Below are 56,495 nucleotides of genomic sequence, written 5' to 3' on the forward strand. Positions count from 1 at the left end.
GGCGGCAAACCCAAGATCGTCGCCATCGTCGCAACCATGCGAAAGCTGCTCACCATCCTCAACGCCATCATCCGGGACCGCAAACCATGGCAAAACGCTTGACCCACAAGACAGTCGCTCTCCCCGCAAGCGGGGCGAAGGGAGATGCAGCGCCATCCGTATCCCGAACAACCGCCCGCTCAAGCCAGCATTTTCCATAACGTAAGCCGCCGGCAACCGCGCACCAAGGCCGCGTCCCCTCGCCCCGCCTGCGGGGAGAGGGTTAGGGTGAGGGGCAAATCTTGCTGTCGCGTTTCTAAAGCAATTCCAGGAAAAGTGTGAAACAGTTTTCCGCCCGGAATTGCGTAGTTTCAAAGAGTTAGATCATTTCACTGTTTCAATGAAACAATGAAATGATCTAGCCCGGCAAGGCTTCACATTCCTGCAGCGCCATCGCCGCCCGATCCCATTCGGGCCGACTGCGCGTGAAGATCGCATCCGTCGGGGTGAACGCGGAGAGATCGTCCAGCGTGCCGGCATAGATCGTCAGGCGGCCGTCATCCGGCAGGCCGCTTCCAAAAATCTGGCTGCCGCAGGTGTCGCAGAAATGGCGGACGGAGATGTTGCCGTTTGCGGCAACGGTCTGGTAGCTGCGATAGGACCCAGTCGCAATCACATCCGAACGATCGAAGATCATGTAGCAGCAATGACCGGTACCGGTGATCCGCTGGCAATCGCGACAATGGCAAAAGCCGGAATAGGACGGCGCGCGCCTGGTCTCATACCGAATGGCCCCGCAAAGACATCCACCCTTCATGCCTGCCTCCTCCTAATATTGCAGCAAACATAGCGCGCAGCGGCCGGCGTTCAAAAGAAAACCGCGCGCCGGGGTGCGGCGCGCGGATCGGCATTCGGGTATCTACGCCCCGGAAATTACCAGCTCGGGATCAGAGCGCCCTTGAAGGTGTCATTGATGAAGGTCCGGACCGACTCATCGTGGTAGGCCTCGACGAGCGTCTTCACCCAGGGTGCATCCTTGTCGGCAGTGCGCACGGCAATGACGTTGGCGTAGGGCGACTTTTCACCTTCGATGGCGATGGCGTCTTCCTTGGGATGCAGGTCGGCCTCGAGCGCATAGTTGGTATTGATCACCGCTGCGTCGACGTCGGCGAGCGAGCGCGGAAGCTGGGCTGCATCCAATTCGGCAAACGTGATGTTCTTCGGGTTTTCCGTGATGTCGGAAGGGGTGACCTTCAGGCCGACTTCCGGCTTGACCTTGATCAGGCCCTTGGACGCGAGAACGAGCAGCGCGCGGCCGCCATTGGTCGGGTCGTTCGGGATACCGATCGTCGCGCCGTCCTTCAGCTCGTCGAGGCTCTTCACCTTGCTCGAATAGACGCCCATCGGCGTGGTGATGGTGGTGCCGACGCTGACGATGTCGAAACCGCGATCGGCGATCTGGTTGTCGAGATAGGGCTGGTGCTGGAACGAGTTGGCGTTGAGGTCGCCGTCGGCAAGCGCCTGGTTCGGAACGACGTAGTCGGAGAATTCAAGGATTTCGATGTCGAGGCCCTTGGGCGCCGCGACTTCCTTCACCTTCTCCATGATCTGGGCGTGCTCGCCCGGCGTTACGCCGACCTTGATGGTCTCGGCCAGGGCCGTACCGGCCGTGAGGGCTGCGATTGCCGCAGCAATGATGAGCTTCTTCATGGGTATCTCCTTGTTGGTGACTTGAGCGCCTTGGGAAATCAGTTCTTGCGGCTGCGTCTGTCGAAGTGGCGCGCCAGTCCGTCGCCGGCGCTCTGCACGAGCTGCACCAGCACGATGAGCACGATGACGACGACCAGCATCACGTCGGGCATGAAGCGCTGGTAGCCGTAGCGGATGCCGAGATCGCCGAGCCCGCCTCCACCGACCGCGCCGACCATGGCGGAGTAACCGATGAGGCTGACGGCGGTCATGGTCAGCGCCATTGTCAGCGCCGGGCGCGCTTCGGCGAGCAGCACCTTGAAGACGATCTGCATCGGCGTCGCCCCCATGGCGCGGGCGGCCTCGATCAGTCCCTTGTCGATCTCGCGGATCGCCGCCTCCACCAAGCGGGCGACGAAGGGAATGGTGGCGATCGTCAGCGGCACGATCGCCGCCTTGGTGCCGATCGACGTTCCGGTGATGAGGCGGGTGAAGGGAATGATGGCGACGACGAGGATGATGAACGGCGTCGAGCGTGCGGCATTGACGATCAGTCCGACGATGCGGTTGATCGTCGGTGCCGGGAAGAGTTCGCCCTTGCCGCTGGTCGCGAGGAATATGCCGATCGGCAAGCCGATCAGCGAACCAATCAGACCGGCGGCCGCGACCATGTAGAGCGTATCGAGCGTGGCGCCCCAGATCTTTACCAGAATATCAGGCGACATAGCCGAGCACCTCCGTGACCAGACCGTTTTCGGTGAAGAAGCGTTCGGCACGGCCTGCGGTTTCCGCATCCGCGCCATAGGCGACGACCAGCGAGCCATAGGGCCGGCCGCCGATCTCGTCGATCGTGCCGGCAATGATGTTGACCTCGGCGCCGACCGACTTGATCAGCTGCGAAATCAGCGGCCGTTCCGCCGCCGCCCCAAAGAAGGTCAGGCGCACGACGGCGCGGTCACCGGCCACGGCCTGCGGCCTCAGCGCGCGCGACACGGCGTCTGGCAGCTTCGAGCCCGGCAGGCCGGAGAGCATCGCCCGTGTCGTTTCGTGCCGGGGATGGGTGAAGACGTCGAAGGTATGGCCGCGTTCGACGATGCGGCCATGATCGATCACGGCGACGTCGGAGGTGACTGCCTTCACCACCTCCATCTCGTGGGTGATGAGCAGCACGGTCAGGCCAAGCTCGGCATTGATGCGCTTCAGGAGCTCGAGGATCGATTGCGTCGTCTCCGGATCGAGCGCCGATGTCGCCTCGTCCGACAACAGCAGCTTCGGCTCGGTCGCCAGCGCCCGGGCGATGCCGATCCGTTGTTTCTGCCCGCCGGAAAGCTCGGCCGGGTAACGACCATGCTTGTCGGCAAGCCCGACGAGATCGAGCAGCGGCAGCACGCGCTTCTCGATGGCGTGCTTGTCCATGCCGGCGATTTCGAGCGGCAGCGCCACATTACCGAACACGGTGCGCGACGACAGAAGATTGAAATGCTGGAAGATCATGCCGACCGAGCGCCTGAGCGCGCGAAGGCCTGCCTCGTCGAGCGCGCCGACATCGACGCCATCGACGAGCACCGTGCCGCCCGTCGGCTTTTCCAGCCCGTTGACCAGGCGGATCAGCGTCGACTTGCCGGCGCCGGAGCGGCCGATGATACCGGTGATCGAGCCGCGCCCGACCGAAAGCGAGACCGTGTCGAGCGCCGTGAAGGCGCCGCTCTTGCCGGACGCTGCGAAATGCTTGGAAACGCCATCGAAGATGACGGCGGCGTCACCGGGCGCCGGCGCTTTGTAGGCGGAAACGCTCATCGTTCGGATACCCCCGAAAGAGGCGCTATCGTTATGGACGGGTACATAGGTGCTCTCGGATGCTGGAAACTCAAAATCCCGGGCTTTGAGCGCGGGATGGAAGGCGCGTCTTGTCAGGCCGACATTCGACAACGCATTCGGAACAGGGAGCACATCTCTAGCATTAGCCAACCGGTGAGTTCAACGTCATTGCCGCAGGAAGAACATGCGACATAATCTACGGCCCTTATGGACAATAGATCCCGGCTTTTACAGGTATGTTTTTCCGGGTTGCTTCGCGTTTGCGGAAAAAACCGCTCTTTCGCGAGCGCCGTGGCAAGAGGAAAGCCGTGCACCGACCCGACAAGCGGGCCGATGCCGACGATCTGCCTGCGACGGTCAGACGCCGATGGCGTGGGCAACCGGAGCCAGGTGCGGCCAGACCTCAATCGAGCCGCGATAGATCATGTTGAGCGCCACATAAAGGATGATGGCGAGACCGACGTAGGCGATCCAGTGATAGCGGTTGAGCAGCCGGGCGATGAAGCTTGCGGCAATGCCCATTAGCGCGATCGAAAGGACAAGGCCGAAGACGAGGATGCTCGGATGCTCGCGTGCAGCACCGGCGACCGCCAGAACGTTGTCGAGCGACATCGAGACGTCGGCAATGACGATCTGGATCGCCGCCTGAAGGAAGGTCTTTCGCGGCGCCGAATTGGCGCCCTCACCCTCGAAATCTTCTACTCCGCCGGAGCGGATCTCGCGCCACATCTTCCAGCAGACCCAAAGAAGCAGAAGACCGCCGGCCAGCAGCAGCCCGATGATCTCGAGAAGCTGCACGGTGACACTGGCGAGCGCGATGCGAAACACGGTTGCGGCAAGGATGCCGACCAGGATCGCCTTGCGGCGCTGCTCAGTCGGTAGACCGGCGGCTGCAAGACCGATAACGACGGCATTGTCGCCGGCCAGAACCAGGTCGATGACGATGACCTGCAGAAGCGCCAGCAGCCCGGCAGAAGTGAAGATTTCCATTTTTGATAGTCCTCGGGCGCCCCACACGCCTATTCGCTATCGCTAACGCATAGAACAAGGGGAGTTGGCGGATCAAGGGCCTGAGGTGGGCAGCTTCGCAATACGCACCGGAATGATGATCGCCACAGGGTGAGTTGACCCTTCGACTGCCGCCGCGGGAATACGGCGCACTTCACGGTTTACTGACCACAGTTCTCTGATACGAAACACGGCGAGATTGAGTCGAAGGGCAGGAGAGCCGATGCGCATCGTTTTGACCGGAAGTTCGGGGCGCGTCGGCCGGGCGATCTACAATGCGTTGGCACCCCATCATGACGTGGTCGGCATCGATCGCGCACCTTTCGCGACGACAGAAATCTCAGGCGATCTTGTCGACGGCGTGCTGCTCGAGCGCGCCATGCAAGGGGCCGATGCGGTCATTCATACGGGCGGGCTGCATGCGCCGCATGTCGATACGATCCCGGACGCGGAGTTCGAGCGTGTCAATGTGATGGGGACCCATCTCGTCATTGCCGCCGCGCAAGCCACCGGCGTCAGCCGCATCGTCTTCACCAGCACGACGGCGCTTTACGGCCATGCGGTAAAGGAAGGCGCCTGCACCTGGATCACCGAGGAGACGCCGCCGCAGCCGCATACGATCTACCACCACACCAAGCTTGCTGCCGAGGCGCTCTTGGAAAACGCCGCCGACCGGGCGCTGCACGTCCGTGTCCTGCGCATGTCGCGGTGCTTTCCGGAGCAGGCCGACCGCATGGCGGCCTATCGGCTGCACCGCGGTATCGACGTCCGCGACGTGGCGGACGCGCATGTGGCGGCACTCGACAATGACGGGCCTGCCTTTCAGCGGTTCATCGTCTCAGGCGAGCCGGCCTTCCTGCCGACGGATTGCCGGCATCTGGTAAGCGACGCCGCCGCGGTTCTGCGCGAGCGGGCAACAAAATTTTCCCAGGCCTTTGCCGAACGCGGCTGGTCGCTGCCTACCTCGATCGACCGCATCTACGATCCGAGTGCCGCCATCGGCGCGCTCGGATGGAAGCCGCGCTTCGGCTTCAAGGAAGTTCTGGCCCAGCTCGATCGCGGCAGCCTCGAGGTGCTGCCGGTGCGCAAAGCGGCCCCGGGGCGCTTCGATTGACTGGATGCCTTGCGCGCCTGAACGAGCGCGCATGGCTTTTGGCCATCAGATGTGGTTGCCGCCAGGAAATTCCTCGGCCAATGCCTTGTACCAGTGGCCGCTCTTCTTGATCGTGCGCACCTGCGTTTCGTAATCCACATGCACGATGCCGAAGCGCATCTTGTAGCCTTCGGCCCACTCGAAATTGTCCATCAGGCTCCAGGCGAAGTAGCCACGCATCGGATAGCCCTTGGCAATCAGGTCGGCCGTTACCGACAGGTGCTCGGCGATATAGTCGAGCCGCGGCTGGTCGTCGACCGCACCGTTTTCGACGCCCATATTGTAGCAGGCGCCATTCTCGGTGATGTAGCAATCGGGCAGGTCGTAGCGGGCGTTGAGCGTCTCCACCAGCTGGCCGAGCGCCGGCGCATAGACCTCCCAGCCGATATCCGTCTTCCCATCGCTGGCCGGCTTGGCATTGATCGTCGCCGGATATTCGGCACCGGCCTTTGGATCGTCGCTGACGCGCATCGGCGTGTAGTAGTTGAGGCCCCACCAGTCGAGCGGGCGCGAGATCGTTTCCATGTCGCCGTCTTCGATATCAGGCATGCGATGGCCGAGCGCGCTCATGAAGCTCTCGGGATACTCCCCCTTGAAGATCGGACCGAAGAAGACGCCGTTGTGGAAATCGAAGGCGCGCTCGGCGGCCGCCTTGTCGGCGTCAGCGTCGCTGCCGGGATAAACCGAATGCGCATTGATGACGATGCCGGCAGGCAGGTTCGGCCGCTCAGAGCGGATGGCGTCGACACCGAGGCCGTGCGCCAGATTGGTGAAATGCAGCGCATGCAGCGCGGCGTCCATGTTACGCTCGCCCGGCGCATGAATGCCGTAGAGATGGCTGAGCCAGACCGAGCACCAGGGCTCGTTGAAGGTTGCGACCGCGTCGAGCCGGTCGCCGAGGCGGGCTATCACCGTCTTGGCATAACGCTGGAAGGCATAGGCCGTGGTGCGCGCCGTCCAGCCGCCATCGCCCATCAGGGCCAGCGGCAGGTCCCAGTGATAAAGGGTGGCAAAGGCCTTGATGTTGCGCGCCTTGAGGCCGTCAACGAGGCGGTCGTAGAAGTCGAGCCCCTTCTCGTTGATCGGGCCGGTGCCTTCGGGAATGATGCGCGGCCAGGCAATCGAAAACCGGTAGGCCTCGACGCCGAGGCTCTTGATCAGATCGAGATCGTCGTCGAGCCTGTTGTAGTGGTCACAGGCGACATCGCCATTGTGCCGGCCGAAGACCCGGCCCGGCATGTTGGAGAAGGCATCCCAGATCGATGGCTTGCGGCCGTCGGCCTTGGTGGCGCCTTCGATCTGGAAGGAGGCGGTCGCCACTCCGAATACGAAGTCACCCGGAAAGCGCTGGGCCAGGATCTTGGGATCGGTCATCTCTCTGTCTCGTCTTTTGCGGCCCCGCCCCGGTAAGGCGTTGACCTCATTGTTTTCGGCTTATCTTGCGCGTTGGCCTAAACCCGTGCCGGCAAAAGTCAACTCGCGAAAAAGGGCGAGGTATGTCCCGCCCTTCCGCCCGGCGCAAACGTTTCGCTACACCTTTACCCAAGCACCATTTCGTTTGGATGACTGGACGCAGGCATCGACGAACATCATTCCCTTCATGCCGTCGTCGATGGTCGGATAGGTGATGGCCGGATCGACCTTCTCGCCCTTGCGCTTGGCGAAGATCGCGCGGGCCGCCTCAGTGTAGATGTTCGCGAAGCCTTCGAGATAGCCTTCCGGATGGCCCGACGGGATGCGGCTGACACGGCCAGCCGCTACACCTGAACCGGCTCCGGCGCGGGTCAGCAGCCGCTTCGGCTCGCCGAACGGCGTGTACCAGAGATAGTTCGGGTCCTTCTGCGTCCATTCCAGTCCGCCCTTGGTGCCGTAGGCCCGCACCATCAGGCCATTCTCGTGGCCGGGCGCCACCTGGCTGCACCACAGCAGCCCCTTGGCGCGCTCGCCGTCCTTCGCCTTGAAGCGCATCATCACATGGGCATTGTCGTCGAGCTTTCGGCCCGGAACGAAGCTGTCGAGATCGGCGGCAAGCTCTTCCAGTTCCAGCCCGGAGACGAAGGCGCCGAGATTATAGGCATGGGTGCCGATGTCGCCGGTCGAGCCGCCGGCACCGGAGCGCGCCGGATCGGTGCGCCAGGCCGCCTGCTTCTGGCCGGACTGCTCGATATTCTCTGTCAGCCAGTCCTGCGGATATTCCATCTGCACCAAACGCACCGCGCCGATATCGCCATTTTCGACCATCTCGCGCGCCTGGCGCACCATGGGATAGCCGGTGTAGTTGTGGGTGAGCACGAACAGCGCATCGCTGTCATCGGCCGCCTTCTTCAGCTTCTTCGCATCCGCTAGCGTCGAGGTCAGCGGCTTGTCGCAGATCACATGGATGCCGCGCTTCAGGAACTCTTTTGCCGCGGCATAGTGCACGTGGTTCGGCGTGACGATCGCCACCGCTTCGATCCCGTCCTTCAGCTTCGCCTCACGGATCGCCATCTGCTTGAAGTCGGAATAGACGCGCGACGGGTCAAGCCCGAGCTCGCGCCCGGAACTCTCAGCCTTCTCCGGCGTCGACGACAGGGCGCCCGCCACCAGTTCAAAGTGATCGTCGAGCCTTGCGGCGATGCGGTGCACCGCGCCGATGAAGGCGCCCGAGCCGCCGCCGACCATGCCCAGCCTTATCCGCCGCTCGCGCTTCTCGCTCGTTCCTTCGATTGCCATCTTGTCTCTCCTCGTATCGTTTCATTGTCGTATCGTGAGGTCGCCCCTCATCCGCCTGCCGGCACCTTCTCCCCGCCTGGGGGGGAGAAGGGACTTACCGCGCTGTCGGCGTTTCATCCTCTTTGCCCAATAGCGGGCAGAAGATCGATTGCGGCGCCCTCTGCTTACTCGGCGCAACCGTGGGCCACGTCCCCTCTCCCCGCCTGCGGGGAGAGGGTTAGGGGTGAGGGGCTGCGGCCGCAGCGGGCCTGGAGCTGCCGCTGGACCTATGGTTCTGCCTCAGATGCCCAGCAGGCGCCGGTTGGCCGCCTCGTCGGTACCGCTGTCGGCAAAGTCGTCAAACGCCTTCTCGGTAACGCGGATGATGTGGTGTTTGACGAACTCGGCGCCCTCGCGCGCGCCGTCTTCGGGATGCTTCAGGCAGCACTCCCATTCCACCACCGCCCAGCCGGAAAAATCATTGGCCGCCATCTTGGAAAACACCGCGCCGAAATCGACCTGGCCGTCTCCAAGCGAGCGGAAGCGACCGGCCCGGTTGACCCAGCCCTGGTAGCCGCCATAGACGCCCTGCCGCCCGGTCGGGTTGAACTCGGCATCCTTGACGTGGAACATCCGGATGCGATCCTTGTAGATGTCGATGTTGTCGAGATAGTCGAGGCACTGCAGCACATAGTGCGACGGGTCGTAGAGCATGTTGGCGCGGGCATGGTTGCCGGTGCGCTCCAGAAACATCTCGAAGGTGATGCCGTCGTGCAGGTCTTCGCCCGGATGGATCTCGTAGCAGACGTCGACGCCGCAGTCCTCGGCATGGTCGAGGATCGGCCGCCAGCGTTTCGCCAGCTCGTCGAACGCGGTCTCGACCAGGCCGGCCGGGCGCTGAGGCCAGGGATAGATGAACGGCCAGGCAAGCGCGCCGGAAAAGCTCGCCATCGCATCAAGCCCGAGGTTCTTCGACGCCGTCAGCGCCAGCTTCACCTGCTCGACCGCCCATTGCTGCCGCGCCTTCGGGTTGCCGCGCACTTCCGGCACGGCAAAGCCGTCGAAGACCTCGTCATAGGCCGGATGGGTGGCGACCAGCTGGCCCTGCAGATGGGTCGACAGTTCGGTGATCTCGACGCCGTTGTCGCGAGCAATGCCGGCAAGCTCGTCGCAATAGGTTTTTGACGTCGCCGCCTTCTGCAAATCGATCAGCCGCGCGTCCCACGTCGGCACCTGCACGCCCTTGTAGCCGCAATCGGCCGCCCACTTCGTGATCGACGCAAACGAGTTGAACGGCGCCGCATCCCCCGCAAACTGCGCCAGAAACAGACCGGGGCCCTTGATCGTTTTCATCCCAAACATCCTCCTGATAATATGGCTGCCGGCAAAGCCGGCCTGTTAGGCCAACGACAGGAAGAAGCGGAAGAAGGCTTCATTTTCGCTGCAGCTGAAGCACCTGAAACGTTGCAGGCGCCGAAACTAGCAGATTTTTTGCATGGAGCAACCGGCCAGCGCGCAGTTTTTAAAGGTCGGTTTCAATCCCTCTTCGGACATGTCGGCAATGCAGACGTGCAGCCCTGTTGCCATTTGTGCCGTGGATACCGCGGCAACGAAAAAGGGACGGCATCATGACGCCCCTTTCCCCTTGTCCGTCGCCAATTGTGACGATTATCCGTAACGCCGGTTGCCGGCGGTAAAGCCAGGCCTTGCCTGGCTCCGCCCTCCGTTCATGAAGCGCTTGCGAGCACCGGGTCAGACGTAACGGTTGACGACATTCTCCAGCAGTTCCTGCTTGCCGGACTTCGGCTGCGGGTTCAGGTCGGACTTCAACACCCAGGCTTCGATCTCTTCCAGCGAGAAGCCGCCCTCGAGCATCTTCTTGGCTTCCGGCACCTGCCAACCGGCATAACGCTGGTCGAGCGGTGCGGAAAGTGCCTTGTCCTCGATCATCTGGGCAGCAGCCTTGAGACCGCGGGCGCAGCAATCCATGCCGCCGATATGGCCGATCAGCAGGTCCTCGGGATCGAGCGACTGGCGCCGCAGCTTCGCGTCGAAGTTGGTGCCACCGGTCTTGAAGCCGCCACCGGCCAGAACCTGGTAGTAGGCAAGCGCCATTTCCGGCACGTTGTTGGGGAACTGGTCGGTATCCCAGCCCGACTGGTAGTCGTTGCGGTTCATGTCGATCGAGCCGAAAATGCCGAGCGCATTGGCAAGCGCCAGTTCGTGCTCGAAGGAGTGGCCGGCGAGGATCGCGTGGCCCTGTTCGATGTTGACCTGCACTTCCTTTTCCAGGCCGTACTTCTTGAGGAAGCCGTAAACGGTGGCGACGTCGTAGTCGTACTGGTGCTTGGTCGGCTCCTGCGGCTTCGGCTCGATCAGGATCGCGCCCTTGAAGCCGATCTTGTGCTTGTACTCGACCACCAGGTTGACGAAGCGGCCGAGCTGATCGAGCTCGCGCGACAGGTCGGTGTTGAGCAGCGTCTCATACCCTTCGCGCCCGCCCCACAGCACATAGTTCTCGCCGCCGAGACGCTGGGTAGCGTCGAGGCAGGTCTTGACCGTCGCAGCCGCAAAGGCAAACACATCCGGATCCGGATTGGTCGCGGCACCCGACATGTAGCGGCGGTTGGAGAAGAGATTGGCCGTACCCCAGAGCAGCTTGACGCCGGTTTCCGACTGCTTCTTTTCGAAGTAATCGACGATCTCGTTGAGGTTTTTGGTGTTCTCGACGAAGTTGCGCCCTTCGGGGCGGACGTCCGCATCGTGGAAGCAGTAGTAGGGAACGCCGAGCAGCTGGAAGAATTCAAACGCAACGTCCGCCTTCAGTTTGGCGGCGTCCATCGTGTTCTTGAACCAGGGGCGCTCGAACGTCTGGCCGCCGAAGGGGTCGCCGCCCGGCCAGACGAAGGTGTGCCAATAGGCGACCGCAAAGCGCAGGTGATCTTCCATGCGCTTGCCGAAGACGACCTCGTCCTTGTTGTAGTGGCGGAAGGCGAGCGGATTGCTGCTCTCCGGTCCCTCGTAGTTAATTTTGGCGATATCGCCGAAAAATCCCGTGCTCACGGTCTGGCTCCTCTCATGGGTGGTGTGCCGGCGTCGCCATTGCAAAACGTCCGGCCATTACGTGGAAGGTAATTGGTTTCATTCCCTCGGGCGGCGATAGCTGGGGCATCGAAATGCCAAACCAAAGGAACAGTCAGATGAACGACCTCAACCGGATCGCCCAAGCCTATATTGCCGCCTGGAACGCCGAGCCTGGCGATCGCAGCGCCCTGATCGAAAAGGCCTTCTCGGCGGATGTCGCCTATCGCGATCCGATCATGCAGGGTGACGGGCATGAGGGCATCGGCGGCCTGATCGCCGGGGTAAAGGGCCAGTTCCCTGGCTTCCGCTTCACACTCAAGGGCACGCCGGATGGCTTTGCCGACACGATCCGCTTCTCCTGGGCACTCGGTCCCGAAGGCGTCGAGCCCGTGATCGAGGGCACCGATGTCGGCCTGATCGAAAACGGCCGGCTGAAGCAAGTCACCGGCTTTCTCGACAAGGTGCCGGCGCAATAGGCCCGGTCGATCGGCAACAGCCATGGAAGGGCGCGATATGGTCATGTCGCCGCGCCCTTGATGGCGGGATAAAGGCGTCGATAGCGCTGATAGGCTTCTTCGTAGGCAGCCACCAGGCCGGTATCCGGCGCGATCGTTTGCGCCGTTTTCGGCGGATGGCAGGTCGCGACCGGATCGGCACCGGTTGCCGCGATCAGCCCAAGACGCGCAGCGCCGAAGGCCGCGCCGAAATCGCCGTCGGCAGGCAGATCGACCGGCAGATCGAGCGCGGTCGCAATCGACTTCAGCCAATAACGCGAACGCGAGCCGCCGCCGATCGCCGTCACCCGTGTCAGCGTGGTGCCGGCCGCGCGCAATGCCTCGAGGCTGTCGCGGATGGCGAAGGAAACCCCTTCCATCACTGCCTGCGTCAGCACCACGCGGCTGCTCTCGTGGCCGAGGCCGGCAAAGGCGCCGCGGATCCCTGCATCGTTGTGGGGGGTTCGCTCGCCGGAGAGATAGGGAAGGAAGGTCACGCCGCCTGGCGTCTTCAACGTATCGCCCAATTCCGTACTGAGGTCGGCGGCACTGCGACCGGCAATCCCCGAATACCAGTTGAGCGCATCGGTCGCCGACAGGATGACGCCCATCTGATGCCAGGTGTTCGGCAGAGCATGGCAGAAGGCGTGAACGGCACTTGCCGGATTGGGCAGGTAACTGGCGTTGGCAGCAAACAGCACGCCGGACGTGCCGAGCGAGACGAAGGCATGGCCTTCGCCGACCGTGCCCATGCCGCAGGCGGAGGCCGCATTGTCGCCCGCCCCGCCAGCAACGACGACGCCGTCGCCCATGCCCCAGCGCGACGCCAGCTCTGATCGAAGCGCTCCCGCCCGATCCGTGCCTTCGACGAGATCCGGCATCTGCCGTTCATCCATGCCGGTGGCCGAAAGCAGGCTTTCCGACCAGCGTCGCTTGCCGGTGTCGAGCCAGGCGGTGCCGGCCGAATCCGACATCTCCGAGATATGCTCGCCGGTCAGCCACAGGCGCAGATAGTCCTTGGGCAACAGCACCCAGCGCACCTTGGCAAAAAGATCCGGCTCGTTTTCACGCACCCAAACGAGTTTCGGCGCGGTGAATCCGGGGAAGACGATGTTGCCGGTGATGGCGCGGAATTGCGGATCGGCGTCGAGTGCCGCCGCCTCGCGAAAACTGCGGGTATCGTTCCAGAGGATGCAGGGCCGCAGCACCTTGTCGTCGGCGTCGAGCAGCGTCGCGCCATGCATCTGGCCGGAGAGGCCGATGCCGCGCACGGCCGCAAGCGCTGCCGGGTGCGCCGCCTTCAGGCCTGATATCGCCTGCTCGGTAGCGCGCACCCAATCGGCCGGATCCTGCTCCGACCAGCCGGGATGCGGCCGGGAAACGTCGAGCGCACCGGAGGCCGAACCGACAATGCGCTGATTGTCGTCCATCAGCATCGCCTTGACGCCCGACGTGCCGAGATCCAGTCCGAGATACATGCATGCCTCCATTGAGCAATTCCAGGAAAAGTGTTGAACCGCTTTCCGTCAGGAATTGTGTAAATTCAAAGTATTACGCCGGTTCGACCGGCAGGTTGTCCTTCAGAAAAATATCGATGCGGATGCGCTCCTGTGCCTCGATCATCGAGAGCCCATCGGCGCGCGCCTTCAGCACGCGAATGGCGCTGCGCACCTCGTGCCCCGCATCCTGATTGAGCAGCGCATCGATGGTGCCCGAGACGAGTGCGGCACGGCTGTACGGCGTCAGCTCGTGGGCGATCGCGCAGATCTCGGCCTGACGCCCGGCCTTTTCGAGCGCCGCGATCAGGCCACGGTTGCCCGCGCCGAGGCTGTAGATGCCGGCCAGGTCCGCGTGCGACACCAGCAGGTCCTGCACCAGTTTCTCGACTTCGGACGGGTCATCGTGCCCCTCAACCACGGGCAGCAGATGCCGCTTGGCCACACTGTCGTTCATGGCAGCGCTGAAGCCCTCAAGCCGATCCCTGTGGTCTCGCACCAGCATCGAGCCGGCAACGATTGCCACCGGACCGTCGCGGCCACCAAGGAAACGCCGCATCAGGCTGCCGGCCGTGCGCCCGGCGGCGATATTGTCGACACCGGCGAAATGATCGCGCTCGGAACCGGTCAGGTCCGAGACGAGCGTGACGACGGCGATGCCGTCTGCGCGAAGCCGCCCGACGGCCGCCACCACTTCCGGCGCCTCGACGGCAACGACGGCAACGCCGGCAGGCTCCCGCCGGCGCGCTTCGTCGAGCGCCTCGGCCAGTGCCGACGCATCGAAGGCGGGAACGGAGAGAATGGTGATATCGGTCCGCTCGACGGCGGAGCGGGCTCTGGCGGACTGGACCTCGGCCTCAAGCCCGCGCATGAAGGCGTTTTCACCCTCGGGCAGGATGAAGATCAGCGGATAGCTGCGGCTCTTGGCAAGATTGGCCGCCGCCACGTCCCTGATATAACCGAGCGTCGCGATGGCGCGCTCGACCTTGTCGCGCGTGACCTTCCGAACACCAGGGCGATTGTTCAAAACCCGATCGACGGTCGCAAGACTGACCTCGGCTTCTGCAGCGATATCGTGAACTGTAGGGCGCATCATTTCCTCCCGCAAACTGCCTTAGAGGAATTTTTGATGTACGTAAATCAAAAATGCACGGAGGAAAACCAACCGCTGTTTTCGCGGCTAAAAACGCTTGCTGAAGGCTTGCGTGAAAACGATCTCGCCGTGGCCCTTGCCGGCCTCGGCAAGCACCACATCCATGAAACCGTCGGTCACGCGCACGAGGGCGAAACCGCCCATATAGGCAGCCTTCGGCTTGAACAGATCTAGCCCTTCGCGGCGATAGATCATCGCGGTTTCGTGCTGGTGGCCGTGAAAGAGGCCGATGACATTGCAGCCCTTGATCGCGCCGACGAGTGCCTGGCGCTGCTCAATGCTCCACCAGTGCGGCGGGCCGTCGCCCTGATCGTCGAAGGTCCTGGCGGCGGCGTCCCAGACTTCCGTGGAGAAGGCGTCCCAGCCATAATGCTGGAACAGGATCACCGGTCGGCCGTCAGCGGCATAGGACGCCAGATCCTGCTTCAACCACGGCAGCGCATCGACGGCTCCCTTGCTGACGTCGCCGCCGAAGCGCTGGAGCTGAACGAGATGCAGCCCGCCCCAATCCCAGGAGTAGCAGTCCGACAGCGGGTCATAGTTCGTCACCGGCACCGGCGGCTTGTAGAACACCGTCTGGCGATGGTTGAGCTCGACATAGTCGCGCAGCTCGCGACGATACCAGTCGACATGCGGCGGCGGTCCGTCCTGATCGAGGTCATGATTGCCGAGGCCGACATAGACGGGGAAGTGCACGCGGTCGGCACCGGGTCCCTCCTGGTAACGGCTCGAAAACTGCTGCAGCTGCCGGCCCTCGCGCGGCTGGTGCACCTGTCCGCCGCCGTCGTCGGTGACGTCGCCACCCAGCACCAGGCCGAGCGGCCTGCCGATCCGCCTACGGGCGCTGCCGAGCCCACTCGGCTGACCGGCAACGGTTTCCGGCCAATGCATTGCCGCCAGAGCATTGAGCGCCGCGACGTGACGAAGCAGGTTTTCGTCGGTCTTGCCCTCCGCCGCACAGTTCGGCGCAAGGCCTTCGGTCGAGACGAGGCAGGCGTGGATATCATTGGAAAACAGGAAGGTGGCATCAACGGGCGGGTGTACCGCTGCCCGCGCCGCCGGCGCCAGCAGCGCTGCGCTCGCCCCAGCCGCACCGACAAGGAAGGAACGCCGGGAAATGCCGAACCGTCCCAATGACTGCATGAATGACCCCGTTTTCAGCCGGCCAGGGCGCCAGACCGAAGATCGGGACCGGCCGGAGATTGTTTTTCCGGCCGGATTGTGCAGCAACGCGACGATCGCGTAAACCGTGCAAACGGAACTAGTGGCCGCCGTCGCTTGGGCCAACACCTTGCGGTTTCTTGATCATCATCACCCCCAGGATCAGCGACAGGAACAGCACCGTCAGGATGACGAAGACGTCGCCGAACGACAGGATCATCGCCTGCTTCTGCGCCATCGCCGCAAGCTGCTTGATGGCGATGGTCGCACCGTCAAGGCCATGGGTGTTGAAGTTCGCTGCCATGTTGTTGAACCGCTCCATCGCCTCCGGGTTGCCCCACTGGATATGCTCGGAAAGCCGGGCATAGTGCAGGTCCTGGCGCTGGGTCAGGATGGTGTTGATCACCGCCAGGCCGACAGCGCCGCCGAGATTGCGCGTCAGGTTGAACAGACCGGATGCGCCGCGCATGCGCGCCGGCGGCATGGTGCCGAGCGCGATGTTGTTGATCGGCACCATGCACAGCATCAGCCCGACGCCGCGCAGGATCTGGGGGATGAACAACTCGTAGAAGTCCCAGTCGGCCGTCAGGTGCCCCATGATCCAGGTGCCGCTGGCAAAGCTGGCAAAGCCGATGGTCATCAGCACGCGCGGATCGAGCTTGCCCGACAGGATGCCGGCGACCGGCGCCGTCAAGAACATCGCCAGACCCGAGACGAACATCGTCTCGCCGATCATCAGCGAATCGTAGCCGCGGATGCGCCCGAGATAGAGCGGATAGAGATAGGTGAGGCCATAGAGCCCGATGCCCATGACGAAGGAGAACATCGAGCCGAAGGCGAAGTTGCGGTTTGCAAACGCCCTGAGGTCGACCACCGGGAATTCAACCTTGAAGGCCCTGTAGAAGAAGATCACGGCGGCGATCACCGTGGCGACGGCGCCCATGACGATGTGATCGTCATTGAACCAGTCGTTGGCGTTGCCTTCTTCCAGAACATATTCGAGCGAGCCGAGGAAGATCGCCATCGAGGCAAGCCCCCACCAGTCGAACTTCTTAAAGAGGCTCAATTCCGGCTTGTCGAAATCGATGAAACTCCAGGTCAGTGTCGCGACAATGATGCCGGGGATGACGTTGACCAGGAACAGCCAGTGCCAGGAGAAGGCATGGCTGAGATAGCCGCCGACGGTCGGGCCGATGGTCGGCGCAAGCGTGGCGATCAGGCCGATGATCGGCGAAACGATGTTGCGCTTCGACGGCGGGAAAATGGTGAAGGCGGCCGCAAAGACCGACGGGATCATGCCGCCGCCGATAAAACCCTGGATCGCCCGGTAGACGATCATCTGGTCGATATTGGTGGCGGTCGCGGCGAGCGCACTTGCCGCGGTGAAACCCGCCGCCGAAACCGAAAACAGCACGCGCGTCGAGACGATGCGCGCCAGCGTGCCCGACAGCGGGATCATGATGACTTCGGCAATGAGGTAGGAGGTCTGCACCCAGCCGATTTCGTCGGAGCCGGCTGACAAGCCCGCCTGGATTTCGGCAAGCGACGCCGAAACGATCTGGATGTCGAGGATCGCCATGAACATGCCGACCACCATGGCGAAGAAGGCGATCAGCCTTCTCGGATCCATGTGTTCCTCGACCTTCGGTGCGGCTGCCGCCACCGAGCCTGCTGTTGCCGTTGCGGCCATCTGAGCCACTCCCTGCGTGTAAAGGCGCATCGGCGCGTTCCATCGAACACGCCGGCGCGTCAGGCCCGATTATTTCGCGGCGGCGATTTTGGTCTCACCGGGCGCCGTGCGCGTGTCGACATCGACGACGACGCTCAAGCCCGCCCGCAGATGGCCTTCCGCCAGCACATCGGCCGGCAGCGTGATGCGCACCGGCACCCGCTGGATCACCTTGGTGAAGTTGCCGGTGGCGTTTTCGGCCGGCAGCAGCGAGAACACCGAACCGGATGCCGGCGAGATCGAGGCAACCGTGCCTTCGATCGCGTTCTCGTCATAGGCGTCGATGTGGACCTTGACCTTCGAGCCTGGAACCAGATGCGCGATCTGCGTCTCCTTGAAGTTGGCGTCGATATAGAGTTGGTCGACCGGGACGAGGGCGGCCAGTCGCTGACCGGCAGAGACGAGGTCGCCGACCTGGACGGCGACGTTGCCGATGACGCCGTCATAGGGCGCCTTCAGCACGGTGAAACCGAGGTCGCGGTTCGCCTTGTCACGGGCAAGTTCCAGCGAGCGGATCGTGCTTTCCGCCTCGGTGCGCTGTGCCGCCAGAACAGTGATGTTGGCGTTCGCCGCCGCGATGTTGGCATCGGCGCCGACGAGGTTCGCGCGGGCCTGATCCAGCGCCACGTCAGCATTGTCGCGCGAAGCAACGGTGCCGACGTCCTTGGACTGGAGGTCGCTCGCGCGTTTCTGCGCGAGTTCGGCGCCGCGCACCGTTGCTTCGAGAGCTTTCTTCTGGGCTTCTGCCTGGGCAAGGCTTGCCTTGGCACCGGCGATCTGCGCGTCGAAGCGGCTGAGCGCCAGCTTCTGCGTGGCGATCTGCGCCTCGGTCTGCTCGGCGGCGATGCGGTAGTCGCCATCGTCGAGCGTGACGAGCGGGTCGCCGGCCTTCACCTGCTGGTTGGCGACGACATCGACCTTGGCGACATAACCCGAAACCTTCGGGGAGATCGTGGCGATGTCGCCTTCGATATAGGCGTCATCGGTCGAAACCATGAAGCGGCCATTGGTCCACCAGTCATAGCCGTACCAGCCGGCGGCGGCGAGAGCAGCGAGGCCGAGGACGGGCAGCAAGGGGCTGCGCTTCTTCTTTTTCGGAGCGGCCTCGACAGCGGGCGCTTGCGTCGCTGCTGGCGCCTCGGCAGTCGCCCCCTTGGCCTCGGGCGCGGCCTCATGGGTCTGCGGAACTTCAAAATCCTCGCCGACAGGGCGAACGCGAGCAACGCTGGACGTTTTGGATGCGGACATGGGTACCGGCCTGGTTAATGGGTGGCGACTGAACTGAACCGTTCGGTTCGATCGGAAGCTTGACTTAATCGCTTTGACGTCGCATATCAAGAGGAAATCGAACCACGCGGTTCGATGGACGAAAATTAATGCGAACGGGACGGCACAGACGGCGATCATGGAACCAGCGAAGACCGAGCGAAACGAGACCATCCAGCCTGATAACGGCGCGGACGAGCAGCTTTGTCCCGGCAGCGGACGCCATGCGGCGGGTGAAGACCCTGCCAAGCGCGAACAGATTCTCGAGGGTGCCCGGCGGGTCTTCATGAGCCAGGGCTTCGACGCCGCGAGCATGAACGACATCACCCGCGAGGCGGGCGTCTCGAAGGGCACGCTCTACGTCTATTTCGAAAACAAGGAAGATCTGTTCAAGGCGCTGATCATCAGGGGCAAGACCCTGGTGGTCCAGACCGCCAAGCACGCCCTCAACGACCACGAGGACGTCGAGGAGTCGCTCTACGATTTCGGCGTCACCTTGACGAGCAGCATCACCTCCGAGGATACGATCCGTTCCATGCGCATGGTGATCGGCGTGATCGACCGCATGCCGCATCTGGCGGAACGCTTCTTCAGCGAGACGCCCGAAAACGGCTATACCGTCCTCAAGACCTACCTCGACAGGCAGGTCCCGGCCGGCACGCTCGCTATCGACAACACCGAAGTGGCCGCGCGGCAGTTCATCGAGATGGCCCAGGCCGGGCTGTTCAAGCATCGCCTGTTCGGCGGCATGTGTTCGGCGCCGCCGCGCGAGCAGATCGAAGGCACAGTTGCCGCTGCCGTCCGGGTGTTCATGGCCGCCTACGGACCCAAGAAGACCGGTTGAGCCAAGCCGAGCCGCCCGTTCGTCCGGCAATCCTTCAATCCAGCAATTGCGATCAAGCGCGCCTTGCGGCAAGACCCTATGAGCATGGGCTGTCTGCCACGGGAGTGAACATGAGTGCTATCGGACGGGCGATCTGGTTCATCGAGAGCCATTTCGCGAGTGATATATCGCTGGAGGAGATCGCCGAGGCTGCCGGCCTTTCGCGCTTCCACCTGTCGCGCGTCTTCGGACTGGTGACGGGCCGCTCCATCAGCGTCTATATCCGCGGGCGGCGCCTGAGCGGCGCTGCACGAAGCCTTGCCGACGGCTCCTCCAACATTCTCGCGGTGGCCCTCGAGGCGGGCTACGGCTCGCACGAGGCCTTCACCCGTGCCTTTCGCGAGCAGTTCGGCGTGACGCCGGAAACCGTGCGCAAGCAAGGGCACCTCAGGAATATCGAACTGACGGAGCCTCTCAGAATGGACGACACCCGCCTCCTCAAACTGGACCCACCACGCTTCGAAGACAGTCCGCCGCTTCTGCTGGCGGGACTGGCGGAAACCTACGCCTACGGCCGGACCGAAGGCATTCCCTCGCTTTGGCAGCGTTTTAACGCCCACTTCAGCAACATCCCGGGACAGAAGGGCAACGTCGCCTATGGCGTCTGTAGCCAGAGCGACGGCGAGGCCGGGACTTTCCGGTACATGGCGGCGGCAGAGATCGACGATACCGCTGCCCTGCCCACCGGCTTTACGACCATCAAGCTGCCGAAGCAGCGTTATGCCGTGTTCCTGCACCGCGGCCATATCTCGGCGATCGCGACGACAGCACACCATATCTTCGGCACATGGCTGCCGGAGGCCGGCCTTCAGCATGGTGAAACGCCCGACCTGATCGAGCGGTATGACGATCGTTTCGATCCGCATTCGGGCATGGGCGTGGTCGAAATCTGGGTCCCGATCAAATCGTAAACGGTAAAGCGCCGCCGCAAATGGCCGGCGGCGCTTGTTACTTTCGCGATGCTGCTTAAATACTGCCGCGATTCTTGCGCGACGACGCGCCACGAGACAAGGAAAGATCGCCGATGCAGGATTTAATGCTGCTTGCCCAGGACCCGGCCGCCTGGGTCGCCCTCATAACACTGGTTGTCATGGAGGTGGTTCTCGGCATCGACAACCTGATCTTCATTTCCATCCTCACTAACAAGCTTCCGTCCGAACACCGCGAGAAGGCCCGCCGGATCGGCATCACGCTGGCGCTCGTCATGCGCCTCGCTTTGCTCGGCACCGTCGCCTGGATCGTCAAGCTGACCACGCCGGTCTTCGAGGCCTTTGGTCACGGCTTCTCGTGGAAGGACATGATCCTGATCGCCGGCGGTCTCTTCCTCGTCTGGAAGGCGACCAAGGAAATTCACCACAGCGTCGACCCCAGCGACCACGGCGAAGACTTCATCGCCTCTTCGGCAATCAACAGCTTCGCCGCCGCGATCGGCCAGATCCTGCTGCTCGACCTGGTCTTCTCGGTTGACAGCATCATCACCGCCGTCGGCATGACGCCGCATCTGCCGATCATGGTCATCGCCGTCGTCGCCGCCGTCACCGTGATGCTCGTTGCCGCAACGCCGCTTGCCAATTTCATCGAGAGGAACCCGACGATCGTCATGCTGGCGCTCGCCTTCCTCTTGATGATCGGCACGACGCTGATCGCCGAAGGCATGGGCCTGCACGTGCCGAAGGGCTACATCTACGCGGCCATGGCCTTCTCGGCGCTGGTCGAGGTTCTCAACATGGTGGCACGCAATGCGCGGCTGCGAAAAAAGGAAGCCGGCAAGCTGCACTGAGGCGCTGCCACGAACAAAAATGGAAATGGCGGGGCGCAATGTCCCGCCTTTCTCGTTGCGCCGAAAAAAGGCCTGCATCACAGGGGATGCAGGCCACCTTGCTGCGGGAGTTTGTGAGGACGCAAGCCGGACGGGTCAGTGAGCCCGACTGCCGTTTCATTGGCCACGGGAAGAAATCGGAAAAATTCCCGTGTTCGCCACCTCCGTCATGTCCGATTGGCACAGCCCGCGCCTCTCGATCGGATAACGCCTCATCCGGTAAATCGTTCCGGCTGGCGCCATGCGTCAGGCATCTGGACGGTGCCCGATCTCGACCAGGATGTTGCCGGGTATGACCATGTAGAAGACGTAGGCGCCGTGCCGTTCTTCCGGTTCGGTCATGCGGATTCCGCTCGGCAGGATGCGCCGATAGGCGTTTTCGACCTGCGACCTCTCGGGCAGCAGGAAGCCGATATGGTAGGTCTGGGCGCCGAGGCTGACCTGGTCGCCGCCGCCGAGCTTGGCAATCGGCGGGCTGATCACGAGCACCATGCCGGCACCGTCAGCCAGGCGATAAAACGCATCCTTGCCACGCGTTTCGACAAGCGTGAAGCCAAGGTGGTCAAGGAAGAACGTCGCCGTTTCGGCAACGACGGGGCTATGAAGATCGAGATGGTTCAGTCGCATGTTGCAGTCTCCGTGTTTGAGAAACGCGGCGGACTGCGTCTGATCCGGATACACCCCGCCGCGGACCGATGCGGATGCATCGGAACCACGCCGCGGGTTCGAACGATCAGGTTCGAGCAGAGCTTCGCAAAGACTTGGACAGCCTCACGAAGGGACCGGGCTTACCATATCCGGTCCTGCCTTTTTCGACACGGGATGTGTAGCGCAGGCAAACTGCGCCAGCAAGATCGCTGAGATCAGTTCTTTTCTGCGTCCGGATCCACTTTCTGCAGCTCCTGCAGATAGGCGTCGAGACGATCGAACTTCTCTTCCCAGAAGCGACGGTAGCTGTCGAGCCAGCTGTTGACATCCCGCAAGGGTGCCGCTTCGAGCCGGCAGGGGCGCCATTGCGCCTCGCGGCCGCGGCTGATCAGCCCGGCGCGCTCGAGCACTTTCAAATGCTTGGAAACTGCCGGCAGACTCATCTCGAACGGCTCCGCAAGTTCGCCGACCGAAGCCTCGCCGAGAGAGAGCCGGGCGAGAATGGCCCTGCGGGTGGGATCGGCAAGGGCTGAGAGCGTGGTCGACAGGCGATCTTCCGGCATTTTCTAAAAAACCTTTCAGTTAAATAACCTTACGGTTCAATATAACCAGCCATTGGCGGTGTCAACAAAAACCGACGTGATCCACTTTCCGTTGACATGCTCCATGTTCTATGGTCTCACGCGAGCCGACTGGAATAGCCCGCCGATACCGCTGGTGCGGCACCCCTACGGGCCTTTCCTTCCCATAAAATGCGCGCCCGGCGGTCGGACTTGTCTTCCGGCAAGGGGCGAGAAGCACGTCAAACGGGCAAAGACCATGGCAGATTCAGCAGTTCGGGTACGCATCGCACCCTCCCCCACCGGCGAGCCACATGTCGGCACCGCCTATATCGCTCTGTTCAACTACCTCTTCGCAAAGAAGCACGGCGGCACCTTCATCCTTCGTATCGAGGATACCGATGCCACGCGCTCGACGCCGGAGTTCGAGCAGAAGGTGCTGGACGCGCTGAAATGGTGCGGGCTCGAATGGTCGGAAGGCCCCGACGTCGGCGGTCCCTATGGCCCCTACCGCCAGAGCGATCGCAAGGACATCTATCTCGACTACGTTCGCCAGATCGAGAAGAACGGCCACGGCTTCCGCTGTTTCTGCACGCCCGAACGGCTGGAGCAGATGCGCGAGGCGCAGCGCGCCGCCGGCAAGCAGCCGAAGTATGACGGCCACTGCCTGAACCTGACCGCCGAAGAAGTCACGCGCCGCGTCGACGCTGGCGAGCCGCATGTCGTGCGCATGAAGATCCCGACCGAGGGTTCCTGCAAGTTCACCGACGGCGTCTATGGCGACGTCGAGATCCCGTGGGATTCGGTCGACATGCAGGTGCTGCTCAAGGCCGATGGCATGCCGACCTATCATATGGCGAACGTCGTCGACGACCATCTGATGAAGATCACCCACGTCGCGCGCGGTGAGGAGTGGCTGGCGTCCGTACCGAAGCACATCCTGATCTATCAATATCTTGGCCTGACGCCGCCGGTGTTCATGCACCTGTCGCTGATGCGCAATGCCGACAAATCGAAGCTGTCGAAGCGCAAGAACCCGACGTCGATCTCCTATTATTCCGCGCTCGGCTACCTGCCGGAAGCGCTGATGAACTTCCTCGGCCTGTTCTTCATCCAGATCGCCGAAGGCGAGGAACTGATGACGATGGCCGAGCTTGCCGAAAAGTTCGACCCCGACAACCTGTCGAAGTCGGGTGCGATCTTCGACATCCAGAAGCTCGACTGGCTGAACGGCCGCTGGATCCGCGAAAAGCTGAGCGACGACGAATTCCTCGGCCGGGTGCTGGCCTGGGCGTCCGAGAACGACCGCCTGAAGCAGGGCCTGAAGCTGTCGCAGTCGCGCATCTCCAAGCTCGGCGAACTGCCTGGTTTGGCCGACTTCCTGCTGAAGTCCGACCTCGGCCTCGAGCCCGCGGCCTTCGCCAAGATCAAGTCGAGCCCGGAAGAACTGGTCGAGATCTTCAACACGGTGCAGCCGGATCTGGAAAAGATCCTCGAATGGAACAAGGAAACGATCGAGGCGGAATTGCGCGCGATCGCCGACCGCATGGGCAAGAAGCTCAAGGTCGTGCTGGCACCGCTGTTTGTCGCGGTTTCCGGCTCGTCGCGCTCCCTGCCGCTCTTCGACAGCATGGAACTGCTCGGCCGCTCGGTCGTGCGCCAGCGGTTGAAGGTTGCGGGCCAGGTCGCCGCCTCGATGGCCGGCAGCGGAAAGTAAGGACAGGACGATGAACGACAAGACCGAAGCAACAGCTCTCTCCTCCGACGTCACGGAAGTGCGCGCGCAGAAGCTGAAGCTGCTGCGCGAGCAGATCGGCGACGTCTATCCGGCGCATTTCCACCGGACGATGACCAATGCCGAGCTGGCAGCGAAATACGAAAACCTCGAGCTGGACACTGAGACGCAAGACGTCGTCACCGTTGCCGGCCGCGTCTACTCGTCGCGCAACTCCGGCATGTTCATGGACATCCATGACGCATCCGGCAAGATCCAGATCTTCAGCCACAAGGACACCACCCCGGAAGATGCACGCGCGCTGCTACCGATGATCGACATCGGCGACATCATCGGCGTGACCGGCGTTGTCCGTCGCACCAAGCGCGGCGAGCTGACGATCAACGCCCAGACGATCACCATGCTGACGAAGTCGCTGCTGCCGATGCCCGAGAAGTGGCATGGCCTCTCGGATATCGAGCTGCGCTATCGCAAGCGCCATCTCGACATCATGACCAACGAGGAATCCAAGCTCCGCTTCCAGCAGCGCAGCAAGATCGTCTCCGGCATCCGCCGCTTCATGGAAGACGACGGCTTCATGGAAGTCGAAACGCCGATGCTGCATTCGGTCTATGGCGGCGCGACGGCCGAGCCGTTCAAGACCCATCACAACACGCTGAAGCTCGACATGTACCTGCGCATCGCGCCGGAACTGTACCTGAAGCGCACGCTGGTATCGGGCCTGACCGACAAGGTGTTCGAGATCAACCGCAACTTCCGCAACGAAGGCGTCTCGACAAGGCACAATCCCGAATTCACCATGATGGAGTGCTACTGGGCCTATGCCGACTACGAGGACATCATGGACCTCGTCGAGCGGCTGTTCTCCAAGCTCGCTCTGTCGATCCACGGCTCGACCGAATTCATGTTCGGCGACAAGGAAATCTCCTTCAAGGGACCGTTCCGCCGCGTGCCGATGCCGGATGCCGTCAAGGAAGCGACCGGTATCGACTTCCTGGCGATGAAGACCGACGAGGAAGCCCGCGCAGCCGCCAAGGCCGCCGGTTTCGAGGTCGAGAAGGACTGGACCTGGGGCGAGTGCCTCGCCTTCCTCTTCGAAGAGAAGGTCGAGCCGACGCTGATCCAGCCGGCCCATGTCACGCATTTCCCGAAGGACATCTCGCCCTTCGCCAAGGAAGTGCCGGGCGAGCCGCGCCTCGTCGAGCGTTTCGAGACCTATTGCAACACCTGGGAACTCGGCAACGCCTTCTCCGAGCTCAACGATCCGGAAGAGCAGCGCGCCCGCATGGTCGAGCAGCTCGAGCAGGCCCATGCGCGCGGCGAAAAGGCCAAGCAGCTCGACGACGAGTTCCTCGACGCCATCGACCAGGGCATGCCGCCGGCAGGCGGCCTCGGCATCGGCGTCGACCGCCTGATCATGCTCCTGACCAACGCGCCGTCGATCCGCGACATCATCCTGTTCCCGGCGCGCCGCAACAAGGCCGACTGATCAAGGCCATAACGGCACAAAACAGAAAAGCCCGGCGCGATTGCGGCGGGCTTTTTTCGTTTTCGATGATGGATTGCAAGTGCCTTATGGCGCGAACGGCGCGTCAGTGGCCGGCCGGCGCCTCGGCGCTTTCGACCTTGTGCTCTTGCGTTTCGGCCTCGGGCGCCGCCGCGCCCTCGACGGCAACGGCATTCGGATCGATGCAGGGCGAACGATCGTCCATGCCGGCCATCATGTCGCGGATATCGCCCACGGAAAGATCGACCGTGCTGCCGTGAAAGAAACCGGCCGAGTTTGCCTTGCCGTCATTGTAGGACGCGCGGAAAGGCGCATCCATCCCAGGCACGCTTTGCGGACCCGGCGCGAAGAGAACTTGCGCCCCGATCGCCGCGCCACGGACCCCTGCCCGCTCTTCCGACCCGGCGGCATCGAGAACGACGACCTGGTAGAGATCAGCCTTCTCCGCCTTCGACAGGGCGCCGACCACGCGCAGAGCCGTGCGCATGCGCGCCTCGCCGTCGGCGCGGTCCGTCTTGATGTGCATGCGGACCCAGCGCTGACCATGATGGCCGAGCTTCAGGGTTCGGACCAAAGTGCATTCGAGGCCGGAGATGGCTGGCTTGGAGATCCGCTCCATCAGCGCGTCGCGGCCGACATAGACGGCGGCAGCACCTGAGGCAGCCGACACGCCGAATGCCGCGGCAAGAATGACGACCAGCCTCTTCGAAGGGCGCAACTTGCCGAGAATAGCCTTCACGAGAATGGCTCCGCTGTCATATCAGGAATTGCAACAAAAGCCCGAAGGCGCCTTGCAAGGATAGGCGCCCCACCTTTCGGAAAGTTTAAGCAGGCCGCGATGTAGCGGAAATCCGCACCCCGACCGACGCCGGGATGCGGAGCAGCGGCGATATCAGTCGATCTCGATATGACGGCGGTCGCGGCATTCGCGGTACGGCACGACCTGCAATTTGCCCCAGGCATCCACCCATTCGCGGCGCTCGACGCAATAGGCCCCGGACTTCACCAAGATCGGCCGTGGGCGGCGCTTGTTGTAGTTGTCGTTATAGTGCGTGAAGGTGGAGGCACCCCGATACCAGTCACCGCTACGGTCGGATGAACTGTGTCCGCTGTCCCGGCCCTTGCCAGCGCTCTGGGCGAAGGATGGTGAGGCGACAACGGACGTCGCTGCGGCAATGACAACCATGGAAACCAGTACGAACTTACGCATGACATTTCCTCCGTGATTGACTGCGGATGAGCCCGTTCCCATCCATGTCGGGGAGAGTGCCACGGCCGTGCCGATCTGGTTGTTCCCGCGGAAACCGCCGTCAAAACGCCCCATCGCAACGGGAAACCGGGCGCACCAGTCCGAAGTGACACCGGCTCCGTATCGAGGGTTTTCCGAATGCTTCCGCGACATCGCCTTCGCCGGAGCTTCGACATGCACCGGTGAAATCGATCGTAATTCTGACATCCCTGGTGGCAGGCCGCCGCCGTGCCTCCGTCCACACGGCGCTTTCGATAGCAGCCGAACGGCGATTGACTTTCGCCGATATCTTGCCTCCATTGCGACCCGTCAAACGCAAGAAAAAGAAAAGAAGAACACATGCACAAGGTTATCTTTGATACGGATCCGGGCATCGACGATGCGATGGCCCTGCTCTTCCTCCACCGCCACCCGGATATCGACCTGATCGGCATCACCACGGTCTTCGGTAACGCCTCGGTCGAAACGACGACGCGTAACGCGCTGTTCCTGAAGCGTGAGTGGGGCATTAAGGCACCGGTCGCAAAGGGTCTCGACAAGACCTTCAATCCGGACCGGCCGCATGTCGGCTGGCCGACCTTCATCCATGGCGACGACGGTCTCGGCAATATCGACGTGCCCGAGAACATCGACCTGCCTGTCGATCCCCGGCCGGCGCACCGCTTCATCATCGACACGGTACGTGCCCATCCCGGCGAAGTGACGCTGATTGCCGTCGGTCGCATGACCAACCTGGCGCTGGCACTGCGCGAGGATCCGGACTTTGCGCCGCTGGTGCGCGAAGTCGTGATCATGGGCGGTGCCTTCGACGTCAACGGCAACATCACGCCTGCCGCCGAAGCCAACATCCATGGCGATCCCGAAGCTGCCGACGTGGTGATGACCGCCCCCTGGCCGGTCACCGTCGTCGGTCTCGACGTCACCACCAAGACGGTGATGACCAAGGCGATGCTCACCGACATCGCCACGCGCGGCGGAGCGCCGGCAAAGCTGCTCTCGGACATCTCGCAGTTCTACATCACCTTCTATGAGCAGCATGTGCCTGATGGCATGGTGGTGCACGACAGCTGCGCCTGCGCCTATGTCGTGGCGCCGGACCTGTTCAAGGTGCGCAGCGGCGTCATTCGCGTCGTCTGCGGCGGCATTGCCGATGGCCAGACGATTCAGAAGCCCGACAGCCGGCTGTTCCCGCCGAGCCCGTGGGACAACCTGCCGAGCCAGAAGGCCTGCATCGACATCGACGCGGCGAAAACCCTGAAGCTGATCGGCGACACGCTGGCGCTGAACGACTGATGCCACCTCGGACGGATCGGTTTCTCCGACCGTTCGAAAAACTTTGCGGCGATGGCTGGCGGATACGTTTTCGCCGGCTATCTCTAAGGGCATGAAACCGGACGCCCTGCTCTATCCCGCCCCGAAAGGTCTCTATTGCGAGATTGGGGATTTCTACATCGATCCGGTGCAGCCGGTCGACCGCGCCCTGATCACCCATGGCCATTCCGACCACGCCCGTGCCGGCCACGGTCAGGTGCTCGCCACCCGCGAAACACTCGATATCATGCGCATCCGTTACGGCGACGGTTTCTGCGGCACGAGCCAGGCCGTTGCCCTGGGCGAGACGATGGTCGTCAACGGCGTGGAGGTGCGTTTTCACCCCGCAGGCCACGTGCTTGGCTCGGCGCAAATTTCGGTTATGGCGAAGGGCACGCGCATCGTCGTGTCGGGCGATTACAAACGACGGCGCGACCCGACCTGCTTGTCGTTCGAACCGGTCCCATGCGACGTCTTCATCACCGAAGCAACCTTCGGGCTGCCGGTGTTCCACCATCCGGACGACCGCACAGAGATGCACAAGCTGCTGACGTCGCTGAAGCAGTTTCCCGAGCGCACGCATGTGATCGGCGCCTATGCGCTCGGCAAGGCGCAGAGGGTGATCGCCCTTCTGCGTGAGCAGGGCTACGACGAGCCGATCTATATCCATGGTGCCTTGCAGAAGCTCTGCGATTACTATCGTGGCGAAGGCGTAGATCTCGGCGAAATCCGGCCGGCGACGCTTGCGGCCGACGAGAAGCAGGATTTTGCCGGAACCGTCGTCATCGGCCCGCCCGCCGCCTTTTCCGACCGTTGGGCCCGGCGCTTCGTCGATCCGCTGGCGATCTTCGCCTCGGGCTGGATGATGATCAGACAGCGGGCCAAGCAGCGCGGCGTCGAACTGCCGCTGGTGATCTCCGACCATTGCGACTGGCCCGAACTGACCCAAACCATCCGTGAGATCGGCCCGTCAGAGGTCTGGGTCACCCACGGCCGCGAGGAGGCGCTGGTGCGCTGGTGCGAGCTTGAGGGCATCGCCGCGCGACCCTTACATCTCGTCGGCTATGACGACGAGGGGGAATGAGCGATGAGGGCCTTCGCCGAACTGCTTGACCGGCTCGTGCTCACCCCGCAGCGCAACGCCAAGATCCGGCTGCTGGCGGATTATTTCCGCACCGCGCCCGATCCGGACCGCGGTTATGCGCTCGCCGCAATCGCCGGCACGCTCTCGCTTGCAACCGTCAAGCCGGCGATGATCCGCGACCTGCTGCTCGAGCGCATGGACGAGGTACTGTTCCGCTATTCCTACGATTATGTCGGCGACCTCGCAGAAACGGTCTCGCTGGTCTGGGAACCGCCCGCCGGCGTCGCAACACACGATATTCCGCTTGGCGACGCAATCGAGACGCTGCAGACGACCGGCCGTGCCAATGTGCGCAGCGTCGTGCGCGACATGCTCGACCGGCTCGACACATCGGCGCGCTTCGCCTTCCTGAAACTCGTGACCGGCGGCCTGCGCATCGGCGTGTCCGCAAAGCTCGCCAAGCAGGCATTGGCGGAAATGGGCGGCAAGGACGTCAGCGAAATCGAAACGCTCTGGCACGGGCTCGCCCCGCCCTATTCGCCGCTCTTCCAATGGCTGGCGGGAGAGGCGGAAAAACCGGTCCTTTCGACGCCCGCCGTCTTCCATTCGGTGATGCTCGCCACCCCGGTCGGCGAAGGCGACCTCGACGAGCTCGATCCCAGGGATTTTGCCGCCGAATGGAAGTGGGACGGCATCCGCGTGCAACTTGCCAATATCGGCGGGACCAGGCGGCTCTATTCGCGCAGCGGCGACGAAATCTCCGGCGCTTTCCCCGACGTGCTGGAGGCGGCCGATTTCTCGGGCATCATCGACGGCGAACTGCTGGTCGGCGGCACCACCCGCACCAACCGCGCCACCCGGACCTTTTCCGACCTGCAGCAACGGCTCAACCGCAAGACTGTCAGCCGCAAGATGCTTGACGAATATCCGGCCTTCATCCGCGCCTACGACGTGCTCTTTTCGGGCGAAACCGACGTTCGACCGGAGGGTTTCCTGGCACGGCGGGCACTGCTGAGCGACCTCGTCGAACGGGCTTCGCCGCAGCATTTCGACCTGTCGCCGCTCGTGCCGTTTTCCTCCTGGGAGGAGCTCGACCGGCTCCGGTCCGATCCGCCCGATCCCGTTATCGAAGGCATCATGCTGAAGCGTCTGGATTCGCCCTATACCGCCGGCCGCGCCAAAGGCCCCTGGTTCAAATGGAAACGGGCGCCCTTCAATGTCGATGCCGTGCTGATGTATGCGCAGCGCGGCCATGGCAAGCGCTCCAGCTACTATTCCGATTTCACCTTCGGCGTCTGGACTGAGATCGACGGCGCGGAAACGCTGGTGCCGGTGGGCAAGGCCTATTTCGGCTTCACCGACGCCGAGCTGGAAATTCTCGACCGCTTCGTCAGGGACAATACCACCGAGCGCTTCGGGCCGGTGCGGGCGGTGCGGGCCGAACCCGATTTCGGCTTCGTCGTCGAGGTCGCCTTCGAAGGCCTCAACCGCTCGACGCGACACAAGTCGGGCGTTGCCATGCGCTTTCCGCGTATCGCACGGCTGCGGCAAGACAAGCTGCCCCGCGAAGCCGATCGGTTGGAAACCTTGCAGGCGATGATCGAGAGCAAATCGTGATCGAAAGCGGGGAACCGGCCCGCCCGGCCGGCGTTTGAGCTATTCGAACGCACGCAAGGAGATGCGACATGCCTGCAAAATCGAAAGCACAGCAGAAGGCCGCCGGCGCAGCACTCGCCGCCAAACGTGGAGACATGAAGAAATCCGAACTCAAGGGTGCATCACGCGACATGGAAAAATCCATGACCGAAGGCGAACTTGAGGAACTTGCTGAAACCAAGCACAAGAAACTGCCCGAGCGGAAGGCGGCAAAATGACCTCGGGCAGGCATAAAAGCTCGAACTAAAACAATAATTGTTAATATCAATTTGGGATCATCCCGGACGTTTTGTACCATTCGCACGCCGCCGGGGTGATCTTGTGCCTGCCAGACATGCCTTCGACCTCGGGAAAAAGACACTCTCCAGAGTTCTGACGCCGAACTACCTTCCCGCGATCATCGCCTCTTTCGTCGTCCTCGTGGCCGGCATCCTCGCGGACAATCAGAACCAGGTGGTCTCCGAAGCGCGGGTGCGTTCCCAAGTCGCCGACGAACTCAACCCGATCCGCTCCAAACTCGAAGCCAGCATCAACGGCAATATCCAGCTCGTCCGCGGTCTCATCGGCACGATCGCGACCGAACCGGGCATGGATCAGGATCGTTTCGCCGCCCTTTCCCGCAGTATCTTCACCGAACGCTCCCAGCTGCGCAGCATTGCCGCAGCACCCGACCTCATCGTGCGCATGGTCTATCCCATGCAGGGCAACGAAAAAGCGATCGGGCTCGACTACCGCAAGAACGATGCGCAGCGCGCCGCCGTCATGAAAGTCAAGGACACGGGGAAGATGGTGCTCGCCGGTCCGGTGGACCTGGTGCAGGGCGGGCGCGGACTGATCGGCCGGTTTCCGGTATCGATCGATACCGGCGGCGGCAGCAATCGCTTCTGGGGGATCGTATCCGCCGTCATCGATGTCGATCGTCTCTACAACGACAGCGGCCTCCTGTCCCATAAGCTCGGCATAGATATCGCCATCACCGGCCGAGATGGGACGGGTAGCAACGGAACGGCCTTCTTCGGCGATCCCAAGGTTTTCGATCAGGCACCGGTGGGTATGACGGTCCTGCTTCCCGGCGGCTCCTGGCGCATCGCCGCCGTTCCCAAGGGCGGCTGGCCGCAAACGGCCCGCAACGCCTGGCTGATCCGCGCGCTGATCGTTGCCGGCGGCCTGATGATCATTTTGCCGATGCTGCTGACCGGTCGGCTGATGAGCGAGCGGCAGAACAACATTCGCGCGCTCAGACAGAGCAAGGCGCAGTTGCAGGAATTGTCGCACCGCCTGAAGATCGCCCTCGACACCTCGCAGATCGGCATCTGGGAACTCGATATCGCCAGCGGCAAGCTGCTCTGGGACGAGCGGATGAAGGAGCTCTACGGCAAGACCGGATCGGTCCGCCAGGCCTATGACGACTGGAAGACGACCTTGCATCCCGACGATCTTGCCCGGGCGGAAGAGGAATTCGCCGAAGCCCTTGCCTCGGGCGGCGCCTACAATTCCGAGTTCCGAATCCGGCTACCGGACGACACCATCCGGCATATCCGCGCTATCGGCTCGACCTATGACGGCGCCGACGGGCGCAAGAAGATCGTCGGTGTCAACTGGGACGTGACCGCCGACATCAGGACCCGCGCAACCCTGTCGGAAGCCAAGCGCCAGGCTGAAGCGCACAGCGCCGAACTGGAAGCGGCACGTCACCGCATGGAATTCAATGCTCTGCACGACCCCTTGACCGGCCTGCCGAACCGGCGCTTCCTCGACCAGGTGCTTGCGGACAGAAGCCATCACTTCGATGCCGAGGCGAGGCTCAGCATCTTTCACATGGATCTCGATCGCTTCAAGCAGATCAACGACACGCTCGGCCATGCCGCCGGCGACGAGATCCTGCGCCACGCCGCCGAATTGCTGCGGACCAACGCCAAGGAGAAGGATTTCGTCGCCCGCATCGGCGGCGACGAGTTCGTCATCGTCCGCCAGGATGGCGGCGCCGAGCCCGATGCTCGGCTCGCATCCTGCATCATCGAGGCGATGAGCGTTCCGGTTCGCTACAAGGATCAGGAATGCCGCATCGGCGTCAGCATCGGCATCGCAGCCCAGGCCAAGCCGACCGACGATCTGTCCCAGATCCTCGTCAATGCCGACATCGCCCTTTACGAGGCCAAGCGCCGCGGGCGCAACCGTCACGAAACCTTCACCGGCGACCTGAAGACTGCCGTGTTCAAGACCAAGCAGACCGCCGACGAGATCCTTCGCGGCCTCGAGCACAAGGAATTCATCGCGCATTTCCAGCCGCAGTTCTGTCCGAACACGCTTGAGATCATCGGCGTAGAAGCGCTTGCGCGCTGGGACCACCCGACCAAGGGATTGCTGGGTCCGCACACCTTTCTTAGGACTGCCGAAGACATCAACGTCGTCGCATCCATCGACCAGGTGATCCTCGAGCAAGCGCTGTTCCAGATCTTTCGCTGGGAAGCCAACGGCATCCATATTCCGAAGGTTTCGGTCAACCTGTCCTATGCCCGTCTGCACGACGACGGGCTGATCGGCCGCCTCGAGCAGCTGCAGATCCCGCGCGGCCGCCTGTCCTTCGAGCTTCTGGAATCGATCTCCTTCGACGAGAGCGACGTCACGGTGCTGTCGAACATCCGCCGGATCAAGGAACTCGGCATCGATATCGAGATCGACGATTTCGGCACCGGCTATGCCTCGATCCTCAGCCTGTTGAAGCTGACCCCGCGGCGCCTGAAGATCGATCGCCAGTTGATTCTGCCGATCCTGAATTCGCCGGCGGAAAAGCGCCTCGTCGAATCGATCATCGATATCGGCACCTCGCTCGGCATCGAAGTGATCGCCGAAGGCGTCGAAACGCTCGAGCACGCCCACATTCTGAGAGAACTCGGCTGTCATGGCCTTCAGGGCTATGTCTTTGCCCGGCCAATGAGCGCCGACGATCTCGCCGCCTTCGTTTTCGAGCGCAGGTGGCAGGCCGCCTGACGGCGCCTCCAGCCGGCTGCGACAGTTCGGCGCGCGAGCGAGCGGGCCAAAAATGCGCTGCGCGCGCATTTTTCCAAGTGTCGAGGCTTGGCAGCCCCAGGGAAAATCGTCATAAAAACATATGCCTGTTACCGCTATGCGGACCATGACGGCATCGTCTGCGACCGTTGCGTCAGCGATGGTCCTTGAGGGGCCTCGGCACCCAATCTCCATTAAGCCCAAGAGAAGGGAACGGTACGATCGAATACGCGGGGAAATTGCTTTCTGTCTTTATCCTAGCCCCGTTCGCGGGAAGCCTCATTGCAATCTTCTTTCCGTCCGATCAACGCGGCGCAACGGCCTGGTTCGCAGGCGCGATCGCGCTTCTCTGTTTCCTGGTTGCAGCCGGCCTCTACCCCTTCGTCACCTCCGGCGGCGTTCTGCGCTATGAACTTGCCTGGATGCCGGAGCTCGGCCTCAACTTCACCTTGAGAATGGACGGCTTTGCCTGGCTGTTCACGGTGCTGGTGACCGCAATCGGCGTGCTCGTCGTGCTCTACGCTCGCTATTACATGGCGGCCGAAGACCCGGTGCCGCGCTTCTTCGCGCTGTTCCTCGCCTTCATGGGGTCGATGCTCGGCGTCGTTCTCTCCGGTAATCTGATCCTGCTCGCCGTCTTCTGGGAGCTGACGAGCATCGTCTCCTTCCTGCTGATCGGCTATTGGCACCACAACGCCCATGCCCGCGACGGTGCCCGCATGGCACTGACGATGACCGGCATGGGCGGGCTTTGCATGCTTGTCGGGCTGTTGATCATGGGCCGGATCGTCGGCAGCTACGATCTCGACGTCGTGCTCGCCTCCGGCGACACGATCCGCAATCACCCGCTCTACGTCACGATGCTGATCCTGATTCTGCTCGGTGCCTTGACCAAAAGCGCACAGTTCCCGTTTCATTTCTGGCTGCCGCACGCCATGGCGGCGCCGACACCTGTCTCGGCCTATCTGCATTCGGCGACCATGGTGAAGGCGGGCGTGTTCCTGCTCGTGCGGTTCTGGCCGGTCATGGCCGGCACCGAGGCCTGGTTCTGGATCGTCGGGCTCGCCGGCGTGACGACACTGCTTCTTGGCGCCTATTTCGCGATCTTCCAGCAGGACCTGAAGGGGCTTCTGGCCTATTCGACCATCAGCCACCTGGGACTGATCACGGTTCTGCTCAGCCTCGGCAGTCCGCTTGCCGCAGTCGCCGCCGTCTTCCACATCGTCAATCACGCGACCTTCAAGGCATCGCTGTTCATGGCGGCCGGCATCATCGACCATGAGACCGGGACACGCGACATGCGCAAGCTCGGCGGGCTCATACGCTACATGCCCGGCACCGCCGTGCTCGCCATGGTCGCGAGCGCTGCAATGGCCGGCGTGCCGCTCCTCAACGGCTTCATCTCCAAGGAGATGTTCTTCGCCGAAGCCATCGAGACGCACCAGGCCAACATCCTCGATACGATCACACCCTATGTCGCCACGCTCGCCGGCATGTTCGCAGTGACCTATTCGCTGCGCTTCATCCACAGCGTCTTCTTCGGCCAGACGCCGAGCGAGCTGCCCAAGATCCCGCATGAGCCGCCGCGCTGGATGCGTGCGCCGATCGAGTTCCTGGTGCTGGCCTGCCTCGTCGTCGGCATCATCCCGGCGATCACCATCGGCCCGTTCCTGCATACCGCCGTCGTGTCAATCCTTGGGGCGAGCACCCCACAGTACAGCCTCGCGGTCTGGCACGGCTGGAACCTGCCGCTGGTCATGAGCTTCGTGGCGCTTCTCGGCGGCGTCGGACTTTATTTCCTGATGCGCAACTATCTGGCGACCAGCACCGAGGGACCGCCGGTCTTCCGCCTGCTACACGGTCAGCGCATCTTCGAGCGGGTGCTGGTGACCCTCTCATGGAAATGGGCGCGTTCGCTCGAGCAGAGGCTCGGCACGCGCCGGCTGCAGCCGCAGATGCGGTTCCTGGTCTTCGTCGCGATCGTCGTCGGTGCCCTGCCACTGCTCCTCAATCACTTCGAGCTGCCGCCGCTTCTCGTGCGCGGCATCGACCCGGCCTTCGCCCTGCTCTGGGCCATCGGCATCGCCTGTGCGGTGGGGGCGGCCTTTCAGGCGAAGTTCCACCGGCTGGCCGCTCTCGTGCTTCTTGGCGGCGCCGGCCTCGTCACCTGCATCACCTTCGTCTGGCTGTCGGCGCCCGACCTCGCCGTCACCCAGCTCCTCGTCGAGATCGTCACGACGGTGCTGATCCTGCTCGGCCTGCGCTGGCTGCCCAAGCGCATCGAGGATACGCAGGAATCCGAATTGCTGTCGCTGCGCGTTCGTCTGCGGCGCCTGCGTGACTTTCTGCTCGCCATCGTTGCGGGCGGTGGCGTGGCGCTGATCGCCTATACGGTGATGACCCGTCCGATGCCCGAGACCATCGCCAGCTATTTCCTCGAGCGCGCCTACAAGGAAGGCGGCGGCACCAATGTCGTCAACGTCATCCTCGTCGACTTCCGCGGCTTCGATACGCTCGGCGAGATTGCAGTGTTGGCGATTGTCGCCCTGACCGTGTTTGCGCTGCTCTTGCGTTTCCGTCCGCAGGCCGACAGCCTGGAGGCACCGGAACAACAGCAGGTCCAGAATGCCTTCGACGACGATCACCCCGACCGCGCCGAGGGCGACAGCGTCGCCGAATATCTGTTTGTTCCCTCGGTGATCATGCGCTGGATGTTCCCGGTCAGCGGCATGCTGGCCGCCTATCTCTTCCTGCGCGGTCACGACCTGCCGGGCGGCGGCTTCGCGGCAGGCATCGCCATGTCGATCGGCTTCATCCTGCAGTACATGTCAGGCGGCACCCGCTGGGTCGAGGAGCGGCTGCGCATCCACCCGCTGCGCTGGATGGGCATCGGCGTCATCGTCGCGGCGGCAACCGGCATCGGTTCATGGCTGTTCGGCTATCCGTTCCTGACCTCGCACGCGCAATATGTCACCCTGCCGATCGTCGGGAAATTCCCACTGGCAAGCGCGATCTTCTTTGATCTTGGTGTCTTCTCGCTGGTGGTCGGGGCAACCGTCCTCATCCTGATCGCGCTTGCGCACCAGTCGATCCGCGCACCGCGTGCCCATGCCCGTGCCCTTCGCGCCGGAAAGGAGGCGAAGTAATGGAGATCATCCTGTCTGCCGCCATCGGCGTTCTCACCGCCTCGGGGGTCTATCTCCTGCTCAGGCCGCGCACCTATCAGGTGATCATCGGCCTGTCGCTGCTCTCCTATGCCGTCAATCTCTTCATCTTCAGCATGGGGCGGCTGCGCGTGAACACACCTCCCATCCTCGAGCCCGGCGGCGTCGGCGATCTCTCGCGTTATACCGATCCGGTACCGCAGGCGCTGGTGCTGACCGCGATCGTCATCGGCTTTGCCATGACAGCGCTCTTCCTCGTCGTGCTGCTCGCCTCGCGCGGCTTCACCGGCACCGACCATGTCGACGGAAGGGAGCAGCGCAGTGACTGATTGGCTGCACCACCTGATGGTCCTGCCCATCCTGCTGCCGCTGATGGTGGGCGCGGCGATGATCCCGATCGACGAGCGCAACCGCATGGCCAAGGGCGTGATGGGCTTCGTCTCGACGCTCGCCCTCTTCGTGCTCTCGATGGTGCTGATGCGCGCTAGCGCCTCGACAGAAGGCTTCCTTGCCGGCACAAGCGTCTACCAGCTCGGCAACTGGCCGGCGCCGTTCGGCATCGTGCTGGTGCTCGACCGGCTCTCGGCGCTGATGCTCTGCCTGACGAGCGGCCTGGCGCTGGCTGCCCAGGTCTATTCGATCGCGCGCTGGCACACCGCCGGCCACCACTTCCATTCGCTGTTCCAGCTGCTGATCGCCGGGCTCAACGGCGCGTTCCTGACGGGAGATCTTTTCAATCTCTTCGTCTTCTTCGAGATCATGCTGGCGGCATCCTACGGACTGCTGCTGCACGGCTCCGGTCCGCTGCGCGTCAAGGCCGGCCTGCATTATGTCGCGATCAATCTTGCCGCCTCGTCGCTGTTCCTGATCGGCGTCAGCCTGATCTATGGCGCCACCGGCACGCTCAACATGGCCGACCTCGCCGTCAAGCTCGCCAGCATCTCGCCGGAGAACCGGCAGATGGTCGAAGTCGGCGCCGGCGTGCTCGGCGTCGCCTTTCTGGTCAAGGCCGGCATGTGGCCGCTGAGCTTCTGGCTGCCGACCGCCTATTCGGCGGCGACGCCGCCGGTTGCGGCTGTCTTTGCCATGCTGACCAAGGTCGGCATCTACATCATCCTGCGCCTGTCGCTGCTCGTCTTCGGTGCCAATGCCGGGGTTTCCGCCGGTTTCGGCCAGACACTGCTCGTGGTCGGCGGCATGCTGACGATCGCCTTCGGCGCGATCGGCGTGCTGGCGTCGCAGGCGATGGCCCGGCTTGCCGCCTATTCGGTGCTGGTATCCTCCGGCACGCTGATGGCAGCGATCGGCCTCGGGCATTCCGGCATGATTGCCGGCGCGCTGTTTTATCTCGTCAGCTCGACGCTGACGATCTCGGCGTTCTTCCTGCTGATCGAACTGGTGGAGCGCGGCCGTGACGCCGGCGCCGACGTTCTGGCAGTGACGATGGAGGCCTATGGCGATGCCGACGAGGACGAGGAACCAGACGAAGCGGGCGCCGCCATTCCCGGTACCATGGCGGTGCTTGGCCTCTGCTTCTGCCTCTGCGCATTGCTGCTTGCCGGCCTGCCGCCGCTCTCCGGTTTCGTCGCCAAGTTCGCGATCCTGAGCGGTCTCTTCGGCCTCTCCGGCCCCGAGGCGGCTCCGGCGATTTCGCCGGCCGACTGGACCTATGTCACATTGCTGATCCTGTCCGGTCTCTCGGCCATGATCGCCATGAACCGCGTCGGCATCCGCACCTTCTGGGCCTCGATCGAGAACACCGAGCCGCGCGTCTTCGTCATCGAGATTGCCCCCGTTGTCGTGCTGCTCGGCGCCTGCATCTTCTTGAGCCTGCAGGCCGGGGCGACGATGCGCTACATGCAGGCAACGGCCGATTCCCTGCTTGATCCGGCGAGCTATACCCAGCGCGTCCTCACGGCGCCGCGTGTCGGAGGGCAGTAGCCGATGCGCACCTGGTTCCCCTACCCGTTGTTGTCCGTCGGCCTGCTGCTCATCTGGCTGCTCCTCAACCAGTCGGTTGCCCCCGGCACGATCGTCATGGGTACGATATTGAGCATCGCGCTCGGCTGGGTGACGCTCAAGCTGCATCCGGTCCATTCGCATCCGCGCCGGTTCCTGCGCACGCTGCGCTTTAGCGCCAGCGTGGTCCTGGATGTCGTCCGCTCCAACATCGCCGTGGCGCTTGTCATCCTGCGCGTCGGCAGGCGGGCGCCGAACTCGGGCTTCCTGACGGTCGACCTCGATCTCGAGGATGAAAACGCGCTGGCGCTGCTCGCCTGCATCATGACGGCGACGCCGGGCACCGCATGGCTGGAATATGATCGCGGCCGGAAATCGCTGCTCTTCCACGTGCTCGACATGGAAAACGAGGAGGTCTGGCTGCAGACGGTGAAGCGCTACGAAGCAGGTTTGAAGGAGATGTTCGGATGACGGAGCTGGCAATCATCTGGTCGATCCTCGCAGCCCAGATCATGCTGGGGCTTGCCATGGCCTTTGCCCTCTACCGCATGGTCAAGGGACCACGGGCGCAGGACCGCATCCTCGGCCTCGATACCCTCTACATCAACGCGATGCTGATGCTGTTGTCCTTCGGCATCCGCACCGCCAACAGCATCTATTTCGAATCGGCGCTGATCGTCGCGCTGATCGGCTTCGTCTCGTCGATCGCCTTCGGCAAGTTCCTGATGCGCGGGGAGGTGATCGAATGAGCCACCTGACCGACCTTCCGACCTGGGCCGCCGTCGTCGTCTGCGGGCTCGTCCTTCTCGGCTCGGCGATCGCGCTGATCGGCTCGCTCGGGCTGCTCAGGCTGCCGGATTTCTATACGCGCCTGCATGCGCCGACGCTTGCCACCAGCGGCGGCGTCATCCTCATCTGCACCGCCTCGATCGTCTGCTTTGCCGTGCTGCAGAGCCGCTGGGTGTTCCACGAGGTGTTGATCATCGTCTTCGTCATCATGACGACGCCGGTGACACTGATGCTGCTTGGCCAGGCCGCGCTCTATCGCGACCGCGTCGAGGAACGCCGCGGCGTCCCGATGAAGCAGAAGCCGCTTCCCGAACAGACCCCGGAAGAGACCAAAGAGTAAGTTTACGCGCGCCCTCTGAAACGCCGCTGATAGGCAGGATCGTAGAGCGAGCTTTCGCGGAAATCCGAGGCTTCCAGGCCCGGACCGACGAAGATCAGCGCGGTACGCTCGATCGGTTCCTCGGCCACCTTGGTGGCGATCGTGCCGAGTGTGCCACGCACCACCCGTTCATCCGGCCACGACGCCTTGACGACGATCGCCACGGGGCATTCGGCGCCATAGAGCGGCGTCAGCTCCTCGACGACCTGGTCGAGCGCATGGATGGCGAGATGGATGGCAAGCGTCGCACCAGTGGCGCCGAAGCCCGCCAGCGTCTCGGTGTTGGGCATCGGCGAGGCCCGACCGGAAACCCGCGTCAGCACCAGGCTCTGCGCAACGGCCGGAATCGTCAGCTCGCGTCCGAGCGTCGCGGCCGCCGCAGCAAAGGCCGGCACGCCGGGCGTCATGGTGTAGCCGATGCCGTGTTTCTCCAGCCGGCGGATCTGCTCGGCGACAGCACTCCAGACCGAAAGATCGCCGGAATGCAGCCGGGCAACATCCTCGCCCGCTTCCGCGGCGCGCACATACTCTGCCTCGATCTCGTCCAGCGACATCGGTGCCGTGTCGACGATCCGGGCACCGGGCGGGCAATATTGCAGCAGTTCCGGCGAGACGATCGAGCCGGCATAGAGGCAGACCGGGCAGCGTCCGATCAGGTCGCGGCCGCGAACCGTGATCAGATCCGCAGCTCCCGGACCGGCGCCGATAAAGTGTACCGTCATATGTCTCTCCGAATTTTTTGGAGCGTTTCCCGAACGCTCTATCTCTTTATTTTCAAGCAACCCGAACGCAAGATGCTCCGCCCTTTCGCTGGAATTGCTCTAAAGCACATCGCGTATGAACGCATTCATGCGATGTGCTTTACGCCATTGTTCGCACGCATGTCGTTGTCCCGAAACCGCTGCGCACTTTCGGGCGACATGCATTAGCTCTTGGTCCAGGACCATTGCGTCACCGGCATCGCCGGCCGCCAGCCCGTCATGCCGCCGACTGGCAACGCCCGGGCGATGTCGATGCGGATCAGCGATCCGCCGAGCCGGGCGTGCCGATTAAGCAGCACCGCTTCCATTTCCGTCGTCACGGCGTTGGCAACGAGCCGGCCGCCGCTGTCGAGCGCAGCGATGGCCGCCTCCATGACGCCAGGCTCGCTGCCGCCGCCGCCGATGAAGATCGCATCGGGACGCGAAAGGCCCGAAAGCGCCGCCGGCGCCTTGCCCTCGACGACGGTGAGACCGGGCACGCCGAACGCCTCGGCGTTGCGGCCGACACGGGCCGCCCGCTCCGGCGAGGCCTCGATGGCGATCGCCCGCATGGCCGGATCGGCCAGCATCCATTCGATGCCGATCGAGCCGGAGCCGGCACCGATATCCCAGAGCAATTCGCCCTTGCGCGGCGCCAGCGCCGACAGGGTCAGCGCCCGCACCTCCCGCTTGGTGATCTGGCCGTCATGCTCGAACAGCAAATCGTCGCGCCCGGCCGAAAGCGGCAGCACCCGCCCGCCCTGATCGGCGGCCACTTCGATGGCGCAGACGTTGAGCGGATGGACCAGGCCCAGCATGAAGCGCGCGGCAATCTGCGTGGTCACACGCTCGCCGGCACCGCCAAGTGCCTCCAGAACAGTCAGCCGTGACTGACCGAAACCGCTCGCCGCGAGCAGTTCGGCGAGCGCCTTGGGCCCCGCTCCATCCGAGGTCAGCGCAAGCACCCTGTTGCCCGGCTGCAGATGTGGCCGCACCAGGTCGATCGGCCGGCCGTGCAGCGAAACGAGCGTCGCCTCCTGCAGCGCCCAGCCAAGGCGCGAGGCGGCAAGGCTGAAGGAGGAAGGAGCCGGAAGCGTGCGGATCTCCGCCGCGGCAACGCGGCGCGCAAGCGTGGCGCCAACGCCGAAGAAGAAGGGATCGCCCGAGGCGAGCACGACGACCGGGCTGCCGCGTCGCGCGACGATCTCCTCGACCGAACGCCCGAACGGGCTCTGCCAGACGCGCCCCTCGCCCTTTATCAGCGAGTGCGTCAATTCCATATGGCGGGCACCGCCGTAGACCACCGGCGCGGCGGCGATCAGCCGCTTGGCCTCGTCGCCGAGACCGGCTACACCATCCTCGCCTATGCCGATGATGGTCAACCAGGGGGAGACGATGGCCGGATCGCTGTTCGATACATCAGCCATGGAAAAACCTCGCATATTGATTCTCGGCGGGACGACCGAGGCCCGCGAGCTGGCATCTCGCCTGGCCGACGACACGCGTTACGATACCGCGATCTCGCTTGCCGGGCGCACGGCCGATCCGCGTCCGCAACCGGTCAAGACCCGCATCGGCGGCTTCGGCGGCGCCGAGGGGCTTGCGGCCTTCCTGAGCGCCGAACAGGTCGCGCTGGTCGTCGACGCGACGCATCCCTTCGCCGCCCAGATTTCCCATAACGCCGCCGCGGCGGCACGGGCTGCGCAGGTGCGCCTGCTGGCCCTGCGCCGCCCAGAGTGGCAGGCGGAAGTCGGCGACAACTGGACTGGCGTCGGCAGCGTCGCGGAGGCGGTCACCGCACTTGGCGACGTCCCGCGCCGCGTCTTTCTCGCCATAGGCCGACAAGAAGCCTTTCAGTTCGAGGCCGCGCCGCAACACCGCTACGTCATCCGCAGCGTCGATCCGGTGACGCCGCCCTTGAAGTTGCCGGATACGACGGCGATCCTTGCCACCGGCCCATTTGCCGAAGCCGATGAGATCGAGCTGCTCAGGGCCCATCGCATCGACGTCATCGTCGCCAAGAACAGCGGCGGAGCCGCGACCTATGGAAAGATTGCGGCTGCGCGCAAGCTGGGGATCGCGGTGATCATGGTCGAGCGCCGCAAGCCCGCCGACGTCCCGTCGGTGGGAGACTGCGATGCCGCACTCGAACGCATCGATCAATGGTTGTCTCCCGCATAAAAGCGCGGCGTATAGACCAGATCCGGCTGGCCCTCGCGCGCAACGATGCGCGTTTCCGGCGAGCCGATGATGACGCAGGTGGCCATGTCGGCGCGATTGGCATCGGCCTCACCGAGCGGCATGACCGCGATGCGCTCGTCCGGCCGGCCGGCGGCGCGGCCGAAGATGACCGGTACTGACGCCGGCAGCACGCCACGCAGGATCTCGAAGGCTTCACCGAGTTGCCATGGGCGCGCCTTGCTGATCGGATTGTAGAGCGCGATCACCAACCCGGCTTCCGCCACCAGCTTCAGCCGCTTGGTAATGACCTCCCAGGGCTTCAGGTTGTCTGACAGCGAAATGGCGCAGAAATCATGGCCAAGCGGCGCGCCGATGCGCGCGGCAACGGCCAGCATTGCGGTCACACCCGGCGTCACGACGAGATCGACGGACTTCCATTCCGCCGGTCCCTTGTCGATCGCCTCGCAGACGGCCGCGGCCATTGCAAAGACGCCGGGGTCGCCGCCCGATACCATGCAGACCTTGGCGCCGGCCGCAGCGCGCGTCAGCGCTGCCTGCGCGCGGTCAAGCTCCTCGCGATTGTCCGATGCGATGCGGATCTGGTCGGGTCTGAGGTTCAGGCGATCGAGATAGGGAATATAGCCGAAGAACTCCTGTGCCTGCGAAACCGCTTGCGCCGTCTCCGGCGTCATCTGTGCGGCATTACCGGGGCCGGTGCCGACGACATAAAGCGTGCCGCTCATGGCCTGTCCCTCCAGCCGGGAACGAGCACCAGCGAGAAATAGGGCGCTTCGTCATCAGGCTTTTCGGCAAGTGCTGTCATCGCCGCATTCTTCATCGTACCGCGCTCGACATAGACCGCCTGGTCGAGCCGGCCGGAGGCAGCAAGCGCCCGGCGGATCTTCGGCAGGTTGCGCCCGACCTTCATGATGACGGCGGCCTCGGTATCGGCAAGGCGTCGTCCAAGTTCGCCTTCTGCCATGGTGCCAGGCAGGACCGACAGGACGTCGTCGCCCTGAACCAGCGGCAGGCCTGCGAGCGACCAGCAGCCGGACATGGCGGTGATGCCGGGGGTGACTTCGACCGGGAAGCGGCCGGCAAGCCGCACATGCAGGTGCATGTAGGAGCCGTAGAACAGCGGATCGCCCTCGCTCAGTACCGCGACGGTCCGCCCGGCTTCGAGATGGCTGGCGACTGCGTCGGCAGACGCGTTGTAGAAATCGGTGATCTGGCTCTTGTAGGCGCCGTCGTCCTTGTCGATCTCGGTGGTCACGGGATAGTAGAGCGGCAATTCGACGAGGCCCGGCTTCAACAGCCCCTCGACGACGGCGCGGCCATTGCCGCCGCGGCCCGCCTTGGCGAAATAGGCAAGCACGTCCGCCTCGCCGAGTGCCTTGACGGCCTTGACCGTCAGCAACTCGGGATCGCCGGGGCCCGTGCCGACGCCGATCAACCGGCCTTTGGCCGCCCCGCTCACAGGCCCGGCCTCGCGAGCGAATTGAGCGCGGCGGCCGTCATGGCACTTCCGCCGAGGCGACCACGCACAATGGCGAAGGGCACGCCATAGGAATTCTCGGCCAGGGCGTCCTTCGATTCCGCCGCGCCGACGAATCCGACCGGCATGCCGATGATCGCTGCCGGCTTCGGCGCGCCGTCGCGCAGCATTTCCAGCAGATAGAAAAGCGCCGTTGGCGCATTACCGATCGCAACCACGGAGCCTGCCATATGCTCGCCCCAGAGTTTCAGCGCCGCAGCCGAGCGGGTATTGCCGATCTCGGCTGCCAAGTCTGCGGTACGCGGATCGCGAAGCGTGCAGATCACCTCGTTGCCGGCCGGCAGACGCGCGCGCGTCACGCCCCGCGCCACCATCTCGGCATCGCACAGGATCGGCGCGCCGTTCTTCAGGGCGCCGCGGGCAGCGGCGACGAAGTCGGGAGAGAACACGAATTGCTTCGACGCCTCGACCAGGCCGCAGGCGTGCACCATGCGCACCGCGAGATCGGCTTCCTCCTCGGAGAAGGCGGAAAGATCGGCTTCTGCCCGAATGATGGCGAAGGAACGCTCATAGATGGCGTTGCCATCCCGGATGTAATCATACTCAGGCATTTCTATCCCTGTTCGAACGCAGCCGAGACGCGCGCGGCACCCAGCCGTGTAAGACAGGACCGCGCCGATTCGCCAGCGTCTTTGTTTTCCCGCACCAGGCCGGCCAGCCGTTCCAGCGCGGATTTCATTCCATTTTCATCGGTGTAGGCATTCGCGCCATCCTTGGCCGCCCCATTTACGACAAGCGCATATCCTGATGGCGCACCCACCAGCGTCAACGCCGACGCCTTGGGGCGGGCGCACCCCTTGACGCAACCGGAGAGATGCACCGTCAGCGAGCCGTCGAGCAGATCCGGCACCGTTTCCACCCATAGCCGCGCCATTGCCTTGGTGTCCATCCATGCGGACGCGCAGCCGGTGCTGCCGGCGCAGGTGGCAATGTGGTTTCGCGGGTCATCCGCTGCGATCCGAAGGCCCTGCACCAGGGCCAGACGCTGGACCATTCCCGCCGCTTCACTCTCAAAGCCCAGTACGAAGAAGCCGTGCCCGGGCGCGAGCCGAGTTTCGCGCGCGCCAAGCTCGCCTGCTTGTCGCAGAAAGGCAATGAGGCTGACCGCGTCGATTTGGGCATAGGCGAGCCCGAGGCCAAGGACGGTACCGGCCGGACCGAGATCGTGCATGCCGACAACCGGAGACGCCAGCGTCGAAGTCGGAGCGATGCCGACACTTTCGGCACCCGGCGGACAGAGCGCCTGCACCACATCCATGTCGAGATCCCGGCCACGCGCGGCCGGCCCGATGTCGGTCAACGCTTCCAGAATCCGGATAACGACCGGCACGACCGCCTCGGTTCGAAGCGCGCAAATGGGCTTCGCCGTCGCCGCCGTCCCGGCAAGCGACAGGTGCCACCAGACCTCGTCGCCGCGCTCAACAGCCTGCAGGCGAAGATCGGCAATCGTGTCGCCAAGATGGAAGCGACCGCCGCCATCGACGATGATGGCAAGCTTCGGCGCCAGCTTCAACGCGGCCCCTCGTGCGGCGATCGCTTCCCGCAACGCAGCGGCGAGGATCCGAGGGTCGGCGATTTCTTCAGGGTCGATGCCGGCAAGCGGCGGCGTCTCGATCGCGACGCCATCGGGAACTGTGATTGCCGCTTCGCCGATCGCCTCGGCAAGCCCGGGAACGGTCGACGCCGTCAGCCCGCGGACCTGCAGGTTGCCGCGCGCGGTAACTTCCAGGATGCCGTTGCCGAAACGCCGGGCGGCCTCCGCAACGGCCGAGAACTGCGACAGCGTCAGGCTGCCACCGAGCGGCCGCAGACGCACCAGCAGGCCATCGCCGGTTGGCATCGGCGCGGCAAGCGACGGGCATGCGCCCCGACGCATCGATGCGGCAGCATCAGCTGTTTCCGGTATCGGCATGGCGCAACTGGTCATAGGCTTGTCTCGATTGCTCCTGGCGGTTGCCCTCTGATTGGCCCCTTTTTCACCAGACGCTATAGCACAGTCGCCGACGTTGAGAGAGATCAAAGACGACGGGAAAAGGCTGGAGAAAGCAGGCGAAATGGCGCCTATTCCTCGAAATCTGCCCCCTTGCGCAGCAGGTAGATATCCATGATCCACCCCATGCGCTCGCGCGCTTGTGCCCGCCTCGCCAAAATCTCGTCCTTGACGTCGGCAAGGCGGCCGGAGATGACAATTTCGTCAGGCGTTCCGAGATAGGCGCCCCAGTAGATCTCGGCATCGGGATCGTCGATCCGCCGGAAGGCCTGTTCGCCGTCGAGCATGACGACCGAGGTCTGGCTGCGCTCCGGAAAACTCTCGGAAAGACGGCGACCGGTGGTGATCTCGACCGGCTTGCCGACGAGGTTCAGCGGAATGCGATGGCTGGCGCAGAGCGCCTGTAGGCTGGTGATCCCCGGAAGAACGTCATAGTCGAACGCGACCTTGCCGCGCGCCTTCACCCGCTCGACGATGCGGATGGTGCTGTCGTAGAGCATCGGATCGCCCCAGACGAGAAAAGCGCCGGTTCCGTCTTCGCTGAGTTCGCTGTCGATCAGGCGCTCGTAGATTTCAGCGATGCGGGCGTGCCAGTCGTCGACGCTGCCGTCGTAGCTGACCCCCTCCGTGCGGCGGACAGGCACGGCGAATTCGACCGTACGGCTGTCGGCGCGCGTGACGTAGCGCGCGCAGATCTCGCGGCGCACCTCGGCAAGCTCGGTCTTCTTCTCGCCCTTGGTCGGGATGAACAATACGTCGGCACGGTTGAGCGCATTGATCGCCTGTACGGTCATATGCTCCGGGTTTCCGGAGCCTATACCGATGATCAGAAGTTTTCGCATGCGCGCGCCTTTGCCGTTGCTATCTTCAGCAGATCAAAGTGTTACAGCGACCTTTGCACGCCTGAACAGGCGCGCGGCGCTGTAGTGTCTTTGGCGGATCACCGATTGAGACGCAAGACCCGCCGGCGACAGCGACGCAGCCGCCAGCGTCATTGCTTGCCCGGAGCGTTCAGGACGCCTCCGGATTTTCGGGCAGTTGCCAGTCAATCGGTTCGAAGCCTTTCGAAGCGAGGAAAGCATTCGCTTGGGAAAAATGCCGGCAGCCGAGAAAACCGGAATGTGCCGAGAGCGGCGAGGGATGCGGCGCCCGCAGCACGAGATGGCGCGATCGGTCAACGAAGGCGGCCTTCTTCTGCGCGTAGGAGCCCCACAGCATGAAGACAACCGGGTGATCGGCCTCGTTAACAGTGCGGATGATCGCATCGGTGAAGCGCTCCCAGCCGCGCCCCTGGTGCGACGCCGCCTGCCCGCGCTCGACCGTCAGCACGCTGTTGAGCAGCAACGCGCCCTGCTTCGCCCAGCTTTCGAGAAAGCCGTGGCGGGCCGGCGGAATGCCGAGGTCGGCGTTCAGTTCCTTGTAGATGTTGACGAGCGACGGCGGTGTGCGCACGCCCGGACGCACGCTGAAGCAGAGCCCGTGCGCCTGGCCGTCGCCATGATAGGGGTCCTGTCCGAGGATGACGACGCGCACCTTGTCGAGCGGCGTCAGGTCGAGCGCCCGAAAATACTCAGGCCCCCGCGGAAAGATCTGCCGTCCTTCGTTGCGCGCGCCGACCAGGAACTGCTTGAGCTCGCCCATATACGGACTGGAAAATTCCGGCTCCAATGCCGCCTTCCAGGTCTCTTCGAGCTTTACTGCCGTTTCCATCACGCCTCCGGTCCGTCTCATCCGCTTCAAGCCCCGGAATTTAGGCCGATCGCCGGCCGTCGCAAGCGCTAACCGCGCGGCCGGCCGCTTGTTTCACGGCTTTTACTAGCGCTTTCCAACAGCATTGTATTTCAATGGATACAACGCTAATCAGGAGAAGACATCGTTATATCCTGGAAAATATCTCGAACTTGATGGAGGCAAGATTGATGAAACAACGCAGACAATGGCTGAAGGGGCTGGTGCTCGCCCTTGGCGTCGCCTGGGCCGGCGCGACTTTTGCGCCACAAACGGCGATGGCCGAAGACAAGGTAACGGTGTTTGCCGCCGCGAGCCTGAAGAACGCCCTCGATGCAATCAACGCCGAGTGGCAGAAGGAAAGCGGCAAGGAAACCACCGTTTCCTATGCGGCCAGCTCCGCGCTCGCCAAGCAGGTGGAACAGGGCGCACCGGCCGACGTCTTCATCTCCGCCGACCTCGCCTGGATGGATTACCTGGCACAGAAGAAGCTGATCAAGGACGACACCCGCTCCAACCTGCTCGGCAACCACATCGTTCTCGTCTCGAGCACGGAAGATGCAAAGCCGGTCGAGATCAAGCAGGGCTTCGATCTCGCAGCGCTCATCGGCGACGGCCGCCTGGCAATGGGCGCCGTCGATTCCGTGCCGGCCGGCAAATACGGCAAGGCAGCCCTTGAAAAGCTCGGCGTCTGGTCGAGCGTCGAACAAAAGGTTGCAGGCGCCGAGAGCGTGCGGGCCGCGCTGCTGCTCGTTTCGCGCGGCGAAGCGCCCTATGGCATCGTCTACCAGACCGACGCTGCAGCCGATCCTGGCGTCAAGGTCGTCGGAACCTTCCCCGAGGACAGCCATCCGCCGATCATCTATCCGATCGCGATCACCACGGACAGCAAGAGCGCCGATGCCACCGCCTATGTCGATTTCATCAAGTCCGACAAGGCAGCACCGCTCTTCGAAAAGCAGGGCTTTACCATCCTGAAATAACGGTCGCCTCGCCTGTCCAGAAACGGGCGAAGCATCTATCGTCGCTACTGCGCCACGTCTGGTCAGACGCGTGGCGCAGTAGCACTTTGAGTTGCTGCATAATTTTGTCCCTAAATCGATTGCGATTTAAGGATTTATGCAGTGAGCGCCGTGCGGACGACACGCGGCGCTGGACATTTCGACCGGGAGTGGGACGTTTTGGATTGGTTGGCAGTGAGCGACGCAGAATGGACGGCGATCAAGCTGAGCCTGCGTGTGGCCACGGTGGCTATGGTCTGCAGCCTGCCGTTTGCGCTTGGGGTCGCCATGCTGCTCGCGCGCGGGCGCTTCTGGGGCAAGACCGTGCTGAACGGCCTCGTCCACATGCCCCTGATCCTGCCGCCCGTCGTCACCGGCTTTCTGCTGCTGCTGCTGTTCGGCCGTCGAGGACCGATCGGTGCGTTTCTCGCCGACAACTTCGGCCTGGTTTTTTCCTTCCGCTGGACCGGCGCGGCACTTGCCTGCGCCGTCATGGCCTTCCCCTTGATGGTGCGCAGCATCTGGCTGTCGATCGAAGCAGTCGATCGCAAGCTCGAGGATGCCGCAACCACGCTCGGTGCCGGGCCGGTCTGGGTGTTCTTCACCATCACCCTCCCCTTGATCCTGCCCGGCATCATCGCCGGCATGATCCTCGCTTTCGCCAAGGCGATGGGCGAATTCGGCGCGACCATCACCTTCGTCTCCAACATTCCCGGCGAGACACAGACGCTGTCATCTGCGATCTACACCTTTACCCAGGTGCCCGGCGGCGATGCCGGTGCCATGCGCCTGACGATCATTTCGATCGTCATTTCCATGGCAGCACTGATGCTGTCGGAACTACTTGCCTCGCTTGCCGCCAAGCGGACGGCTGCAGCATGAGCCTCGTCGTCGAAGCCCGCCATCGGCTCGGTGGCTTTTCCATCGACGCCGCCTTCACTTCGGACGGCGGCGTCACCGCGCTGTTCGGCCGCTCGGGCTCGGGCAAGACCTCGCTGATCAACATCATCGCCGGCCTGATGAAGCCGGACGGCGGCCGCGTGGTGCTCGACGGCGACATCATCGCCGACAGCCAACGCCGGATCTTCACGCCTGTCCATCGCCGCCGCTTCGGATATGTCTTCCAGGAAGCTCGTCTTTTCCCGCATTTGAGCGTCAGGCACAATCTTGCCTATGGCCGCTGGTTTGCCGGTAGGTCAAGAAAGGCCGCCGACATGGAACGCGTCGTCGAGATGCTCGGCATCGGCCATTTGCTCGAGCGCAATCCGTCGGCGCTTTCGGGCGGCGAACGGCAACGGGTCGCGATCGGCCGTGCCCTGCTGGCCGCCCCGCGCCTGCTGCTCATGGACGAACCGCTCGCCGCACTCGACGATGCGCGCAAGGCCGAGATTCTGCCCTATCTCGAGCGGTTGCGCGACGATGCCGGCATTCCGATCGTCTATGTCAGCCATTCCGTCAGCGAGGTCGCACGTCTGGCGCAACGGGTTGTGGTGCTGGAGGATGGCCGGGTGAAGGCGTCGGGCGCTGCGGCCGAGGTGTTAAGCGCGCCGGCAGCGGCACTGGCAACCGGTCGGCGCGAAGCCGGCGTGTTGCTGGAGGGCATCGTCGAAACCCATGATGCCACCCATGACCTGACGACGGTCCGCGTCGGCGAACGGCTCATCCGGGTACCGAAGATCGAGGCGCCGCAGGGGCACGCCTTGCGCCTGCATATTGCCGCACGCGACGTCATGCTGGCGACGGTTCGCCCGGAAGGTATCAGCGCCCTCAACGTGCTGGAGGGGACGATCGTCGAGCTGACAGCGGGCGAACATGGCAGCGTCGACGTGCGGGTGGATTGCGGCGGCGCGACGATCGCCGCCCGCATCACCACCTTTTCGCGCGACGCCCTTCAGCTATCTCAGGGAAAGCCGGTTCACGCGATCATCAAGTCCGTGGCGATCGATCACTGACTGGCCCATTCGCCTGGTCCGGATCGCGGACGGCTTCCAGCCAGGCAAGATCGTCGGCGATGGCCGCCTTCGCCTTTGCCTCCATCTCGCGATAGCGGCGGATCAGCGTTTCGCCGAAGGGCGTCAGCATCGCGCCGCCACCCTGCTTGCCGCCACGCTGGCTTTCGACCGACGGTTCCCGGAACATCCGGTTCAGTGCATCGACCAGCAGCCAGGCCCGGCGGTAGGACATATCCATGGCGCGGCCGGCGGCGGAGATCGATCCGGTCTCGCGGATGAGTTCCAAAAGCATGATCTTGCCGCGCCCAAGCCGGTCCTCGGGCGGGAAGTCGATGCGCAGAACAGGGCGAAGGGGGGCAAAGCGTTCACTCATGCGGGAAACATAGAAGTTTGCACGCCAAATCGAAAGCCGTTCACAGCGAAGCCGAGCCGATTTCACATCGACCGATGCGGGCACCCGCCAAAGGAGCAGAAAAGCTAGAATCCGGGCCTTGATCTGGCGGTGTCGGCATGCACCGATGGCGCTTCCGCAAAACCCCGCCTGAAAGCTTGCCCCCATGCCCGGTCCCATTCTCGATGCCGTCGAAACCGATCAGATCCTGCCCGCGAAAGCCGATGTCGTCATCGTCGGCGGCGGCATCATCGGTGTCAGCACCGCGTTGTTTCTCGCAGAACGCGGTATTGATGTCGTGCTCTGCGAAAAGGGCGTGCCCGGAGCCGAACAGTCGAGCCGCAACTGGGGTTGGGTGCGTGTCATGGGGCGTGACGAGCGCGAGATCCCACTGGCAATCGAGGCGCTGAAGATCTGGGACACGCTCGATGCCCGTATCGGCGGCGAGACCGGCTTCCGCCGCAGCGGTATCCTCTACATCTCGGAAAACAACAACGATATCGCCAACCGGGACGCGTGGCTGGCCATGGCGAGACCCTATGGTGTCGACAGCCGGCAAATCGGACCCGACGAAGCCGGGGCGCTGATGGCAGGCGCCGGCATCCGCTACAAGGGAGCGTTGCACACGCCAAACGACGGCAGGGCCGAACCGCAAAAGGCGGTACCGGCCATCGTTGCCGGAGCCAGGCGCGCTGGCGCACGTATTTTATCGGGTTGCGCTGTGCGCGGCATCGAGAAGAAAGCGGGGCGCATCAGCGCCGTGATCACCGAGAAGGGCCGGATCGAAACGTCGAGCGTGGTCGTGGCCGGCGGTGCCTGGTCGCGCCTCTTCCTCAAGGGGCTCGGCATCCGGCTGCCGCAACTGAAAGTGCGCAACACCGTGCTGAGGACCAGTGCGGTGGCGGGCGGCCCCGAGGGGGCGGGCGCAACCGGCACCTACGCCTATCGCAAGCGCCTCGACGGCGGCTACACGATTGCCGATGGCGGCGCCAACCTGCATCCGGTGGTGCCGGACAGCTTCGCCTTCTTCCGCGATTTCCAGCCGGCGCGGAAGGCCGAGGGTGACTCTGTTCAGGTCGGCCTCAGCGCCCAGAGCTGGCGCGAACTCTTCGAGATCGGCACTGTCCCGCTCGATCGCAAAGGAGCTTTCGAGCGGCACCGGGTGCTGGATCCGCAGCCCGATCAGCACTCGGCATTGCGCGCGCTCGATGAAGCCAGGAAGGCGCTGCCATCCCTTCGCGACGCTCGGGTGCAACAGGTCTGGGCGGGCCTGATCGACGTCACGCCCGACGCCGTTCCGGTGATTTCGACGGTCGAAGGCCTGCCCGGGCTGGTGGTGGCAACAGGATTTTCCGGCCATGGCTTCGGTATCGGTCCGGGTGCAGGGCATCTGGTCGCCGACCTCGTCACCGGTCAAAGGCCGATCGTCGATCCCACCCCTTTTCGCCTGTCTCGCTTCTCTGATGGCACGCCGATCACCATCGCCCCGCCGGTTTGAGCACCCGAACCGGAAGGGGTCGCGCAAGAAAATTACGCGGGGGATGATCCGAAATCGCAGCGACGCCAGCCGCTGCCATGCCCGTTGCAGGAATCTGTCTTTCTTCGAGTGCAAGCATGCCGAGCCACCGAAAGGCCTTCATAAGCCCCTGAACTCGTGGCAGTCTGTGTGCATTCCCGTCGGGAGAACGGGGCTGAGGAGGAAGGCGTGACGATCCGGGGCGAAGGAGCCTGCGGGTTGTAGCGCTCACTTTTGCCATCAGGCGACATCCGTTTTCCCTATGCTGACTGGTGCGCGCTGCGCACTCCGGAGGGAGGCCGGAAACCGCATGAGCGATCCTGATCGACTTAGCCTGCATGTCCCCGAACCGGCCGTCCGGCCGGGTGGCGAGCCGGATTTTTCCAACGTCAAGATCCCGAAAGCCGGATCTGTTCCGCGCCCCGACATCGATGTCGCCCCGGAAGAGATCCGCGATCTCGCCTATTCGATCATCCGCGTGCTCAACCGCGACGGCGAGGCGGTCGGCCCCTGGGCCGGGCTGTTGTCGGACGACGAGCTGCTCGCCGGCCTCAGGCATATGATGATGCTGCGCGCCTTCGATGCGCGCATGGTCATGGCGCAGCGGCAGGGCAAGACCTCGTTCTATATGCAGCATCTGGGCGAAGAGGCCGTCAGCTGCGCCTTCCGCAAGGCGCTGAACAAAGGCGACATGAACTTCCCGACCTACCGTCAGGCAGGCCTGCTGATCGCCGACGAATATCCGATGGTCGAGATGATGAATCAGATCTTCTCGAACGAGAGCGACCCGCTGCGCGGCCGCCAACTGCCGATCATGTACTCCTCCAAGGAGCATGGCTTCTTCACCATCTCGGGCAACCTCGCCACCCAATATGTCCAGGCCGTCGGCTGGGCCATGGCCTCGGCGATCAAGAACGACACCAAGATCGCGGCCGCCTGGATCGGCGACGGCTCGACGGCGGAATCGGACTTCCATTCAGCACTTGTCTTCGCCTCCACCTACAAGGCGCCTGTCATCCTCAACATCGTCAACAATCAGTGGGCGATCTCTACCTTCCAGGGCATCGCCCGCGGCGGCTCCGGCACCTTTGCCGCCCGCGGCCTCGGCTTCGGCATTCCGGCGCTGCGGGTCGATGGCAACGACTATCTCGCCGTCTATGCGGTCGCCAAATGGGCGGCCGAGCGCGCCCGCCGCAATCTCGGCCCGACGCTGATCGAATACGTCACCTATCGGGTCGGCGCCCATTCCACCTCCGACGATCCGAGTGCTTACCGGCCGAAGACGGAATCGGAGGCCTGGCCGCTCGGCGACCCGGTCCTCAGGCTGAAGAAGCACCTGATCCTGCGCGGCGCCTGGTCGGAAGAGCGCCATACCCAGGCGGAAGCCGAAATCGTCGACGCGGTGATCCAGGCACAGAAACAGGCCGAAGGCCACGGCACCTTGCATGCCGGCGGCAAGCCGTCGGTGCGCGACATCTTCGAAGGCGTCTATGCCGAGATGCCGCCGCATATTCGCCGCCAGCGCCAGAAGGCAGGATACTGATATGGCCAGAATGACAATGATCGAGGCCGTGCGCAGCGCCATGGATGTTTCCATGGGGCGCGACGACAATGTCGTCGTCTTCGGCGAGGATGTGGGCTATTTCGGTGGCGTCTTCCGCTGCACGCAAGGGCTTCAGGCGAAATACGGTAAGACTCGCTGCTTCGACGCACCGATCAGCGAAAGCGGCATCGTCGGCACGGCGATCGGCATGGCGGCCTACGGGCTGAAACCCTGCGTCGAGATCCAGTTCGCCGACTACATGTACCCCGCCTATGACCAGATCACCCAGGAAGCCGCCCGCATCCGCTATCGCTCCAACGGCGACTTCACCTGCCCGATCGTGTTGCGCATGCCGACCGGTGGCGGCATCTTCGGTGGCCAGACGCACAGCCAGAGCCCGGAAGCACTGTTCACCCATGTCTGCGGCCTCAAGGTCGTCGTGCCTTCCAACCCCTATGACGCCAAGGGTTTGCTGATCGCCTCGATCGAAGACCCCGATCCGGTGATGTTCCTGGAGCCGAAGCGGCTCTACAACGGCCCGTTCGACGGCCATCACGACCGGCCCGTCATTCCCTGGTCGAAGCACGATCTCGGCGAGGTGCCGGAGGGCCATTACACGATCCCGATCGGCAAGGCGGAAGTGCGCCGCAAGGGTTCGGCCGTCACCGTCGTCGCCTATGGCACCATGGTGCATGTGGCGCTGGCAGCCGCGGAAGAAACCGGCATCGACGCCGAGGTGATCGACCTTCGCAGCCTGCTGCCGCTCGATCTCGACGCCATCGTTCAGTCGATCGAAAAGACCGGCCGCTGCGTCGTCGTGCATGAGGCGACGCTGACGTCGGGCTTCGGCGGCGAAATCGCCTCCCTCGTCCAGGAGCATTGCTTCTATCATCTCGAAGCCCCGGTCGTGCGCGTCGCCGGCTGGGACACGCCCTACCCGCATGCCCAGGAGTGGGATTATTTCCCCGGCCCGGCGCGCGTCGGACGCGCGCTCGTCGAAGTGATGGAGGCCTGAGCATGGGCGAATTCGTAATCAAGATGCCGGATGTCGGCGAAGGCGTGGCCGAGGCCGAACTTGTCGAATGGCATGTGAAACCCGGCGACCCCGTGCGCGAGGACATGATCCTGGCGGCCGTCATGACCGACAAGGCGACGGTCGAAATCCCCTCGCCGGTCAACGGCACGGTGCTCTGGCTCGGCGCCGAGATCGGTGACACGGTCGCAGTCAAGGCGCCGCTCGTGCGCATCGAAATCGCAGGCGAAGGCGCCGGGACGCCGGCAGCCGAAGAGAAGCCAACGGCCAAGGTGGAAGAGAAACCGGCGCCGAAAGCCGAGATCCCGGCCGTAGCGCCGAGCCAACCGGCAAAGGTCGAAGCAAAGACAGCGGAACCGGCCAAAAGCGGGGTGCATGTGGCTCCCGAGCGC

Annotated in this window: 53 protein-coding genes and 3 pseudogenes (1 of these 56 running past the window's edge); 29 read left to right on the top strand and 27 right to left on the bottom strand. The window is 63.5% G+C overall.

Translation table 11 applies throughout. From position 1 onward, the window contains the following. Positions 1-102 (top strand): annotated as a pseudogene (locus tag AC244_RS36785) (IS110 family transposase); the annotation flags it as partial. A gap of 295 nt (positions 103-397) precedes the next feature. Here the strand turns inward: AC244_RS36785 and AC244_RS27915 are convergent. The 5 genes from AC244_RS27915 to AC244_RS27935 form a co-directional block, all read right to left on the bottom strand. Further along, the gene (locus AC244_RS27915) at positions 398-796 is read right to left on the bottom strand and encodes a GFA family protein (RefSeq protein ID WP_053252087.1); all 399 of its coding nucleotides are present in this window, start codon (positions 794-796) and stop codon (positions 398-400) included. Positions 797-912: 116 nt separating this feature from the next. After that, positions 913-1,689, bottom strand: coding sequence for a MetQ/NlpA family ABC transporter substrate-binding protein (locus AC244_RS27920; protein WP_053252088.1), 777 nt, complete (start codon positions 1,687-1,689; stop codon positions 913-915). A 38-nt stretch (positions 1,690-1,727) separates the two neighbouring features. Next, entirely contained in the window at positions 1,728-2,393 is a 666-nt protein-coding gene (locus tag AC244_RS27925; protein WP_053252089.1) for a methionine ABC transporter permease, read from the bottom strand. Next, on the bottom strand, positions 2,383-3,465 hold the full coding sequence (locus tag AC244_RS27930) for a methionine ABC transporter ATP-binding protein (RefSeq protein ID WP_053252090.1): 1,083 nt from the start codon (positions 3,463-3,465) through the stop codon (positions 2,383-2,385). Before AC244_RS27930 ends, AC244_RS27925 begins: the two co-directional genes overlap by 11 nt. Before the next feature lie 378 nt (positions 3,466-3,843). Further along, positions 3,844-4,476, bottom strand: coding sequence for a TerC family protein (locus AC244_RS27935; RefSeq protein ID WP_053252091.1), 633 nt, complete (start codon positions 4,474-4,476; stop codon positions 3,844-3,846). A 241-nt stretch (positions 4,477-4,717) separates the two neighbouring features. Between AC244_RS27935 and AC244_RS27940 the strand changes: the two genes are divergently transcribed. Then, positions 4,718-5,608, top strand: a complete 891-nt coding sequence (locus AC244_RS27940; protein WP_053252092.1) for an NAD-dependent epimerase/dehydratase family protein — start codon at positions 4,718-4,720, stop codon at positions 5,606-5,608. 45 nt (positions 5,609-5,653) lie between these two features. Here AC244_RS27940 and AC244_RS27945 read toward each other — a convergent pair whose 3' ends face one another. From AC244_RS27945 to AC244_RS27955, 3 genes are all read right to left on the bottom strand, one after another. Continuing rightward, the gene (locus AC244_RS27945; protein ID WP_053252093.1) at positions 5,654-7,021 is read right to left on the bottom strand and encodes a GH1 family beta-glucosidase; all 1,368 of its coding nucleotides are present in this window, start codon (positions 7,019-7,021) and stop codon (positions 5,654-5,656) included. Positions 7,022-7,177: 156 nt separating this feature from the next. Then, positions 7,178-8,359 carry a Gfo/Idh/MocA family protein gene (locus AC244_RS27950; protein ID WP_053252094.1) on the bottom strand — a complete coding sequence of 394 codons (1,182 nt, stop codon included), beginning with the start codon at positions 8,357-8,359 and terminating at the stop codon, positions 7,178-7,180. A 279-nt stretch (positions 8,360-8,638) separates the two neighbouring features. Next, a complete protein-coding gene (locus AC244_RS27955) occupies positions 8,639-9,691 on the bottom strand; it encodes a sugar phosphate isomerase/epimerase family protein (RefSeq protein ID WP_053252095.1) in 1,053 nt (350 codons plus the stop codon). A 21-nt stretch (positions 9,692-9,712) separates the two neighbouring features. Between AC244_RS27955 and AC244_RS36790 the strand changes: the two genes are divergently transcribed. Continuing rightward, entirely contained in the window at positions 9,713-9,970 is a 258-nt protein-coding gene (locus tag AC244_RS36790; protein ID WP_152976132.1) for a hypothetical protein, read from the top strand. A gap of 120 nt (positions 9,971-10,090) precedes the next feature. On the opposite strand, the gene xylA is transcribed toward AC244_RS36790, so the two are convergent. Continuing rightward, positions 10,091-11,401, bottom strand: coding sequence for a xylose isomerase (gene xylA, locus AC244_RS27960; protein ID WP_053252096.1), 1,311 nt, complete (start codon positions 11,399-11,401; stop codon positions 10,091-10,093). Positions 11,402-11,538: 137 nt separating this feature from the next. Between xylA and AC244_RS27965 the strand changes: the two genes are divergently transcribed. Further along, positions 11,539-11,898, top strand: a complete 360-nt coding sequence (locus AC244_RS27965) for a nuclear transport factor 2 family protein (protein ID WP_053252097.1) — start codon at positions 11,539-11,541, stop codon at positions 11,896-11,898. Positions 11,899-11,939: 41 nt separating this feature from the next. On the opposite strand, the gene xylB is transcribed toward AC244_RS27965, so the two are convergent. The 5 genes from xylB to AC244_RS27990 form a co-directional block, all read right to left on the bottom strand. Beyond that, complete coding sequence (gene xylB / locus AC244_RS27970) at positions 11,940-13,394, bottom strand: xylulokinase (RefSeq protein WP_053252098.1); 1,455 nt, start codon at positions 13,392-13,394, stop codon at positions 11,940-11,942. A gap of 73 nt (positions 13,395-13,467) precedes the next feature. Next, positions 13,468-14,505, bottom strand: coding sequence for a LacI family DNA-binding transcriptional regulator (locus AC244_RS27975; RefSeq protein WP_053252099.1), 1,038 nt, complete (start codon positions 14,503-14,505; stop codon positions 13,468-13,470). Positions 14,506-14,592: 87 nt separating this feature from the next. Beyond that, a complete protein-coding gene (locus tag AC244_RS27980; RefSeq protein WP_053252100.1) occupies positions 14,593-15,708 on the bottom strand; it encodes a metallophosphoesterase in 1,116 nt (371 codons plus the stop codon). Positions 15,709-15,826: 118 nt separating this feature from the next. Beyond that, a complete protein-coding gene (locus tag AC244_RS27985; protein WP_053252163.1) occupies positions 15,827-17,416 on the bottom strand; it encodes a DHA2 family efflux MFS transporter permease subunit in 1,590 nt (529 codons plus the stop codon). A 69-nt stretch (positions 17,417-17,485) separates the two neighbouring features. Continuing rightward, the gene (locus AC244_RS27990) at positions 17,486-18,703 is read right to left on the bottom strand and encodes an HlyD family secretion protein (RefSeq protein ID WP_053252101.1); all 1,218 of its coding nucleotides are present in this window, start codon (positions 18,701-18,703) and stop codon (positions 17,486-17,488) included. A 157-nt stretch (positions 18,704-18,860) separates the two neighbouring features. Here AC244_RS27990 and AC244_RS27995 point away from each other — a divergent pair, with 157 nt between their 5' ends. From AC244_RS27995 to AC244_RS28005, 3 genes are all read left to right on the top strand, one after another. Next, entirely contained in the window at positions 18,861-19,565 is a 705-nt protein-coding gene (locus AC244_RS27995) for a TetR/AcrR family transcriptional regulator (protein ID WP_053252102.1), read from the top strand. 110 nt (positions 19,566-19,675) lie between these two features. Then, positions 19,676-20,515: an AraC family transcriptional regulator gene (locus AC244_RS28000; RefSeq protein WP_053252103.1), complete on the top strand. Its 840-nt coding sequence runs from the start codon at positions 19,676-19,678 to the stop codon at positions 20,513-20,515. A 113-nt stretch (positions 20,516-20,628) separates the two neighbouring features. Then, positions 20,629-21,384: a TerC family protein gene (locus AC244_RS28005; protein ID WP_053252104.1), complete on the top strand. Its 756-nt coding sequence runs from the start codon at positions 20,629-20,631 to the stop codon at positions 21,382-21,384. A 285-nt stretch (positions 21,385-21,669) separates the two neighbouring features. Here AC244_RS28005 and AC244_RS28010 read toward each other — a convergent pair whose 3' ends face one another. Together AC244_RS28010 and AC244_RS28015 are read right to left on the bottom strand one after the other, a co-directional pair. Beyond that, a complete protein-coding gene (locus AC244_RS28010) occupies positions 21,670-22,050 on the bottom strand; it encodes a VOC family protein (protein WP_053252105.1) in 381 nt (126 codons plus the stop codon). Positions 22,051-22,286: 236 nt separating this feature from the next. Then, positions 22,287-22,634 (bottom strand): ArsR/SmtB family transcription factor, encoded by a 348-nt coding sequence (locus AC244_RS28015; protein ID WP_053252106.1) that lies wholly within the window; start codon positions 22,632-22,634, stop codon positions 22,287-22,289. Positions 22,635-22,890: 256 nt separating this feature from the next. Between AC244_RS28015 and gltX the strand changes: the two genes are divergently transcribed. Beyond that, positions 22,891-24,348, top strand: a complete 1,458-nt coding sequence (gene gltX / locus AC244_RS28020) for a glutamate--tRNA ligase (RefSeq protein WP_053252107.1) — start codon at positions 22,891-22,893, stop codon at positions 24,346-24,348. Between the two features lie 10 nt (positions 24,349-24,358). Continuing rightward, a complete protein-coding gene (lysS, locus tag AC244_RS28025) occupies positions 24,359-25,855 on the top strand; it encodes a lysine--tRNA ligase (RefSeq protein WP_053252108.1) in 1,497 nt (498 codons plus the stop codon). A 103-nt stretch (positions 25,856-25,958) separates the two neighbouring features. On the opposite strand, the gene AC244_RS28030 is transcribed toward lysS, so the two are convergent. Together AC244_RS28030 and AC244_RS28035 are read right to left on the bottom strand one after the other, a co-directional pair. After that, positions 25,959-26,612: a hypothetical protein gene (locus AC244_RS28030; RefSeq protein ID WP_053252109.1), complete on the bottom strand. Its 654-nt coding sequence runs from the start codon at positions 26,610-26,612 to the stop codon at positions 25,959-25,961. A gap of 153 nt (positions 26,613-26,765) precedes the next feature. After that, entirely contained in the window at positions 26,766-27,083 is a 318-nt protein-coding gene (locus tag AC244_RS28035; protein WP_053252110.1) for a hypothetical protein, read from the bottom strand. A 378-nt stretch (positions 27,084-27,461) separates the two neighbouring features. Here AC244_RS28035 and AC244_RS28040 point away from each other — a divergent pair, with 378 nt between their 5' ends. The 11 genes from AC244_RS28040 to mnhG all read left to right on the top strand — a co-directional run bounded on the left by AC244_RS28040 (position 27,462) and on the right by mnhG (position 40,434). Then, positions 27,462-28,415, top strand: coding sequence for a nucleoside hydrolase (locus tag AC244_RS28040; RefSeq protein ID WP_053252111.1), 954 nt, complete (start codon positions 27,462-27,464; stop codon positions 28,413-28,415). 91 nt (positions 28,416-28,506) lie between these two features. Beyond that, entirely contained in the window at positions 28,507-29,517 is a 1,011-nt protein-coding gene (locus tag AC244_RS28045) for a ligase-associated DNA damage response exonuclease (RefSeq protein ID WP_053252112.1), read from the top strand. A gap of 3 nt (positions 29,518-29,520) precedes the next feature. Further along, on the top strand, positions 29,521-31,134 hold the full coding sequence (locus tag AC244_RS28050; protein ID WP_053252113.1) for a cisplatin damage response ATP-dependent DNA ligase: 1,614 nt from the start codon (positions 29,521-29,523) through the stop codon (positions 31,132-31,134). Between the two features lie 68 nt (positions 31,135-31,202). Beyond that, positions 31,203-31,391 carry a DUF3008 family protein gene (locus AC244_RS28055; protein WP_053252114.1) on the top strand — a complete coding sequence of 63 codons (189 nt, stop codon included), beginning with the start codon at positions 31,203-31,205 and terminating at the stop codon, positions 31,389-31,391. A gap of 103 nt (positions 31,392-31,494) precedes the next feature. After that, complete coding sequence (locus AC244_RS28060) at positions 31,495-34,164, top strand: EAL domain-containing protein (protein ID WP_053252115.1); 2,670 nt, start codon at positions 31,495-31,497, stop codon at positions 34,162-34,164. Between the two features lie 257 nt (positions 34,165-34,421). After that, the gene (locus AC244_RS28065) at positions 34,422-37,328 is read left to right on the top strand and encodes a monovalent cation/H+ antiporter subunit A (RefSeq protein ID WP_053252116.1); all 2,907 of its coding nucleotides are present in this window, start codon (positions 34,422-34,424) and stop codon (positions 37,326-37,328) included. Continuing rightward, positions 37,328-37,675, top strand: coding sequence for a Na+/H+ antiporter subunit C (locus AC244_RS28070; RefSeq protein ID WP_053252164.1), 348 nt, complete (start codon positions 37,328-37,330; stop codon positions 37,673-37,675). The genes AC244_RS28065 and AC244_RS28070 overlap by 1 nt, the downstream gene beginning before the upstream one ends. Further along, positions 37,644-39,287 (top strand): monovalent cation/H+ antiporter subunit D, encoded by a 1,644-nt coding sequence (locus AC244_RS28075; protein WP_053252117.1) that lies wholly within the window; start codon positions 37,644-37,646, stop codon positions 39,285-39,287. Before AC244_RS28070 ends, AC244_RS28075 begins: the two co-directional genes overlap by 32 nt. A 3-nt stretch (positions 39,288-39,290) precedes the next feature. Then, the gene (locus AC244_RS28080; RefSeq protein WP_053252118.1) at positions 39,291-39,776 is read left to right on the top strand and encodes a Na+/H+ antiporter subunit E; all 486 of its coding nucleotides are present in this window, start codon (positions 39,291-39,293) and stop codon (positions 39,774-39,776) included. Beyond that, positions 39,773-40,054 carry a K+/H+ antiporter subunit F gene (locus AC244_RS28085; RefSeq protein WP_053252119.1) on the top strand — a complete coding sequence of 94 codons (282 nt, stop codon included), beginning with the start codon at positions 39,773-39,775 and terminating at the stop codon, positions 40,052-40,054. The genes AC244_RS28080 and AC244_RS28085 overlap by 4 nt, the downstream gene beginning before the upstream one ends. Continuing rightward, positions 40,051-40,434, top strand: a complete 384-nt coding sequence (gene mnhG, locus AC244_RS28090) for a monovalent cation/H(+) antiporter subunit G (RefSeq protein WP_053252120.1) — start codon at positions 40,051-40,053, stop codon at positions 40,432-40,434. Before AC244_RS28085 ends, mnhG begins: the two co-directional genes overlap by 4 nt. Positions 40,435-40,436: 2 nt before the next feature. Here mnhG and cobM read toward each other — a convergent pair whose 3' ends face one another. Together cobM and cbiE are read right to left on the bottom strand one after the other, a co-directional pair. Next, entirely contained in the window at positions 40,437-41,195 is a 759-nt protein-coding gene (cobM, locus tag AC244_RS28095) for a precorrin-4 C(11)-methyltransferase (protein ID WP_053252121.1), read from the bottom strand. Between the two features lie 203 nt (positions 41,196-41,398). Continuing rightward, the gene (gene cbiE / locus AC244_RS28100) at positions 41,399-42,640 is read right to left on the bottom strand and encodes a precorrin-6y C5,15-methyltransferase (decarboxylating) subunit CbiE (RefSeq protein WP_152976135.1); all 1,242 of its coding nucleotides are present in this window, start codon (positions 42,638-42,640) and stop codon (positions 41,399-41,401) included. Between cbiE and AC244_RS28105 the strand changes: the two genes are divergently transcribed. Continuing rightward, entirely contained in the window at positions 42,609-43,394 is a 786-nt protein-coding gene (locus AC244_RS28105; RefSeq protein ID WP_053252165.1) for a cobalt-precorrin-6A reductase, read from the top strand. The genes cbiE and AC244_RS28105 overlap by 32 nt on opposite strands. Here AC244_RS28105 and AC244_RS28110 read toward each other — a convergent pair. From AC244_RS28110 to ung, 6 genes are all read right to left on the bottom strand, one after another. Further along, positions 43,373-44,137, bottom strand: a complete 765-nt coding sequence (locus tag AC244_RS28110) for a precorrin-3B C(17)-methyltransferase (protein ID WP_053252123.1) — start codon at positions 44,135-44,137, stop codon at positions 43,373-43,375. The genes AC244_RS28105 and AC244_RS28110 overlap by 22 nt on opposite strands. Continuing rightward, positions 44,134-44,871: a precorrin-2 C(20)-methyltransferase gene (locus AC244_RS28115; RefSeq protein WP_053252124.1), complete on the bottom strand. Its 738-nt coding sequence runs from the start codon at positions 44,869-44,871 to the stop codon at positions 44,134-44,136. Before AC244_RS28115 ends, AC244_RS28110 begins: the two co-directional genes overlap by 4 nt. Then, on the bottom strand, positions 44,868-45,500 hold the full coding sequence (locus AC244_RS28120; RefSeq protein ID WP_053252125.1) for a precorrin-8X methylmutase: 633 nt from the start codon (positions 45,498-45,500) through the stop codon (positions 44,868-44,870). Before AC244_RS28120 ends, AC244_RS28115 begins: the two co-directional genes overlap by 4 nt. Positions 45,501-45,502: 2 nt before the next feature. After that, a complete protein-coding gene (gene cobG / locus AC244_RS28125) occupies positions 45,503-46,876 on the bottom strand; it encodes a precorrin-3B synthase (RefSeq protein ID WP_053252126.1) in 1,374 nt (457 codons plus the stop codon). A gap of 134 nt (positions 46,877-47,010) precedes the next feature. Next, the gene (gene cobF, locus AC244_RS28130) at positions 47,011-47,781 is read right to left on the bottom strand and encodes a precorrin-6A synthase (deacetylating) (RefSeq protein WP_053252127.1); all 771 of its coding nucleotides are present in this window, start codon (positions 47,779-47,781) and stop codon (positions 47,011-47,013) included. A gap of 169 nt (positions 47,782-47,950) precedes the next feature. Beyond that, positions 47,951-48,649, bottom strand: coding sequence for a uracil-DNA glycosylase (gene ung, locus AC244_RS28135; protein WP_053252128.1), 699 nt, complete (start codon positions 48,647-48,649; stop codon positions 47,951-47,953). A 209-nt stretch (positions 48,650-48,858) separates the two neighbouring features. Between ung and modA the strand changes: the two genes are divergently transcribed. From modA to modC, 3 genes are all read left to right on the top strand, one after another. Continuing rightward, positions 48,859-49,650 (top strand): molybdate ABC transporter substrate-binding protein, encoded by a 792-nt coding sequence (modA, locus tag AC244_RS28140; RefSeq protein WP_053252166.1) that lies wholly within the window; start codon positions 48,859-48,861, stop codon positions 49,648-49,650. Positions 49,651-49,848: 198 nt separating this feature from the next. Then, positions 49,849-50,550 carry a molybdate ABC transporter permease subunit gene (gene modB / locus AC244_RS28145; RefSeq protein ID WP_053252129.1) on the top strand — a complete coding sequence of 234 codons (702 nt, stop codon included), beginning with the start codon at positions 49,849-49,851 and terminating at the stop codon, positions 50,548-50,550. After that, positions 50,547-51,620, top strand: a complete 1,074-nt coding sequence (gene modC / locus AC244_RS28150) for a molybdenum ABC transporter ATP-binding protein (protein ID WP_053252130.1) — start codon at positions 50,547-50,549, stop codon at positions 51,618-51,620. The genes modB and modC overlap by 4 nt, the downstream gene beginning before the upstream one ends. Here modC and AC244_RS28155 read toward each other — a convergent pair. After that, positions 51,595-51,993, bottom strand: a complete 399-nt coding sequence (locus AC244_RS28155; RefSeq protein WP_053252167.1) for a winged helix-turn-helix domain-containing protein — start codon at positions 51,991-51,993, stop codon at positions 51,595-51,597. The two genes, modC and AC244_RS28155, sit on opposite strands and share 26 nt — an antisense overlap. Positions 51,994-52,177: 184 nt before the next feature. Between AC244_RS28155 and AC244_RS28160 the strand changes: the two genes are divergently transcribed. The 5 genes and pseudogenes from AC244_RS28160 to AC244_RS28175 form a co-directional block, all read left to right on the top strand. Beyond that, positions 52,178-53,509: an NAD(P)/FAD-dependent oxidoreductase gene (locus AC244_RS28160; RefSeq protein WP_053252131.1), complete on the top strand. Its 1,332-nt coding sequence runs from the start codon at positions 52,178-52,180 to the stop codon at positions 53,507-53,509. Positions 53,510-53,837: 328 nt separating this feature from the next. Further along, a complete protein-coding gene (locus tag AC244_RS28165) occupies positions 53,838-55,070 on the top strand; it encodes a 3-methyl-2-oxobutanoate dehydrogenase (2-methylpropanoyl-transferring) subunit alpha (protein WP_053252132.1) in 1,233 nt (410 codons plus the stop codon). Position 55,071: 1 nt separating this feature from the next. Beyond that, on the top strand, positions 55,072-56,085 hold the full coding sequence (locus AC244_RS28170; protein WP_053252133.1) for an alpha-ketoacid dehydrogenase subunit beta: 1,014 nt from the start codon (positions 55,072-55,074) through the stop codon (positions 56,083-56,085). A 2-nt stretch (positions 56,086-56,087) separates the two neighbouring features. Then, positions 56,088-56,352, top strand: a pseudogene (locus AC244_RS38935) (biotin/lipoyl-containing protein); the annotation flags it as partial. A 59-nt stretch (positions 56,353-56,411) separates the two neighbouring features. After that, positions 56,412-56,495, top strand: a pseudogene (locus AC244_RS28175) (dihydrolipoamide acetyltransferase family protein) (its annotated part continues 876 nt past the right edge of the window); the annotation flags it as partial.

The sequence above is a fragment of the Ensifer adhaerens genome (genome assembly GCF_001270265.1).
Classification (GTDB): domain Bacteria; phylum Pseudomonadota; class Alphaproteobacteria; order Rhizobiales; family Rhizobiaceae; genus Ensifer; species Ensifer adhaerens_B.

Excerpts from the sequence above, each read along its gene's own strand:
- AC244_RS27915 (WP_053252087.1), bottom strand. The coding sequence starts at position 796 with ATGAAGGGTGGATGTCTTTGCGGGGCCATTCGGTATGAGACCAGGCGC.
- AC244_RS27920 (WP_053252088.1), bottom strand. The coding sequence starts at position 1,689 with ATGAAGAAGCTCATCATTGCTGCGGCAATCGCAGCCCTCACGGCCGGT.
- AC244_RS27925 (WP_053252089.1), bottom strand. The coding sequence starts at position 2,393 with ATGTCGCCTGATATTCTGGTAAAGATCTGGGGCGCCACGCTCGATACG.
- AC244_RS27930 (WP_053252090.1), bottom strand. The coding sequence starts at position 3,465 with ATGAGCGTTTCCGCCTACAAAGCGCCGGCGCCCGGTGACGCCGCCGTC.
- AC244_RS27935 (WP_053252091.1), bottom strand. The coding sequence starts at position 4,476 with ATGGAAATCTTCACTTCTGCCGGGCTGCTGGCGCTTCTGCAGGTCATC.
- AC244_RS27940 (WP_053252092.1), top strand. The coding sequence starts at position 4,718 with ATGCGCATCGTTTTGACCGGAAGTTCGGGGCGCGTCGGCCGGGCGATC.
- AC244_RS27945 (WP_053252093.1), bottom strand. The coding sequence starts at position 7,021 with ATGACCGATCCCAAGATCCTGGCCCAGCGCTTTCCGGGTGACTTCGTA.
- AC244_RS27950 (WP_053252094.1), bottom strand. The coding sequence starts at position 8,359 with ATGGCAATCGAAGGAACGAGCGAGAAGCGCGAGCGGCGGATAAGGCTG.
- AC244_RS27955 (WP_053252095.1), bottom strand. The coding sequence starts at position 9,691 with ATGAAAACGATCAAGGGCCCCGGTCTGTTTCTGGCGCAGTTTGCGGGG.
- AC244_RS36790 (WP_152976132.1), top strand. The coding sequence starts at position 9,713 with ATGGCTGCCGGCAAAGCCGGCCTGTTAGGCCAACGACAGGAAGAAGCG.
- AC244_RS27965 (WP_053252097.1), top strand. The coding sequence starts at position 11,539 with ATGAACGACCTCAACCGGATCGCCCAAGCCTATATTGCCGCCTGGAAC.
- xylB (WP_053252098.1), bottom strand. The coding sequence starts at position 13,394 with ATGTATCTCGGACTGGATCTCGGCACGTCGGGCGTCAAGGCGATGCTG.
- AC244_RS27975 (WP_053252099.1), bottom strand. The coding sequence starts at position 14,505 with ATGCGCCCTACAGTTCACGATATCGCTGCAGAAGCCGAGGTCAGTCTT.
- AC244_RS27980 (WP_053252100.1), bottom strand. The coding sequence starts at position 15,708 with ATGCAGTCATTGGGACGGTTCGGCATTTCCCGGCGTTCCTTCCTTGTC.
- AC244_RS27985 (WP_053252163.1), bottom strand. The coding sequence starts at position 17,416 with ATGGCCGCAACGGCAACAGCAGGCTCGGTGGCGGCAGCCGCACCGAAG.
- AC244_RS27990 (WP_053252101.1), bottom strand. The coding sequence starts at position 18,703 with ATGTCCGCATCCAAAACGTCCAGCGTTGCTCGCGTTCGCCCTGTCGGC.
- AC244_RS27995 (WP_053252102.1), top strand. The coding sequence starts at position 18,861 with ATGGAACCAGCGAAGACCGAGCGAAACGAGACCATCCAGCCTGATAAC.
- AC244_RS28000 (WP_053252103.1), top strand. The coding sequence starts at position 19,676 with ATGAGTGCTATCGGACGGGCGATCTGGTTCATCGAGAGCCATTTCGCG.
- AC244_RS28005 (WP_053252104.1), top strand. The coding sequence starts at position 20,629 with ATGCAGGATTTAATGCTGCTTGCCCAGGACCCGGCCGCCTGGGTCGCC.
- AC244_RS28010 (WP_053252105.1), bottom strand. The coding sequence starts at position 22,050 with ATGCGACTGAACCATCTCGATCTTCATAGCCCCGTCGTTGCCGAAACG.
- AC244_RS28015 (WP_053252106.1), bottom strand. The coding sequence starts at position 22,634 with ATGCCGGAAGATCGCCTGTCGACCACGCTCTCAGCCCTTGCCGATCCC.
- gltX (WP_053252107.1), top strand. The coding sequence starts at position 22,891 with ATGGCAGATTCAGCAGTTCGGGTACGCATCGCACCCTCCCCCACCGGC.
- lysS (WP_053252108.1), top strand. The coding sequence starts at position 24,359 with ATGAACGACAAGACCGAAGCAACAGCTCTCTCCTCCGACGTCACGGAA.
- AC244_RS28035 (WP_053252110.1), bottom strand. The coding sequence starts at position 27,083 with ATGCGTAAGTTCGTACTGGTTTCCATGGTTGTCATTGCCGCAGCGACG.
- AC244_RS28040 (WP_053252111.1), top strand. The coding sequence starts at position 27,462 with ATGCACAAGGTTATCTTTGATACGGATCCGGGCATCGACGATGCGATG.
- AC244_RS28045 (WP_053252112.1), top strand. The coding sequence starts at position 28,507 with ATGAAACCGGACGCCCTGCTCTATCCCGCCCCGAAAGGTCTCTATTGC.
- AC244_RS28050 (WP_053252113.1), top strand. The coding sequence starts at position 29,521 with ATGAGGGCCTTCGCCGAACTGCTTGACCGGCTCGTGCTCACCCCGCAG.
- AC244_RS28055 (WP_053252114.1), top strand. The coding sequence starts at position 31,203 with ATGCCTGCAAAATCGAAAGCACAGCAGAAGGCCGCCGGCGCAGCACTC.
- AC244_RS28070 (WP_053252164.1), top strand. The coding sequence starts at position 37,328 with ATGGAGATCATCCTGTCTGCCGCCATCGGCGTTCTCACCGCCTCGGGG.
- AC244_RS28075 (WP_053252117.1), top strand. The coding sequence starts at position 37,644 with ATGTCGACGGAAGGGAGCAGCGCAGTGACTGATTGGCTGCACCACCTG.
- AC244_RS28080 (WP_053252118.1), top strand. The coding sequence starts at position 39,291 with ATGCGCACCTGGTTCCCCTACCCGTTGTTGTCCGTCGGCCTGCTGCTC.
- AC244_RS28085 (WP_053252119.1), top strand. The coding sequence starts at position 39,773 with ATGACGGAGCTGGCAATCATCTGGTCGATCCTCGCAGCCCAGATCATG.
- mnhG (WP_053252120.1), top strand. The coding sequence starts at position 40,051 with ATGAGCCACCTGACCGACCTTCCGACCTGGGCCGCCGTCGTCGTCTGC.
- cobM (WP_053252121.1), bottom strand. The coding sequence starts at position 41,195 with ATGACGGTACACTTTATCGGCGCCGGTCCGGGAGCTGCGGATCTGATC.
- AC244_RS28105 (WP_053252165.1), top strand. The coding sequence starts at position 42,609 with ATGGCCGGATCGCTGTTCGATACATCAGCCATGGAAAAACCTCGCATA.
- cbiE (WP_152976135.1), bottom strand. The coding sequence starts at position 42,640 with ATGGCTGATGTATCGAACAGCGATCCGGCCATCGTCTCCCCCTGGTTG.
- AC244_RS28110 (WP_053252123.1), bottom strand. The coding sequence starts at position 44,137 with ATGAGCGGCACGCTTTATGTCGTCGGCACCGGCCCCGGTAATGCCGCA.
- AC244_RS28120 (WP_053252125.1), bottom strand. The coding sequence starts at position 45,500 with ATGCCTGAGTATGATTACATCCGGGATGGCAACGCCATCTATGAGCGT.
- cobG (WP_053252126.1), bottom strand. The coding sequence starts at position 46,876 with ATGACCAGTTGCGCCATGCCGATACCGGAAACAGCTGATGCTGCCGCA.
- cobF (WP_053252127.1), bottom strand. The coding sequence starts at position 47,781 with ATGCGAAAACTTCTGATCATCGGTATAGGCTCCGGAAACCCGGAGCAT.
- ung (WP_053252128.1), bottom strand. The coding sequence starts at position 48,649 with ATGGAAACGGCAGTAAAGCTCGAAGAGACCTGGAAGGCGGCATTGGAG.
- modA (WP_053252166.1), top strand. The coding sequence starts at position 48,859 with ATGAAACAACGCAGACAATGGCTGAAGGGGCTGGTGCTCGCCCTTGGC.
- modC (WP_053252130.1), top strand. The coding sequence starts at position 50,547 with ATGAGCCTCGTCGTCGAAGCCCGCCATCGGCTCGGTGGCTTTTCCATC.
- AC244_RS28155 (WP_053252167.1), bottom strand. The coding sequence starts at position 51,993 with ATGAGTGAACGCTTTGCCCCCCTTCGCCCTGTTCTGCGCATCGACTTC.
- AC244_RS28160 (WP_053252131.1), top strand. The coding sequence starts at position 52,178 with ATGCCCGGTCCCATTCTCGATGCCGTCGAAACCGATCAGATCCTGCCC.
- AC244_RS28165 (WP_053252132.1), top strand. The coding sequence starts at position 53,838 with ATGAGCGATCCTGATCGACTTAGCCTGCATGTCCCCGAACCGGCCGTC.
- AC244_RS28170 (WP_053252133.1), top strand. The coding sequence starts at position 55,072 with ATGGCCAGAATGACAATGATCGAGGCCGTGCGCAGCGCCATGGATGTT.